Here is a 51,673-nt window from a genome sequence, read left to right as displayed (position 1 = left end):
CCTGCCGGGGTTCTTGAAAAAATGGGAGGGGGGCCTGCTGTCCGGTGGTATCGCTGACGCTCAACCACCGGCTAATGTCTTGCATCCCTCCGGGATGCCCAAGACTTTCGCTTTCGGCCATTTCCACCTGTGGCAGAGAGCAACCGGCAGCTTGGGGCGCGAAAGAATACGTCCACTTCATTAGCAGCGAAGCGAAGCCATCTCGTTCCCGGAACTGCCCCGGTTCTCACAGCGTCTTATCCGGGAATCGAGGTTGGGAATGCCCGGCCTGATGCGGTATTCTCTTTCCGTTTGGAACTCTGACTGAACCCCACGGAGACCTCCGTCCATGAAGCACGCTTCCGCGCCCGCCGCCCTGCTGATCCTGGCGCTCCTGCTGGCGGCCGTGCCCGCCCCGGCCGCACCGAATGTCCTCTGGCAGATCGGAAGAAGCGACGACAGCGCGAAAGAGTTCGCCCTCGCGCCGGGCGGCTATGGAAACTTCACCGCGGAGGGCGTCTACTGCGTGGGCATTTCGCGCCCCGGGGCCGACTGGCCCTATGTGCATCCGGGCCCCGGCGACAACTGGGCGGGAGGCAAGACCCACGCCTTCTCCGTGTTCTTCAACCTCCGCAAAGCCCCTGCAGAGGGCGAGTGCGCCGTGGTGCTGGACCTTGCGGACACGCACTACTACGCGCCGCCGCGCCTGCGCGTCGAATTGAACGGCAAGGGGGTGGACCGGAAGACCGAGCCAGGTTCCGGGTCGGACGCTTTCCTGTCGGGCGCTTCGGACAAGGGAAAGGAGACGCGCATCACCGTGACCTTTCCCGCGTCCACCCTGCGGGCCGGGGAAAACACCGTGACCATCACCCCCCTGGCGGGGAGCAGCTGGGCCGTGTATGACGCCCTCTGGATGGAGGCCCCCCGCGGGGCGAAACTCGCCAAGGCGACGATGCCCTTCGTGCAGCTTGGGGCCCCCACCAGCCCGCCGCTGCTGGTGGAGCGCGAAGGAAGCCTGTTCCAGATGCTGCGCGTGCCCGTGCGCCATTTTGGCGACGCCAGCGAGGCCGAGGTGAGCGTGGACGGCGGCCCGGCGACTCGGCATCCGCTGGTCAAGGGGCTCCAGACGCTGGAGGTGCCAGTGCCCGCGGCGGACCAGCCGCGCGACGTGACTGTGGAGGTCCACGCGGGCGGCGCGACGGCGCGGGAGACGGCCACGGTGAACCCCGCCCGCCGGTGGACGGTGTACCTCATGCACCACACCCATCTGGACATCGGCTATACCCACCTCCAGAGCGAGGTCGAGCAGAAGCAGTGGGACCACATGGACCTGGCTCTGGAGCTGATCGGGAAGACGAAGGACTACCCCGACGGCGCGCGGTTCAAGTGGCTGCCCGAGGGGCTCTGGGCCGTGGACAGCTACCTGAAACGCGCGACCCCGGAGAAACGTGACGCCTTCCTGGCGGCGGTTAAAGAGGGGTCCATCGGCCTGGACGCGCTCTACGGCAACCAGCTCACGGCCCTGTGCCGCCCCGAGGAGCTGGTCGAACTGACGGGTTATGCCCGCCGCCTCGCGAGGGAGACGGGCGTGCCCATGGACACGGCCATGATCTCCGACGTGCCGGGCTACACCTGGGGCCTGGTGCCGGCGCTCGCCCAGAGCGGCGTGAAGTACCTCTCCATCGGGCCGAACGCGGGACACCGCATCGGCTTCACCCTGAAGGCCTGGGGCGACCGGCCCTACTACTGGGTTTCCCCCTCCGGGAAGGAGGAGGTGCTCTGCTGGATGGTGGCCAAGGCCTATTCCTGGTACCACTCCGGACCCATGCGCGACGGGGAGAAGATTCTCGCCTACCTGACGGAGCTCCAGGACGCGGGCTTTCCCTACGACATGACGCATGTGCGCTACAACATCGGCGGCGACAACGGCCCGCCCGACCCCGGGCTGCCCGACATGATCCGCGACTGGAACGCCCGCTATGTTTCGCCGAAAATCGTCATCGCCACGCCGCATGAGGCCTTCGCTGCTTTTGAGGCCCGCTACGGGAAGGACCTCCCCCGCGTCACCGGCGACTTCACGCCCTACTGGGAGGACGGCGCGGCGTCGTCCGCCCGCGAGACGGCGGTGAACCGCGACGCCGCCGAGCGGATCGTGCAGGCGCAGGCGCTCTGGAGCATGCTGCGGCCGGAGGACTACCCGGCGGCGGACTTCGAGGCGGCGTGGCGCGAGGTGATCCTCTACGACGAGCACACCTGGGGCGCCCACAACAGCATCAGCGAGCCCGAGGCGGATTTTGTGAAGGGGCAGTGGGCCGTCAAGCAGGCCTTCGCCCTGGAGGCCGACCGGCGCTCCCGCGACCTGCTCGACCGCGCCACGGCGCCCCTGCGCGCGAGGGAAGGCAAAGACGACGCCGTGATGGTGCTCAACACCTCCCCCTGGCCCCGCACCGGACTGGTCACCCTGCCGGGCGACTGGCGGGAGAAGAGCATCGAGGTCCGCGACGCCAAGGGCACCCCGGTGTCCTGCCAGGTGCTCTCCACGGGCGAACTCGCCTTCTTGGCGGCGGACGTGCCCCCCACGGGCGGCGCGAAGTATGTGCTCGCCAAGGCCGCCGCAAGCGACGCCGGCCCGGTGCAATGGACCTTCGACGCCGGAAAGAACGGTTGCTTTGCCACAGCCAATATCCAAAGGAACCGCCTGAAGAACGGGCTGGTGGAAGTGGAGATTGACCCGGCCACGGGCGCGGTGTCCAGTCTGAAGGCCGCCGGGAACGGCGCGGAGCTGGTGGACCGGTCGAAGTACCCCGGGCTCAACGACTACCTCTACGTCGCGGGCCGCAAGCCGGACAACCCGCAGCGGAACGGCGCGCCGACCATCACGGTCAAGGAGAAGGGGCCGCTGGTGGCGTCGCTGCTGGTCACGTCCGACGCGCCGGGCTGCGCCTCCCTCACGCGCGAGGTGCGGCTGGTGGCCGGCCTCGACCACGCGGAGCTGGTGGACACGCTGGACAAGACGAACATCTACGAGAAGGAGGGCGTGCATCTGGCCTTCCCGTTCAACGTGCCGGACGGCGTGGTGCGCATGGACCTGCCGCTGGCCGTGGCCCGTCCCGAGACGGACCAGATGGCCGGGGCGTGCAAGAACTACTTCACCGTGCAGCGGTGGGTGGACGTGTCCAACGACACCCTCGGCGTCACCTGGGCCGTCGCCGACACGCCGCTGGTGCAGGTGGGCGGAATCACCAACGACCCCACGGTCTCCGGCTGGATCGAGAAGCTGGAGCCCTCCACCACCCTCGTCGCCTATGTCATGAACAACTACTGGGAGACGAACTACAAGGCGTCGCAGGACGGCCCCACGACCTTCCGCTACGCCCTGCGCCCGCACACGGGTTACGACCCCGCCGCCGCCCAGCGCTTCGGCACGGACTTCACCCAGCCGCTGGTCGCCGTGCCCGCCGCAAAGCGCGCCAAGGCCCCGGAGACGCGGGTGCGCGTCACCCCGGACTGCGTCGTCGCGACGGTGCTGAAACCCGGCGACGACGGCGCGGCGGACATCCTGCGCCTGTTTAATTCGTCCGACACCGCCTGCGAGGCGGTGGTGGACTGGGGGCGCCCCCGGCCGAAACGCGTTGAAATGAGCACCCTGTCGGAAACGCCCGGCGAGCCGCTGGACGGCCCCGTGCGCCTCGCGCCGTATGAAGTGGTCACCCTGCGCGCTGTGCGCTGAGCCCGCACTTATCAAAGGAGAAAGAACATGACCCCGCGTGAACGCGTGATGGCGGCGCTGAACCACCGGCAGCCGGACACGGTGCCGCTGGACCTTTCCGGACACCGCTCCTCGGGCATCGCCGCCATGGCCTACCCGAAGCTGCGCGCCCATCTGGGCCTGCCGCCCCGGCCGGTGCGGGTCTACGACCCCGTGCAGCAGCTGGCCGTGGTGGACGACGACGTGCTGGACCGCTTCGGCGTGGACACCGTCGAGCTGGGCCGGGGCTTCGCCCTGGACGACCGGGACTGGGCGGAGTGGGTGCTGCCCGACGGCACGCCGTGCCTCGTGAACGCGTGGGTCAAGCCGGAGCGCGACGGGGACCGCTGGGTGATCCGGTCGGCCTCCGGGCGGATCATCGCCGCCATGCCCGACGGCGCGTGGTATTTCGAGCAGACCCACTGGCCCTTCCTCGACAGCGACGACCCGGACCATCTGCCCGAGGCCATGGCCGAATGCATGTGGACGGCCATTGCCTCGCCGCCCGGGCCCCTCGCGCCGGACGCGGAGACCCTGGCCGCCGGGGCAAAGGCCCTGCGCGCGCGCACGGACCGCGCCGTCATCGGCCTCTTCGGCGGCAACCTGCTGGAGATGGGCCAGTTCCTCTACCGCAACGACCAGTTTCTCCTGATGCTGGCGGCGGAGCCCGACCGCGTGAACCGGTTCCTGGACAAGACGGTGGAGCTGCATCTGGCGAACCTGGAGCGCTTCCTCGGCGCCGTGGGGCCCCATGTGGACATCGTGCTGTTCGGCGACGACCTGGGCATGCAGAACGGCCCGCAGATGTCGCCCGACATGTACCGCGAGTACTTCAAGCCCCGCCACGCCCAGATGTGGGCGCGGGCGAAGGAGCTCGCCGACGTGAAGATCATGCTGCACTGCTGCGGCGGGGTGCGGGAGCTGCTCCCGGACCTGATTGACGCCGGGCTGGACGCCATCAACCCCGTGCAGGTCTCCTGCCGGGGCATGGACGCGGCGGGGCTCAAGCGCGACTTCGGGCGCGACCTCACCTTCTGGGGCGGCGGCTGCGACACGCGCGACATCCTGCCCAACGGCACGCCGGAGGCGGTGGCCGCCCATGTGCGCGCGCAGGTGGAAACCATGAACCCCGGCGGCGGCTTCGTGTTCCAGCAGGTGCACAACATCATGGCGAACGTGCCGCCGGAGAACATCACGGCGATGCTTGACGCGGTCCGGGGGTGACGGGCCTCCCCTTCCCCCGGCGCCGCCTGCATGAAAAGGAGGAAAACGCATGAACCTTCATCTGACCGCCCGGCTCCGGCGCATGCGCCGCAACGAGACCCTGCGCCGCATGGCGCGGGAGACGCGGCTGTCCGTGGACAACCTGATCGCCCCGCTCTTCGTGCGCCCCGGCGCGGGGGTGCGCAACCCCATCGCGTCCATGCCCGGCCAGTGCCAGTTCAGCCCGGACACGCTGGCCGAGGAGGCGCGTGCGCTGGCGGACCTCGGGGTCCCGGCGGTGATCCTCTTCGGCATCCCCGACCACAAGGACGCGGAGGGGTCCGGGGCCTATGACCCCGACGGCATCATCCCCCGCGCCGTCGCGGCGGTGAAGACGGCCCGCCCGGACCTGTGCGTCATCACCGACGTGTGCCTCTGCGAGTACACGGACCACGGCCACTGCGGCGTGGTGCGGCCGAACCGCGACGGCGTCCCGGACGTGGACAACGACGCGACGGTGGCCCTGCTCGCGCGCGAGGCGCTGGCCCACGCCCGCGCGGGCGCCGACATGGTGGCCCCGTCGGACATGATGGACGGCCGCGTGGGCGCGATCCGCGACGCCCTGGACGCCCACGGCTTCGCCGACCTCCCCGTCATGGCGTACAGCGCGAAGTTCGCCTCCGCCTTCTACGGGCCCTTCCGCGACGCCGCCGAGTCGCCGCCGCAGTTCGGCGACCGCCGCTCGTACCAGATGGACCCCGCGAACGCCCGCGAGGCCCTGCGCGAGATCGCCCTGGACCTGGACGAGGGCGCGGACATCGTCATGGTAAAGCCCGCACTGCCCTATCTCGACATCCTGCGCGCGGCGGCGGACACCTTTGACATCCCCCTCGCCGCCTACAACGTCAGCGGCGAGTACGCCATGGTCAAGGCCGCCGCGGCCAACGGATGGATCGAGGAGAAACGCGCCGCCCTGGAGATGCTCACCGGCATCCGCCGCGCGGGCGCGCAGATGATCCTGACCTACTGGGCGAAGGACGCGGCGGGGTGGCTTAGGGGTTAGGCCGGAACACGGACCCGCACGGACAGACACTGACAGGCACGGACAAGGCCGCTGCCACGCTGGGTCTTAGTCCGTGGCGGTCCGTGTTCGTCCTTGTTCGTCCGTGTGCCCGGGCGTGATTCCGGCGTCGTTCCTGCGGTATCCTTTTGCGCACACAACAGCGGGCTTGGCCCGGGGAGTTTCGGTGATGACCATTTCGCGTTCGGGCATTGTCCAGGCCTTTGAAAATCGGTTCGGCGGGAGCCCCGACGTGGTGGTGCGCGCGCCGGGGCGCGTGAACATCATCGGCGAGCACACGGACTACAACCACGGATTCGTGCTGCCCATGGCCATCGAGCGGGAGACGGTTATCGCCGCGCGCCGCCGCGACGACCGCGCCCTCCACGCCCGCGCGGAGAATCTCGACCGGGAAACGGTCGCCGACCTCGACCACCGCGTCCGCAGCGCGGAGGAGCCGTGGGTGGACTACATTGTCGGCGTGGCGGAGGAGCTGGCGAAGGAGGGGCTGCCCCTCACGGGCGCGGACCTCGTGGTGGAGGGCGATGTGCCCATCGGATGCGGCCTGAGCAGCTCCGCCGCCCTGGAGATGGCGGCCCTGTGCATGTTCGAGCATTTCGGCGGCTTCACGATGGAGGGCCCCGCCGCCGCCCGTCTCGGCCAGCGCGTCGAGAACCTATTCCTCGGCCTCAGCACCGGCATCATGGACCAGTTCATCTCGCGCTGCGGGAAGGCGGGCCACGGGCTCTTCCTCGACTGCCGCAACTTTGAGTACGAGCTGGTCCCCATCGCCTTCCCGGACGCCGTGTTCGTCATCGCGAACACCGCCTGCCCGCGCGGGCTCACCAGCTCCAAGTACAACGAGCGCGTCGCCGAGTGCGGCGAGGCCGTCCGCGCCCTCCAGCAGGGCGCCAACCCCACCGGCACCCACCTGCGCGACTACACGGTGGACGAGCTGGACGCCTGCGCGGGGCTCATGGGCGATGTCGCCTACCGCCGCGCCCGCCACGTCATCACCGAGGACGACCGCACCCTCGCCGCCCGCGACGCCATGCGCGCCGGCGACATGGCCCGCCTCGGGGAGCTCATGACCGCCTCGGACATCAGCCTGCGCGACGACTACGAGGTCACCAACGCCGAACTCAACGCCATGACCGAAATCGCCCGCGGCCTGCCAGGATGCTTCGGCGCCCGCATGACCGGCGCCGGCTTCGGCGGATGCACCATCAACCTCGTCGCCGCCAACGCCGCAGAAGCCTTCGCCGCCGACCTCCTCGCCCAATACAAAACCGCCACCGGCCGCGACGGCGAGGTTATCCTCTCCAAGCCCGTGGACGGGGCGGGGGTGCTGGCGTAAGAGGGCCGGGATTTCACCACAATGCTTTTCACCACAAAGGCACAAAGGACACAAAGAAGGCAGGGTGTCTTTTCAATTTCGTCCTTCTTGGCCCCTCTCAACCGTGGTCGGCGGCCGGCGGCTCTGGGTCCCCCCCTCAGGGGGTGTCAGCGTCTTCGCGGACGGGGGATGTTCTTTTCTCCGGCCGACGCGCCGCAATCCGGAACATCCCCCGGTTCGCTCCCGCGAACCACCCCCCTCAAGGGGGGACCCGGACACCGCGCGAGCATCTCCCTCATGGCAACCGCCGGGAAAAGCCTTGGCGACAAGTGACGAAGGATCAACAGTTCCCTCGGCACTCACCTGCCACATCCGGTCTTCTTGGTGCTCTTCGTGCCTTCGTGGTAAATCCTCATTGCCTTTTCCGCAAGCACCTCTGAACAAAGAAAAACCCCGGCTGCCAGATCGTTCCGGCGGCCGGGGCCTGTGTTCTTTGCGGGGGCCGGGTTACCCGGCGATTTCGAAGACGTAGGTGCCGGATCCGGCCTCGAAGACCGCCTTGCCGTTGTCGGTCTTCACAAAGCTCAGCCCTGCGGCCTGCTTCACGGGGGCGCCGGACTCGGTGACCTTGGCGGTGTCGGCTGCGGGCACGCGCAGCTCGGCGGTGGTGTTCGCGGGGATGGTGACGCGCCAGGTCAGTTTGCCGTCCTTCTTGTCCCAGCGGCTGAATATCTGGCCGTAGGGGCTGCGGTGGGAGGCCTCGGCGAAGTCGAGCCCGTCCAGAATGACCGGGTCGAGCAGGATTTTCTTGAAGCCCGGCGCGGCGGGGCGGATGCCCGCGACGTGCTCGTAGAACCAGATATTGAGGTCGCCGACGAGCATGACGTGGTTGCCAGAGTTCATGGCGGGGTCGGCGGTGTCGCCGTTCCACAGCTCCCAGATGGTGGTGGCGTTCTTCTCGACCATGTAGCCCCAGCTCGGGTAGTCCTTCTGGCTGGCAAGGGTGTAGGACACGTCGGGCCGGCCGCCGTCGGTCAGCACCCGGTTGAGCCACTGCCCGCCCACAAGGCCGGTGGAGAGGTGGCCGCCGCCCTTGACCATGATGCTGTTGACCAGGCGGTCGAAGAGGGGCTGGCGCATGTCCTCCGGCGCGACGCCGAAGGCCAGCGGCAGGACGCAGGAGGTCTCGGTGCCGTTGGCGTACTTCTTCTCCTTCCTGTCCAGGAATTTGTCATTGAAGGCCGTCGTCATCTCCTTGGCGCGGGCGTCAAATTCGGCGGCGTCGGCGTCCTTCCCCATCTGGCGGGCGTACCCGGCCATGAGGTTCAGGTCGTGGATGAAGTAGACGGTGCCGAGGAAGTCGCCGGGGGTCTTGCGGGCGGGATCCTTGGAGTGGATGAGGTGCTGCTCCTCCGGGGGCACGCACCAGTCGCCGTAGTTGTCGCGCGGCAGGATGCCGTCCTTGATGTACTGCGACATGTGGGTGATCCACTTCTTCATGCCCTCGTAGTGGCGCGCCATGACGCGCGTGTCGCCGTACTGGCGGTGCAGCATGGAGGGGATGATGATGAAGCTGCTGGGCCAGGTGACGTTGTCGTTGTACAGCGGCCAGTAGGCGGGGCACACGTCGGAGACGCTGCCCGTGTCGAGCTGGGCGTCCTCCATGTCGCAGACCCACTTGGCGTAGAGGGCGGAGATGTCGTAGAGGTAGGTCTCGCCCTGGCACTCCGCGGAGCGGTCGCCGAGCCAGCCCTGGCGCTCGTCGCGCTGGGGGCAGTCGGTGGGCATGCTGCGGTAGTTGCCGCGCACGCCCCAGCGGATGTTCTTCTCGATCTGGTTCACCAGTTTGTTCGAGCAGGCAAAGGTGCCCGCCGGGGCCACGTCGTCGTGGACCACCATGCCGACAATGTCGTCCAGCGACGGCTCGCCGGGATGCCCCGTGATCTCGAGGTAGCGGAACCCGAAGTAGGTGAAGCGGGGCTCGAAAACCTCCACGCCCTCCCCCTTCAGGGTGTAGTCGTTGGTGACCTTCGCCCCGCGGATGTTGTCGAGGTACAGCGTGCCGTCGTCCTTGAGCAGCTCGGCGTGGCGCTGGCGGACCGTCGTCCCCTTCGGGCCGCGGACGGTCATGCGGACCCAGCCGACCATGTTCTGGCCCATGTCATAGATGTACATGCCGGGCTTGGGGCTGCTGACGGAAATGGGGTGGACCGTCTCAACGACGCGGATCGGCTCCATCATCTGGGCGGAGAGGACGCCCGTCGGCCCCTCCATCTCCTGCGCGGCCTGCCACGCGGCGTCGTCGAAGCCCGGCGCGTTCCAGCCGGGCATCTCCCTCCGCGCGTCGTAGGTCTCGCCGTCGTACTCGTTGTTCGCGCGGATCGGCCCCTGGTCGGTCAGTTTCCACGACGCGTCGGACCACACGGTCTCCACGGTGCCGTCGGCGTACTCCAAACGCAGCGCGAGGAGGAGCTTGGGAAACCCGTAGGTGTCGGTCTTCGTGGGCTCCGTGAGCCGGGGGGCGTAGTAGCGGCCGTTGCCCAGCCACGCGCCGAGGGCGTTCTTCCCCGGGGTGATCCGGTCGGTCACGTCGTGGACCAGGTAGAAGACGCGCTTGTTGTACTGCGTGCAGCCGGGAGACAGCACCTCGTCGCCGACCTTCTCGCCGTTGAGGTACAGCTCCGACAGCCCGAGGCCGGAATAGGCCACCACGGCGCGGCGCAGGGCCGGCTTCGCCTCAAACTCGCGGCGCAGCATGCGCGCGGGCAGCACGCGGGAGGCCGACGGCTTGATCTCGTTCCACGGCCCCATGCCGTTCTGTCCGATGACCTTCGCCGCCTCCCACGCGCCGTCGTCGAAACCGGGCTTCTCCCAGTCCTTGCCGCCGGTCGTCGAGGACTTCCAGCCCTCCGCGCCGGACAGCGCGATAATCCCGCCGGAGGCCGTCTCCATCCGCAGGGAAATGAGCAGGCCCGCAGGGTTCGGCCCGTCGCCCGCGTTGGACACGGACACGGCGAGCGTGTTGGCGCCGGGCTGGAGGCGCTTGGTGACATCCACCACCACCGCGCCGCGGAAGTCGGAGCACTGCCCCATCTTCTCGCCGTTCACGAAGAAGGTCGCCGAGTTGTCGGCGGAGAACACGCAGACCGCGCTGAGGAGGTCCTCCGGCACGGTGAGGGGCAGGCGGAAGTACCGGGTGCCGACGGCGGCGGCGCTCTCCGGGGACGCCTCCTGCCCCCAGATCCAGGTGGCCTTCAGGAAATCCGTCTCTTCGGCGGACATCTGCTCCCCGCCGGGCAGGCCGACCCACTTTGCCCCGGCCCAGTCCTTTTCCTCCAGCGCGCCCATGCTCCAGTGCGCGGGCTCGCTCCACGAAGAGGGGGCGCCGCCCTTGTCCCACACGCGGACCTTCCAGAAACAGTCCTGGAACGACGCGGGGGCCGCGCCCGCGTATTCAATCTGGATGGAGGCGTCTGAGGCCACCTGTCCCGAATCCCACAGGTCGCCCTTGTCCTCCGCCAGCAGTGCGGCGGAGGAGGCCACCAGCACCTGGTAGGCCGTCTGCGCCTGCCCGCGCCCGTCCGCCGCCATGTTCCAGGACAGACGCGGCTGAAGGGTGTCGATCCCGTGCGGGTTGGTTCGGTATTCACAGCGCAGATGATGGGGCGCCGGGGCGGCAGCGGCGGAAAGGCCAAGCGACAACGCCATCATCGTCACAGGCAGAAAGGACAGATTCATTTTGCGGAGCTCCTTTTTTCGGAATGGGGTGCGGCGTTCAGCCCGCCGCACCGGCCGGTTCGAGGGCACAGTCTGCGCAAAACCCGGCCTTCGCTTCAAGCTTTGCCGGAGAGGCGGAGAACACCAGACGGCCACCGAAAAGAATATTATTGGCAAACGGGGCCGTCCATGCTATAATTCTTACAGTAAAATCGGCAATTGCAGGCGGAAAAGGGAAAAGGTACGCAAACCGGGGGTGGAGCATCATGGACAGCAACAAATTTTTGATTGTGGTGGCTGCGGCGCTGGCCGCGTTCTTGGGCTTGCCCATAGTGATGCAGCAGGTAAAAAACAGCCGCCAGGGCGCGGGGGCCACCGCCCCTGCGGCGGGGCAGGCCGCTCCGGGGGGCGCGCCCGCTGCCGCCACCACACCGCGCGAACCGCCGCTCCTTAACGCCAGCAACATTGTCGGAACGGAATGGGCGCTTCAGGCGGACCAGTACAAGCTGAAAGTGGCGGTCATGCCGAATGGTGTGCTGTACGTGTACCATCCCATGCTCAAATCCATGATAGGCGTGGATTACCTGCAGGGCACCTGGCAGTTGGACTACGACAAGTTCAACGTCTCAGGGCAGTTTGGCGGCCAGTCTCTCGACGAGACAGTCTACATTTCCGGAGACAAGCTGTTCACCAAGAACGGCACTCAGGTGGAGCGGTTCAAATGACCGGGGGGCGTTTGGGCGGCTTGGGGGCGTCGGGCAGGGTGATCCGGCGCTTCTCCGGGTCGGGGTGTCTGCGGAAGAAGAGCACCACATGCCCGATGCGCCCGGGAATCACACTGCCGGTGGCCTCGCGGATTTGTTCCGACAGGGCCGCCTTCTCGTCTTTAAACTCGTTGAACCGGACCTTAACCAGTTCGTGGGCCTCGAGCGCGGCGGCCACCGCCCGGACCAGATTCTCGGTCACACCCTGCTTGCCGACGATTACAACGGCGTCCAGGGCCTGGGCCAGTCCGCGGAGGTGTTTCCGCTGGAGAGAGGTCAATTCGTCCATGTATAGATTCCTTTTGGGTGGTTTTTCGTCCCCGCAAACGCGGGAAGTCTAGCACAGGCCACACCCGGGGAACATACCGCCCCCGGAAAGTGGCGGAGGCGGACCCCGGCGGGTATGATGAAACGGTGCGCGGGCATTCCCGGCAACAAGGACACAGACCATGGCGATGACAAACGAGGAGGCCTCCTCCCTCTATGAGGATGCGCTGGCGAAACTTCAGGCCGGAAACCGCGATGCGTGCCTGTCCATCCTGGAGGGCTTGGAGCGCGAACGGCCCAACAGCCGCCATGTGACGTACTACCGCGCGGTGTGCCTGGCGCAGCTTGGCCGCCCCGACGAGGCGGAGGAGTGCGCGGGGCGTCTGGAGGGCAAGGTGGACGCCGACACGCTGGCCAGGCTTCGGGACGAAATCTCCCAGGCCCGCCTGCGCGAAGCCGTTTCCAACCCGGCCCAGGACACCGATCAGAACCTGCTGACGGTGCAGAACGTGTATCCCGCCTCCACGGAGGAGTGCCAGATGCAGGTGACCGTGCGGTCGGGCGTCTTTCACACGGGCGACGACCTGACCATTGTGTCGTCGAACGGCGCGCGGACCACGGCGCCCATTCTGCGCATCGGCACCGGGGAGGTGCCGCTCAACCTGGTGCGGGCGGGCCAGACGGCCTTCATGGTGGTGAGGGTGGACCCGATGATGGTCGCGCCGGGCTCCACCGCGACCTGCGAGGCTCGGGAGGAAGTGTACGGCGCGACGATGGTCGTGTCGTCGGCCAAGCCCGGCGCGGTCGAGGGCACGTCGGCCATGACGCCGGAGCTGCTCTCCCTGGAGCGCATGGTCCGGAAGGGGGAATACGCCGACGCGGAGCGCCTGCTGAACATCCACGCGCTGCAGCATCCGGAGCACTACGCGGCGAACCGGATACTGGCGCAAGTCTATCTCGACGCCCCGCCCCCGCTGGAAAACCTCCCGCTCGCCATCTCCCAGATACGGTCGGCCTACGCCAAGGGCGGCGCGGAGGACCCCTCGGTCATCCATCTGCTCGCGGAGATTTTGGGGCGGAACAAGGAGGCGGCCCAGGGGCTCCGGTTTCTGGAGCGCCTCTATGGGGCCACCCAGGACCCCGCGGCGCGCCAGGCCCTCGCGGACCGCATCCACGCCTACCGGGACACTTTCGGGCTGGGCCACGTGTTTCAGTTCTCCGATGAATACGGCGAGGTGGTCTTCGAGACTGAGGAGCGCGCGGAGGCGGAAAAGGCGGTCGCCAAGGCGGCCCTCCCCGCCGGGGCCAAGTGCCGGACGGACAATGTGGGCGAGTGGCAGCCCGTGGACCGGGTGTTCGCAACAAACACCCCGGCGGCCGCGGCCGGCACCGCGCCCAAGTACAATCCGTGGTCCATCCTGGTACTGGTGCTGCTGCTGGCCGTGTTGGCGGCCGTTATCCTGCCCTGGCTCCTCCGCTGACGCGGCGACCTTGGCTCAGTCTTCAGCGGTCAGGCCCCAGGCCCCGCCCAGTTTGCGCTGGATGCGGGCGAGACGCCCCCGCAGCTCCCCGGTCCCCGCGCACTCGCCCCCCTGCGGCGACCCCTCCAGCAGGTCCAGCGTCTCCCGGCAGACCCGCTCCGCGCGCAAGAGGTTGCGCGCGCGGTGTTCCAGGTGCTTGGCCAGCTCCGCCGCCCCGGCCGCATCGGCGGGGAACTCCCCGTGCCACTTTTCCAGCATGACCTCGGTCTCCTCCCAGCGCCCCCGGCGTTTTCCGGCCAGACACAGCATCTCCAGGCATTCCCGGCGCAGCGGCGGCGGCGCGTCGCGTTGGAGCCATTCGGCCCCCGCGGCCAGCACCTGGTCGTAACGCTTTTCCCGGAAATGCAGGCGGATCAGGGACAACTGGTCCTCCGCGTGGTCAAATTCACACCCCTCGGCCCTGTCCAGGTGGCTGGACAGCGCCCCCAGCAGGGTGACCATGGACAGAATGTCCACGCGGTGGTGGTAGAAAACCCCCTCCAGCGGGCGCGCGTCGCGGGTGTGCAGATACTCCAGCCAGCGCTCGGGAATCAGGTGGCTGGGCACGTCACCGTGGCGGCGGACGCCAAGCACCTCGCGCTCGAGGTTTCCCAGGCTGCAGTCGCTGAGGCGGCGCTTCCAAAAGCGCCGCGCCGCGTGCACCAGGTCCAGATGGGCCAGGGCGTCAAACCGGCAGGGCATCCGGTGCTGCACAAAACGCGTCCGCAGCAGCGGCAGGTCAAAGCTCTTCCCGTTGAAGCTGACCACGGTCTTGAACCGGGAGAGCAGCCCGGCGATCCACTCCAGCAGGGCGGGCTCGTCGTCGTAGTCGCGCAGGAAGCACTGGTCCACCCGGAACATGCCGTCCACATGGTAGCCCATGCCGACGAGAAAGGCGACGGTCCCCGCGCCGCCCGCCAGCCCGGTGGTCTCCGTGTCCATGAAGACCGCCTCGCGCGGATCGCAGGCGGACAGGGTTTCGTCGCAGGCGGCCAGGGCCAGGTGCGCTCCGCGACTCTCCAGCCCCGCGCCGAGGGAAAAGGCCCCGTGAAAATGCTCCGGGGGATACTCGCGGCGCAGGAGGAAGAACGCGGACTGGTCGTCGCCGATAATCTCGCCGCCGAGCACCTTCTCCACCTCATACTCCCCGTCGGCGAGCCGCCGGCACTCCTCCTCCCGCCGGGTGGTCCAGTCCGCGCCGCGCATGAGCCCCAGCCGCTCCTGAAGCCGCCGCCGCGACTCCTCCTCCAGCGTGCCGGGGGCGGATGCGGGCTTGTCCTCCGGGGCCTCCTCCGCCTTGCGGGGGGACGGCGCGGGCAGGTCGCGGGCCCGCGTCAGGTTGAGTTTTCTGAACAGTTCCTCTTTGTCCGTGGTCATGCGCCTTCCCCTTCCCGCGCCTGCGAACCCGCCGCCGCGCCCGCCGCAAGCACCATGCCCGCCAGCGCGAGGGCGGTCCGTTTGCCCTGGGGCCCCGTCTCCGCGCCGGGCCCCACGCAGCTGGGGCACCCCTCCCGGCAGGAGCACCCGGAGAGCAGGGAGACGGCGGCCTCGAACAGCCGCCGGTGGTGCGTGTACAGCTTGTCGCTGAAGCCCACCCCGCCCGGATAGGTCTCGTAGAGGAACACTGTGGGCTTTTCCGACACGGGCGCCCGGAGCATGGCCTGCGCCCGAAGGTCGCCCAGGTCGCAGAACACATAGACCGGGGCCACCTGCCGCAGGGCGTTGGCCAGCCCGTTCAGCCCGCCGCCAATCTCCTCCTTCTGGAGCCCCATAGTCTCCAGCACCGCCCCGTCGAACTCCACCCAGTAGCCGGTGGTGTGCATGGTCTGCTCGGGCAGGTGAATCTCCCCCCAGCCCACATTCTCGTGCGTGCCGAACTTGATCTTCTTGTAGATGGTGGGCAGCCAGGTCACGCTGAGCTCGCCGGAGCAGCGCGCGGCGGGCCCGGCCTCCTCCTCGCGGAACCGGTCGAGCACCTTGAGGTCCACCTTCATCTCCGCGTCGGTGTAATAGTCCACCTCCACGGGCCGCGCGTGGGCCTTCCGGTTTTCCAGGTCGAGGGACTCAATCAGGTACTGCCGCGTCTCGTGGAGGTATACCGCGTTCTGGTAGACCTCCACCGGCGCGGCAAAATAGTCCACCTCGCCGATGACCCGGCCGTTGTCCGTCACGTCCAGAATCACCACGTTGCCCGGGGCCGCCGTGCGCAGGCTGATGTCGGAGGCGGGGTAGGTCTCGGCGCTCCAGTGCCATTTGCCGCGCACCTTGCGCAGCACCCGGCACTCCGCCAGATAGTCCAGCAGGTGCGCCGTGGACACCGCGTCCACGCCGAAGGCCTCGCCCTCCGCAAAGGGGAGCTCAAACGCCGCGCACTTGATGTGGCTGGCGAGGATGACCAGGTTGTTGGGGTCGAGGGTGCCGTTCTCGCAGGGCTGCTCGAAGAAGTACTCCGGGTGGCCGATGATGTACTGGTCGAGGGGCGCGCTGGACGCCACCAGCACGACGAGGGACACGGCGCTGCGGCGGCCGGCCCGGCCCGACTGCTGCCAGGTGCTCGCCACACTGCCGGCGTAGCCCGCCATGACGCACGCGTCGAGGGCGCCGATGTCAATGCCCAGCTCGAGGGCGTTCGTGCTGACGACGGCCATCACCTCCCCCGCCCGCAGGCCCCGCTCGATCTCGCGGCGCTCCGTCGGGAGGTAGCCGCCCCGGTAGCCGCGCACCAGCGCGTCGGGCTTGCCCATCCGGCGCACCGCCTCCTTGAGGTAGGTGGTGAGGATCTCCACGCGCAGGCGGCTGCGGGCGAAGACAATGGACTGGACGTCCCGCGAGAGCAGGCCCGCGGCGATGCGCGCCGCCTGCTTCACCGAGGATGCCCGGATGCCCAGCTCGTGGTTCACCACCGGCGGGTTGAAGAACAGAAAATGCTTCTCCCCGCGCGGCGCGCCGTTGCGGTCCACCAGCCGCACGGGCGCCTCGATGATCCGCTCGGCCATCTCCTTCGGGTTGGCGATGGTGGCGCTGCAGCAGATGAACCGCGGCGAGGACCCGTAGAACGCGCAGATCCGCTTCAGCCGCCGGACCACGTTGGCGAGGTGGCTGCCGAAAACGCCCCGGTAGTGGTGCACCTCGTCTATGACGACAAACTCGAGGTTCTCGAAGAGGCGAATCCAGATGGTGTGGTGCGGCAGGATGCCCGCGTGCAGCATGTCGGGGTTCGTCACGATGATGTGGCCCGCGTTGCGCACCGCCTTGCGCGCGCCGGCAGGCGTGTCCCCGTCGAACGTGTACGTGCCGATCTTCACCTCCAGCGCCTCAATCGTCGAGGTGAGCTCCTGCACCTGGTCCTGCCCCAGCGCCTTGGTGGGGAACAGGTACAGCGCGCGGGCGTTGGGGTTTTCCATCAGGCGGTTCAGCACGGGCAGGTTGTAGCACAGCGTCTTGCCCGAGGCCGTCGGCGTGACCACGCAGACATTCTCCCCCGCCATCACCGCCGACACCGCCTCGTGCTGGTGGCTGTAGAGCCGCGTGACGCCCCGGCGGGCATACCCCTCCGCCAGTTTCGGATGCACCCCCGGCGGGGACTCCCGGTAATCCCCCGCTGTCTCTGGAATCACCTCCCACCGCGTCAGATGCTCGCAAAACCCCGCGTCCCGCCGCAGTTTCTCGATCATTTGCGCCACGTTCATCAGGTCTGGCCGCCTTTCCAGTGGACTGAATATACCATCAGTGGTTTGGAGGTGCAACATTTGCCGCCCCCGGAAAACGGGGGCGGGCCTGGGGGTCAGCGGAGGGCGTCCCCGCCGTAACGCTCCGCCACCCATGCCAGGGCCTCCTCGCGGGAGGCGTGCCGCCCCTCCAGAAACCCCTCGCGCAGCTCGGCGAGAATCTCGCGGAAGAGCGGGCCCGGGCGCAGGCCCAGCCGGATCAGGTCGTCCCCCGTGACGGGGCACGGGGGCGGCTGAACCCCCTCCGACAGCCCGGCAATATAGTCCCGAATCCAGGCCACGCGCGACATGTCGCCGTGGCTGGCCGCGCAGTCCAGCTCCGTCAGTTCGAGCAGCAGGGGGAAATCCGGTTCCGCGACAAGAAGCCGACGGCGTCCCTCGCGCATTTCGGGGAGCACCGACACGCGCATGTGCTGGGCGACGAGCCACACGATCCGCCGGGTTTCGTCGGCGGTCATCCGCAGGCGCCGGCACACCGCCCCCGCCGTCCGCGCCCCCTCCTTTTCATGGAAGTTGAACCGGATGCGGTCCTCGAAGGTCTGTGTCGCCGGCTTGCCGGCATCGTGCAGCAGGGCGGCCATCGCCAGCACGGGGGAACAGCCTGCCGGAAGCCGGTCCAGCATCAGGGCCGTGTGGATGAACACATCCCCCTCCGGATGAAACTCCGGGGGTTGGGCGACCCCCTTAAGGGCGTCAACCTCGGGAAGAATCTCCCGGAGGAGCCCTGTCTCGTCCAGCAGACGGAACGCCCGTCCCGCCGCGCCGGAGGTCAGCATGCGCAGCAGCTCCCCGCGCACCCGCTCCGCGCTCACTCCGTCGCGGATGCGCGGGGCCATCCGGCGCACCGCCGCCAGCGTCTCCCCTTCCAGGGAAAAGCCAAGCTGGGCGGCGAAGCGGACCGCGCGCAAAAGCCGAAGGCGGTCCTCCGCAAACCGCCGTTCTGGATTTCCCACCGTTCGGATGACCCCCGCCCGCAGGTCGGAAAGTCCGCCGGCATAATCCAGGATTTCGCCGGAAACGGGGTCCTGAAACAGGGCGTTCACCGTGAAGTCGCGGCGCGCGGCGTCCGACCGCTCATCCCCCGGACTCACAGACTCCGGACGGCGGCCGTCCCGGTAGCGGCCGTCCCTGCGGAACGTGGCCACTTCATACGGCACCCCGTTCTCCACCACCAGCACCACGCCAAAGGCCAGTCCCACCGGAAAGGTCCGGTCGAACAGGCTCAAGATTTCCTGGACCGGCGCGGAGGTGGCAATGTCGTAATCTTGGGGAACCCGCCCGAGTATCCGGTCGCGGACGCACCCCCCGGCCAGCAGGGCCCGGTGTCCGGCCCGCTCAAGCCGGGCGCAGATGTCCGCCGCCGCCCGTTCCCGGTCATCCCGGGGCGGCATGAACCGGCCCTCCCGGCCCGTTGGCAAACGCCGTCCGCCGCAGCCCGGGATGGAGCAGCACGCCGCCCGCCACCACGGCGAACACGGCGGGTTCCCCCCCGCGCAAAACGGGGACGAGCTGGCACAGGGTCAGCGTGGCGGCGAGCGAAAAGACGAGCACGCCCCCCACTTTGGACGGGATGGACCCCGCCGCCCACCCCAGGAGAAGGAAGCCGAAGGCCATGCACCAGGCTGCGCCAAGCTCTCCCGCGGCAAGGGGAAACGGGAAGAAGGCGGTGGCCAGGGCCGCGGTGCCCAGCAGGAGGACCGCGGCCGCGAGACCTTTCATCAGGCGTCCCGCCGGCGTCCACAGAGTTCCCGCCACCGCATAGAGGGAAAGGGCGACCACAAGCCCCGGCCAGGGGTCCACACGCTGCGGACCCGCCTCCAGCCCGGCGGCCCCGTACACCGCCACAAACAAGAGCCCTGTCACCAGGGCTGCGGTGCCTGCGGCGGCGCGCATGCCCGGTCCGCCGCGCCGGAAAAGGACCGGAAGAAGCGCGGAGAGAGCGCAGACGGCGGCCAGGGTGCCCGGCGCCCCCAGATGGGGGGCGGCCGCGGGCGCCGCCAGCGCCAAGCCCCCCCACCACGGAAGCGCGCACAGCAGCAGCAGATCCCAGGATGCCGCCGCACGGTGGCGGCGCAGGTAATCCTCCCACGCCGCCGCCGCAAGGAAGGTCACCATCACCATGCCCGTTGCCCCTGCGGCCGGGGGGACGCCGGACCGGTCAAAGGCATGAAAGCACAGATGGGCCGCCAGCACCGGGAGCATGGCGGCGGCGGATACGGAGACGGATCCCAGCAGCCAGCCCGCCCCCAGAAACAGCGCCGCGGCCGCCGCAAGCGCCTGGGGAAGCGCCTCCCCCGCCCCGTGGCGCGCCACCATCATGTGTATCCAGAGAAAAGCCGCCACCCCGGCGCACAGAACCCCCAGCAGGGACGCCCCGAAATCCCTCCGGTTCCGGTCATGCACCCAGGCCGCCAGCAGCAGCAGCACGGTCACCGCCAGCAGAGCGGCCCACTCGCCGGAAAGGTCCAGATGCAGAACGTCCCGGAACATCGCGTTTCCGCCGGGGGTCATGCCGGCCACCAGCACCAGCAGAAGAAGGAGAGACTCGGTCCTGCGCAGGGAAAGGCTGTTCGCCTTCCAGATCGCGGCCGCCGCCAGGCCGAGACACGCGGCGGCCAGGGCGGCCGCCCCCCCCACCCGGGGAAGGAACGCGAGGGCAAGCAAGCCCCCCGCCACCGCGCCGTCCCGCACGGCGCCGGCGCCAGACCGGAAAGGCAGGGCAACCGCCAGCAGTGCCAGGGCGCCGCCCGCCGCCCATCCGGGAGAAAAGCCGCCCGTCACTTTCCACATCGCCAGACAGGAAAAAAGATAGGCGCAGAGATTGACCAATCCCGGCAGTTTGGCCGCCGCCCCCCCGGGACCGGAAAGGATGGAAAAGGAGAGACTGAAAAGAAAGAAGCCCGCTGTGAGGGTGGCCGATTCCCACCCGCCGCCCCGGCCCGGGAGAAGGGCGGCCCATCCCTCCGCCACCCCCCCCCAATAGGCGGCGTAGAAGAGCGCCATGGCCAGGCCTGCCGCGGCTTGGTGCTGCTTTCGGGCCGCCAGCGCGCCGGCACCCGCCAGCAGGAGCAAACCCAGAGACGCCCCCGCGTCAAACCCCGCACCGTCGCCGCCCGCCAGGTTCAGGGCCGGCGACAGCACGCACAGCAGGCCGCAGACCACCGCCGGCAGGCCGCCCAGGCCGCCGTAGAGCAGCAGCGCAAGCGCGGCGAATATGGGAACGGCCATCCGGGGATCCGGCGCAGCCCCGGACAGGTGGGAAGCCGCCGACAGGCAGGAGGAGAGAAGAAGACCCAGGCCGGCGCCCATAAGAACCATCCGGGCGCGCGGAAGAAAACGCGCACCCACCACCAGCCCCAGTCCGGCGGCCAGAAAAGGGGTTTCCCCCCCCAGGGACGGGTGCCCGGACAGGCGGCCTGACAGCGCCCAACGCAGGCCGAGCACCCCGCACGCAAGCAGGACACCCAGCCAGGCACCCGCCTCCGCTCCGCGCTCCCCGCCCGCAGGGGGTGTCTGCGAAGGCCCGTCTTCCATCCGTTCGATCTCCAAACGCTCCAGCATCCTCTGGTTATGCCGCGACCCTGTCCGCACACCGGCTATCCTATACGGAAAGCCCCCTCCGTTTCATGCAGAGCTGCCCCCGCAAAACGCCGCAGGACAGCAAACGCCGCCCGGCGGACCGGGCGGCGCCAAAAAAGCAGTTTCAGACCGCTACTTGCGGGTCCACACCAGCGGCCTAATGTCCTCGTTCCCCAGCCACGGGACATCGAACGTTCCGTTTTCGTATCCGTCCCTGAGATACTGCGGCAGCAGGTCATATCCGGGAATGACGTAAATCTTGTCCTCAATGATTTTGTAGGCCGCCACGGTCGTGAGGTTCATCGGCGAAACGGGGATTCCGATGCAGAACAGCCGCACCTTCAAGGTCTCCAGATTGAGGGCGACAGTGTCAATGACCCCCTTCCTCTCTTTCTGGTAGGTGCCGGTAATCTGGCCCTTGATGAACCAGCCGATGAGGAATAAGTCGGTGTCAATGCGGACGTCCACCTCCCCGTCGTCAAAAATGACCTTGGCTTCGGGGTTGGGGACAAACGGGAGCCCCGCCAGCTGCTCGTCAATATCGAGAAATTCGGCAAGATTGGCGATCCAAGCGCCCTCCAGCTCGGCGCCCCCCCGGGGATCACACCCCGTGAGCGACACCGCCAGCATCAACGCACAGCCTACCGCCGCAAGTTTCTTCATGTTGGATACCTCCGTTTGCATCCCGGGTTAGTGGTTCACAGTCACGGCAGAGCGCGTCTCCTACCGGGGAAAATCTTACCACACCGTTCACAGATTTGTTACATTCTTTTTTCGGCGAAAACCGGAAATTCACTTCCGGGGCTTGCTGTGGATGCCCATGCCGTAGTAATCCTCCGCGGCCTCCAGCACGGCCTCGGCCAGCGTCGGGTGGGTGTGGATCGTGTGGACGATCTCCTCCACCGTGGCCTCCAGGGACATGGCCAGCGCGCCCAGGGCGATCAGCTCGCCCGCCTCGGGCCCCATGATGTGCATGCCCAGAATCTCGTCCGTGGCGGCGTCGCCCACGATCTTCACCATGCCGTCCGTCTCGCCCAGGGCATGCGCGCGGCCGTTCCCCGCGAAGGCGAAGCGCCCGCATTTCACCTGGAAGCCCTTCGCGGCGGCCTCCTTCTCCGTGAGGCCGACGGACGCCACCTCGGGGGAGGTGAAGTTGCAGGACGGCAGAACGCGGTAGTCCACCTTCTTGCTGCCGCCCGTGGCGTTGGTCGCCGCGACGATGCCCTCGGCGGACGCGCCGTGGGCCAGCCAGGTGCGGTCAATGACGTCGCCGACGGCGTAGACGCCCGGCGCGCCGGTCTCCATGCGGTCGTTCACGATGACGCCGCCGCGCTTGCCGAGCTGGATGCCCAGCGCGGGGTTCGCGGCCACGATTTCGCTGTTGCACTGGAGCCCGATGCCGACGAGCACGAGGTCCACCTCGATGGCGCCGGGGGCCTCGCCCTCGAGGGTCAGTTTGGCGCCCTGCGCGAGCCGCTCAAGTTTTGCCACCTTGGTTCCCGTGCGCACGTCCATGCCGGCGCGCTTCCAGAGCTGCCCCGCGCGCTTGGAAAGCTCCTCGTCGCACTTGGGCAGGACCGTCGGCATCATCTCGATGATTGTGACCTTCGCGCCGAAGGCGTTCCAGATGCAGGCGAACTCCGCGCCGAGCGCCCCGGCGCCGATCACCGCCACGCGGCCCGGCACCTCGGCGAGGCGCAGGGCCTCCGTGCTCCCGATCACCGTCTTCCCGTCAAACTCCAGCCCCGGCAGCACCGCCGGACGTCCACCCGTGGCGAGGATGATGTTTTTCGCGCCGTACTCCACGCCATTCACCGCCACGCGGCCGGGGCCGGGCAGCGACGCCTCGCCGGTCACGGTGTCAATGCCGTTGGCCTTGAAGAGCGCCTCGATCCCGCCGGTGTTGATGCCGACGACCTTCTCCTTGCGCTGGAGGAGGCGCGGCACGTCCAGCGTGACGCCGTCCACATGCAGGCCGAACTCCTCCGCGTGCCGGATGCGCTTGTAGAGGTTGGCGGTGTTGATCAGGGTCTTGGTCGGAATGCAGCCCACGTTGAGGCACACGCCGCCCAGGTGTTTCCGCTCCGCCACCATCACCTTCGCGCCGCGCTGCGCCGCCCGGATGGCCGCCACATACCCGCCGGGGCCCGCCCCGATCACCGCCACATCGTAGGTCTTCATGCGCTTTCTCCTGTTGCGCGCCCCGCGGGCGCGGCTTCCTGAACCACCACATACGCCTCTTCAACGATCCGGCGGAAGGTCTCGCCCGTCGCCGCCCAGTCCACCACGTCCACCCGGATGGGCAGCGCGGACTCCGTGAACGACTCGCGGAGCAGCGCGCGCCGGGAAAGGTCCATCGGCTCGCTGGTCATGAACGCCAAATCCAGGTCGGACATGCGCCGGGACGTCCCCGTCACGCGCGACCCAAAGGCCCGCACCTCCATGCCCGGCACCTGCTCGCGCAGGATGGCACGAACCAACTCCAGGGCGGACGGATCCAAATCAAGTGTTGTCATTCCGGGTCCATTCCGAAGTCCAGGCGGGGCTAGAACGCCCCCTCTTCCAGCAGGGCCTTGAGCCGGCCCATGAACTGGGCCGCCACCGAGCCGTCAATGACGCGGTGGTCGCTGGAGAGGGTCAGTTTCATGATCGGCCGGATGTGGATGCCGCCGTCTATGACGACCACCCGGTCCTTGATCTGACCGACGGCGAGGATGGCGCTGTCGGGCTGGTTGATGATCGCCGTGAACTGGTCCACGCCGAATGCGCCCAGATTGGACACGGTGAAGGTGTTGCCCGTGTAGTCGTCGGGGAGCAACTTGCCGGTCTGCGCCTTGGTGGCCAGCGACTTCGCGGCGGCGCACAGGCCCTCCAGCGACAGGAGCTGCGCCTGCCGGATGACGGGGACGATCAGCCCCGTCGGAAGCGCCACGGCCACGCCCAGGTTCACGTCCGGCGCCTGCTCGATGGCGTCGCCGCACCACCGCGCGTTGACCTGCGGAAACTCCCGCAGGGCCTTGGCCGCCGCGAAGAGCACCAGGTCGTTGAAGGACGCCTTGAAGGCCTTGTTGGCCGCGCGGAACTGCTTCGCGGCGAGCATGTCCACCTCGACGGTGACGTAGTAGTGCGGCGCGGCGAACTTGCTCTCGCACATGCGCTGGGCGATGATGCGGCGCATCGGCGTGAGGGGGGCGCGCAACGCGCCCGCCGCCGGGGCCGGGGCCGCCGCAGGGGCCGCCTTCGCCTGAAGGACATCGTCCTTCGTGATCTTGCCGCCGATGCCCGTGCCGGAGACGCCCCGCAGGTCCACACCCGCGTTCTCCGCCACGCGCCGCGCCACGGGGGTCGCCCTCACGGAGCCCAGCGCGGCCGCCGCCGCGGCCACATCTTCTGAAAGCACGCGCCCGCCGGGGCCGGAACCCGCCACCGCGCCGAGGTCCACCCCCTTCTCCTCCGCCAGTTTCCGCGCGCGCGGGGAGGCCTTGGCCCCGCCGTCCGCCGTTCCCGTCGCCGCGGGGGCCGCCGCGGGAGCCGCAACTGCGGGGGCGGTCTGGGCCGCCGGGGCCGATGCCGCCACCGGCGCGGGGGCCGCGCCGCCGACACCCTCGGGCAGCGCCTCGTCGGCCGCGCCCACCAGCGCCACCACGGTCAGCACGGGCACCTCAACGCCCGCGGGCACGAGAATTTTCCGGAGCACGCCGCTCGCCGTGCACTCGCACTCCACCTCCGCCTTGTCCGTCTGGATGGAGAAGAGCGGATCGCCCTCCTGGACGGTGTCGCCCTCGCTCTTGAACCATTTGACGATCTCCGCGTCCTCGACGGAGTTGCCCATCTTGGGAAGAAGTATCTCGTGCATGCGTCCTCGGACTCCTGCTCGCCCGCCTGTCGGCGGGCCGTTGTGGGGGTGGGGCCGTCCGGCGCGCGCCGGTCAGCGGGCCACCCCAAATTCCTGTGTTAGCGCCGTTTCGCCCGCCTGAATCAGCCCCGCGAGGGGGCTGTCGGGCGGCAATCCGCAGAGTTCACCCAGCACCGCCGCCACGCCGCCGCGTCGGTGGATTTCCCGGACACGAAGCGCGCCGGGGTCGTCCGGGGCATCATACCGGACCGCCGCCGCCGCCGCAAACGCGATTTCCCGGGGGGCGATTCCCGCCTCCAGGCATTGCAGCGCCGCGCCGACAAGCCGGTCCTCGCGGCCGAGCTTGCGCACCGGATCCCGCGCCACGCGGGACACCTGGTCGGCCAGCCCCCGGTTGTGGTAGCGGCGGACCAGGTCCCGGTAGTGTGCCCGCAGGGCCTCCAGATCCAGCCCCTGCCGCGCCGCGAGGGCCTGGCAGCTCTCCTCCGCCGCCGCCTCCACATGCGCGCGCACCGCGCCGTCGCGGATGGCCTGCCAGATGTACTCATGCCCGCGCAGATGGCCGAGATAGGCCGTCGCCGCGTGGGTCATGTTGTGCACGTACAGCTTGCGCTCGACATAGGCGCCAAAATTCGCCAGGGGCTTCATGTGCGCGATCTCGGGCACGGGCCCGCGGAAGGCCTCACCGTCCACGGGCAGCTCGCAGTACGCCTCCACACACACCAGCAACGGGTCCCCGGCGCGCTTTTCCGCCGTCATCACCGGCACCATGCGGCCGATGGACGCCTCCACGAACCCCACCTGCGCGTCCAGCGCGGCGTGGAGCGCCTCCGGCAGACGCCCGCGCACCTTCTCCCGCAGGAACGGCCCCGCGTGCAGCAGGTTCTCGCAGATGATCACATTGACCGGCGCGGCCCCCGCTTCCAGCCGCAGCCGCAGCCCCTCGGCCAGCGCGGGCACGATGTGCGGCAGGGCGTTCACCCCCACCGCCGTCGAAAGAATGTCCGCGCCGCGCACGGCGGCGGCCACCTCTTCGCGGTCGCGCCCGTCCACGGCATCCACGTTCTCCACGGGGATGCGGGACACCTCCTCCTCCACGATCTCCACAGGGTAGGCTTTCCGTGCCTGGAGGGCGGACACCACCTCCTCCACCACGTCCACAAACACGGTCCGGTACCCGGACTCAAAATACAACTGGCCAAGAAAACCCCGGCCGATGTTGCCCGCGCCAAAATGTACTGCTGTCTTCAAAATGAGGGGATCTCCAGGCGGCGGAGCGGTCTGTCCGCCGCGCAAACGCAGGTAGTTTAGCATTTTTCACGAACGCGGTGCCCGGCCCGGGCGTTTTCCGCGGGGGGGCGGGCTCAAGTATCCGCCGTCGCCGACTCCAGCAGTTTCCAACAGTACCACTGCATGCGCGGCAGGTGGAAGAGCCCCTTCCACAGGTTGCCCTTCAAGCGGACGGACACCCGGCCGTCGCGGTGGAGGTAGCCGTACCACTCGCCGTGCTCGGGGTCGGGGAAATGGCGGTGCGCCCAGTCGTGGACCAGGCGGTGCCATTCGGCGTATTTGGGATCGCCCGTGAGGCGGTGGGCCAGCAGGGTCGCGATAATGGCCTCGTTGTGGGGCCACCAGAACTTCATGTCGTGCCAGTACTCCTGCACGGGGAGCCCCCTGACGTCCACGAAGTAGAGGATGCCGCCGAACTCCCGGTCCCAGCCGCGGTCCCACATGGCGTCGAGCATGCGGCAGCCGAGGGCCGTGAGGTCCGCATCGCCGCCGCGGACGCGGGCCTCGTGCAGGATGAACCACGCTGCCTCCATGGCGTGGCCCGGGTTGAGCGTGCGGCCGTCGAAATGGTCTATGAACTCGCCGTTCGGGCCGACGGTCTCCATGACGCAGCCGAACTCCTCGCTGAGGAAGTCGCTTCTGATTTCTTCAATGCAGCGGTCAATCTCGCCGGTGCAGAAGGCCGCCCCGCCGAGGGTGTCGCGGAGCACCTGCGCCACGCCGATGGTGATCATGGGGATGCCGATGGCTTTGGCGGGGCGGGAGCCGGGCACGCCCTTGGGCGGCAGCAGCCCCGGTGTGTTCGCATAGCGCAGGAAGGAGCGGAACAGGTCGAGGGCGCGCGCCGCAGCGTCGCCGTCGCCGGACGCCTTCGCGTAGGCCGCGTGGGCGATGGCGGCGAAGGCCTCCGAGTACACATAGCGCCGCTTGCGCAGGGGGACGCCCTCGCGCGTCACCTGGAAAAACATCTGACCGTCGTCGTCGAAACCGTGGCGCTGAATGAACTCGATCCCCTGGCGGGCAAACTCCAGCCACTCGGGCCGCCGCTCCACCGTGTTGTACAGCGTCGCCAGCATCCACGAGATGCGCCCCTGCTGCCACATTCCCTTGTCCGTGTCAATCACCGTGCCGTCCCGGTCCAGGGCCGTGAAAAAACCGCCATGCTCCCGGTCCGCGCACCGGGGAATCCAGAACGGCACCGTGTCCCCCAGCAGCCCGTCCCGGTAGGTGGTGATCAGTTCCTTAGTGCGCGCGGCGTCCATAAACGGCCTCCGTATTTTGACGTTTCGGCGATTATACCCCGCCCCCCGTGTCCGGGGTGTGGATGCATTCCTCGAAGGCATTTTCAACGCAGAGACGCGGAGGGCGCGGAGAGCGCGGAGAAAGACGAACACAGGACTCCCCGTAAACCAGGCACCGGCCCCGGCCGACACAGCGCGAAGCGCCTTGGAGTGCGGTAGCTTGCTGCCGCCTTTCTTCGCGCGGGCTTGCCCGCGCGCGGGCATACACGCGATGAAAAACTCATTGTTCAAGACGGGGCCATCGCGGTGCCCGGTCTGGAAGGCGGCAGCAAGCTACCGCACCCCAAGGCGCGCTTCGCGCGCGCTGCCGGACACTCGGCGTTGGCAAGCACGGAGCGCCCGCGTACTCTCCCCCCATCCTCTCTCCCTCTCCGCGTTCTCTGCGTCTCTGCGATGAGTCCTCCCTTAGGAGCCGCGGCAGGGAGGAAAAAGGGCCAACGGATGTGCAATGCTGATTGGTGCGACCGACCCGGCCGCCGAAGGGCGGCGAACCACAAGGAGAACCCGCCATGCACACCGCACTCAGAAACGCCCCGCTGCTCGTCCTGTTGGCCGGAGGCTGCATGCTGCCCGCGTGCGCGGCACCGTCCGAGGCCCGCATTGACGCCTCCAAGACCGGCGAGCCGGTCTCCCCCTATGTGTACGGCCAGTTCATCGAGCATCTGGGCCGCTGCATCTACGGCGGCATCTGGGCGGAGATGCTGGAGGACCGAAAGTTCTTCTTCCCCGTGGACGGCAAGGGACCGGGCTGGGAGATGCACGAGGGGAAGAAGGTCTCGTGGGAGGGCGACGGCGTCCCCTATGAAATCCTGAAGGCCTCGCCCTGGCAGATCATCGGCCCGCCGGAGGCGGTGGCCATGGCGGCGGACAGCCCCTTTGTCGGGGAGCATGACCCGGTCATCGCGCTGGACGGGTCGGCGGAGCCGCGCGGCATCTACCACCCCCGCCTCGGCGTCCTGAAGGACAGGGCCTACACGGGGTACATCATCCTGAAGGCCGCCCCCGGCGTCACGAAGGTCGAGGTGGCCCTCCAGTGGGAGGGCGGCGAGGCGGTGGCGGCGGTGGAGAACCCGCCGGACGCCTTCACGAAGCACCCCTTCACCCTGACCGCCGGAGCGGACTGCGACGACGCGCGGCTGGCCGTCCGCTGCCACGGCGCGGGCGCGGTGCGGATCGGCACGGTGTCCCTCATGCCGGCGGACAACGTGGACGGGTTCCGTCCGGACACCCTGGCCGCGCTGAAGGAGCTTAACTCCCCGGTCTACCGGTGGCCGGGCGGCAACTTTGTGAGCGGCTACGACTGGCGCGACGGCATCGGCGACCGCGACAAGCGCCCGCCCCGCAAGAACCCCGCGTGGACCGGCGTCGAGCACAACGACGTGGGCATCCACGAGTTCATGCGCCTGTGCGAGCTGATCAACACGGAGGCGTACATCGCCCTGAACACGGGCCTCGGCGACGCCGCCTCCGCCACGGCGGAGGTGCAGTACCTCACCGGGGCGGCGGACACGCCGGAGGGCGCGCGCCGCGCCGCCAACGGCCGCACCGAACCCTGGAAGGTCGCCTTCTGGGCCGTGGGCAACGAGATGTACGGCGACTGGCAGCTCGGCCACATGCCCCTGGAGGAGTACGTCAAGAAGCACAACACCTTTGTGGAGGCCATCCGCGCCGTGTCGCCGGAGGCGAAATGCGTCGGTGTGGGCAGCGCGGGGAAATGGAGCGAGACCATGCTCACCCACTGCCCGGACCACATGGAGCTCCTCAGCGAGCACCTGTACTGGCAGCGCAAGGACGACGTGACGGACCATGTCAACGAGGCGGTGCGGCAGATCGAGGAGCTGGCGGGCAAGCACCGCGGATACCGGAAATCCATCGGCGCGCTGAAGGGGAAGGACATCCGGCTGGCCCTCGACGAGTGGAACTACTGGTACGGCCCCAACGTCTACGGCGAGCTGGGCGTGCGCTACTTCATGCGCGACGCCCTCGGCTGCGCCGCCGCCCTCCACGCCCTGTTCCGCAACAGCGACCTTTATTACATGGCGAACTACGCGCAGACCGTCAACGTGATCGGGGCCATCAAGACCACCCGCACGGGGCTCTTCTTCGAAAGCACCGGCCACGTTCTCGTGCTCTACCGGCAGCACTTCGGCACCGTCCCCGTGGCCGTGGAGGAGAAGATGGACCATGCGGACGTCGCCGCCGCGTGGACCGGGGACCGGAAGGCCCTCACCCTCGCCGTGGTGAACACCACGGACAAGCCCCTCGATGTTAAGGTGGACCTCAAAGGCGCGAAGCTGGACGGCGCGGGCGCCGCGTGGACCATCCAGAACGACGACCCCGACGCCCACAACGACGAGAACCACCCCGACACCATCACCGTCCGGCCCGTGGACTGCGGGGCCTTCACCGGCACCCTGAGCGTCCTGCCCTACAGCGTCACGCTCTACCGGTACCCTGCGGCGGCGGAATAGCAGGGCCGGTTTTTCGGGATCAAAACAGGAACGCGTCCGAACAGGACCGGTTATCCATGCAAATCTTCCACGGCGTGGAAGATTTGCAAGGATAACCGGTCGCTTTCAGCAGACGGACACCGTTTCACCAGGGGTTCGCGGGGGACATGTCCCAGGCCTCCACCGCCTCCACCTGCGCGTCGGCGCCGGCGGCAAAGAGGCTCACGCCGAGGCTATCCGGACGCGACGGGTCTATGCGCTGGGTGAGGGCCTGGAGGTCGTTCGCAAAGACCTCCACGATGGACCGGTCGAGGAAGATGCGCAGCCGGAGGGGCTCGCCCGCCGGAAGGGACAGCGGGGCCTCCTGTTTTGTCACCGGGCCGTTCGGCCCGCCCATGATGAACTCCAAGTGCTGGAGATAGGGCCGCGCCGAGGATTTCGCCAGCTCCACGCGGAGCGTGCCCGCCGCCGCGTCGTAGATGACCGGGGTCTCCTCCTGACCGTCCGGCGACCGGCGCACCTTCACGCCGACAGAGCCGCCCGCGCCGGGGCGGATGGTCAGCGCCAGCTCCAGGCAGTCCCCGCGGACGGCGTCCAGCGCGAGCTCCTCCCCCGCCTTCAGGGCGATGTTTTCCAGCCGGCGCGGATTCGCGCGCAACGTTTCGAGTTCGGCCACCGGGGCCATGCGCAGGCGCCCGTCGTCCCCCATCCAGAGGTGGCGGGGCAGGCTCATGGTGCCGCTCCATCCGGACGCGGGCGGCTCCATGCCGGGCCGCCAGTCCAGCACCCACGCCCAGAAAATGCGGCGGCCCCGGTCGTCCAGCAGGCTCTCCGGGGCGAAGAAGGTGCCGCCCGGCCAGTTGAGCCAGGCGTGGAAATCCGGATGGAACTGCTCGTCTTTCCATTCGCCGAGGTAGTACCGCGCGCCGCGCTTGTGGCTGATGCACAGGAGCATGTGCTTCCCGCCGATCTCGAAGAAGTCCGGGCAGGAGATGTCATCGTCCGGCGCGATGCCCGGCATGTCGTTCGCCAGGAACGGGCCGACATAGGACCAGTCGTCCAGCGCCTTCGCCTTAAAGAGCGTGGCGGCCGTGCCCGCGCCGGGCGTCCCGCCGAAGATGGCGTAATAGGTGTCACCCTCCACCCAGCCGTGGGGGTCCCAGGAGGAGTATTTTCCGTGCTCCGGCGTCCCCTCCTTGGGATTCGGGATGATGGGGTTTGAGGGGAGCTTGGTCCACCGCGCCAGATCGTTGTCCGTGCTCGTGGCGATGCAGTTCCCGGCGTCCACGCCGTGGTAGAGCATCGTCGGCTCGCCCTTCAGGTTCACGAAGCAGTTGCCGCTGAAGATGCCCCGGTCCACATCCCCCGGCGCGGGGAACAGCGCGGGCGGATGGAAACGCCAGTGGACCAGGTCCGCGCTCGACGCATGGCCCCAGCAGTGGCCGCGCTCGTCCTGAAAGATGTAACAGAGGTGGTAGCGCCCCTTCCACTGGATGGCCCCGTTCGGGTCGAAGGGCATGCAGTTCCCCTCCGGCGCGGTGAAGTGGTACGCCGGCCGCTGGGGGTCCGCCAGCAGCGCCGCGCGGTGGGTCCGGACCGCCTGGTCCCGGTTCCCGCCCTCCGGCGCCGCGCACGCGGACCGGAACGCCGCCCCCCCGGCCAGGAACACCGCGACCAGGCTCAACGAAACCGCTCCGGCGGCCAGGGAACGACGTGACAACGAGCGCATGTAAACCTCCGATTCGTGATGGACACCAGGGGCAACCGTCACACACCCGCGGAAGCGGGCGCCGTTTCCATTCTGAACTTCACAAACACCGGCGCGTGGTCGCTGAGGGGTTTCCCTTCGGGGTCGACAAATGCGGGATCGTCCTGCTGCCAAGTGAGAGGGGTCATCGCGTGCCCCTTCCCCGGCCGGAAGAGAATGCGGTCTATCTCCCTGCCCGTGGGGCCGTTGACCTCGTCGGACGCGTCGCGCAGGCCCAGAGCGTCCCGCATGCGGTCAAAGGCGAACACCTTGGGGTTGTCCTTGTTGGCCTCCTTGTCCTCGGGGCCGCGGCTGGGCCGCATGTTGAAGTCGCCCAGCAGAATGACGGCGTTCTCCGGCGGCGAGGCGCGGCGGACAAACTCCACGATCTCCGCCGTCTGGGCGGGCTTGGCCCGGCGGGAGGCCGGCTTGCGCCCCGCGGCGATGTGGGTTGTGTAGACGTCGAGCATCATGCCGTTGACGTTGAACCGGGCCATGAGCACGCCTTTGGAGGCGGGCCAGTTCTGGAACTCGCCGGCGTCGGCGTATCGGATCTCATCCGTGGCGACGAGGGGGAACTTCCCGAGGATGCCCAGCCCGGAACCCACAATCTTGAAGGGGTTGCGCAGGGCGCTGTGGTAGACCTTGACCGGGTGCTCCGCCGCCGCCCAGAGCAGGCTGTGCTGTTTGAAGCACTCCTGGAAGGCGCAGATGTCGAAGCGGTTGGTCAGCGGCGAGATGTATTTGAACTTGTGGCGCGCGTCGTCGAACCACGGCCGCGCCTGCACGTTGTACGTGAGGATGGTGAACTCCGCGGGCCCCTCCCCGGGGGCCCTCAGCGCCGCCCCGTTCTCCACAACCTCGATGCCGCCCATGCGCAGAAGCGCGGTGCCGGCCAGCAGGACCAGCACCAGGACGGGCGCGACAAACCACCACCGCGTGTACCACTTTCCGTTGGCCATCGGACCCTCTCCATGGCGTTCGCGGCCCGTCCCGCCGCAGGGACATCATAGGGCATTGCCAACCCCGTCCGCCACAGAAAAGATTCGCCGCGAGTCGCCGGGTCACAAGTGGTTGCGGAGGCATTCCGACAAGGGATTGCCGCGTCGGCCGGGGCGGCCTCCTCGCAATGACCGCAAAAACAGATGTCATTGCGAGCCCCTGACCGCCCGGGGGCGGGAATTCTGCCTATGAAGTGAGGGCTGCGGGAGGGCCGAAAGCGTAGACGCGGCATCCTGCCGCGTTCCTGGGGTTTTCGTTGGCTCAAAGAACGCGCCAAGATGGCGCGTCTACTTTGCGGGCGTTCTCGCCGACTTGCTTCATTAGCAAAGAGCGAAGCGACTGAAGCAATCTCATTCCCGCTTCGGCTTCGGCTCTCACCGTGCCTTGTCCGGCGACCAGGACTTGCCCGAGGATCACCCGGCGGCGCGGTACCGCACGATGAGGCTGCCGCGCGCTTTCGGCAGGCGCAGTTCCGCGTCGCCCAACTCCGCGCCCGTCATGGTTTTTTCCGTGCGTCCGTGGTCCCCGTCAATGAACGTGACCTCGTAGGATCTGTCGGGGCGCACGCCGCGCAGGCCCGCCGCCAGCCCGGTGTAGGCCGACTTGGCGCGGCGGAAGACCAGCACGAGCCCCGCATCAAGGTCGGGCCGGTGGAACTGGAAGGCGCTCCAGTGCCCCTCGTCCGGGGAGAACCCCGCGACGGGATAGAGGTCACCGTACCAGTAGGGGCGGTTTTCCATCACCTCCGCGAGGGCCTTCCGGCCCTCCTCCAGGGGGAAGCTTTCGTCCATGTAGTGCCACTGGCAGATGATACCGGCGGTGCCCGCGCTGCGCATCTCATAGGCGTCGGGCTGCCAGGCGCAGGCCATGTTCAACGGGACATAGGGGCACATCCCCAGCGTCTGCGCCTGGTTCCAGTCGCAGTGGCTGGGCGAGCAGTTCGTGTCGCTGCGCCAGAAGGGGATGGAGCGCATGCACAGCTCCAGGTCAATGCGGCGGCCGCCGCTGGCGCAGTTGTCTATCATCAGCCCCGGATGCCGCGCCCGCAGGTCGTCCCACATGCGGTACAGGCCCTCCACATACCGGATCTCCGTGATGCCGCGCCGGTCCGGCGCGTCGTTCCGCCGCCAATAATCCAGCGGGTCAATGTTGAAGTCGTTGCGGTAGATGTCAATGCCCGACTCCGCGATGCGCCGGGAGAGCAGCTCCGTCAGCCACTCCCGGGCCTCGGGCAGGTCCAGGCGGAACAGGCCGCCCTCTCCCCCGCCGAAGACATAGTCCGGGTGTTCGCGCGCGATTTCCGACCCCTTGGCCACGCGCTCCGGCTCGAACCACACCACGAATTTCAGGCCCAATTCGTCGCAGAGGTCACCGACGGGCTTGAGGCCGTTCGGGAAGGCCTTCGGCTTGTAGTACCAGTTCCCCACGCCGTTCGGAAAGCCCCCCTCGAACCACGCGGCGTCGAGCCAGAGCGTGTCGAACCCGGCGGACTTGGCGAAGCGCGCGGCGGCGAGCTGCCCCGCCTCGGTGGCCCAGTCGTCGCGGGTCCACACATACCGGTCAAAGCACTGGAGCGCCGCGGGCAGCGCCACGGGACGCCCGTCCGCCTTCGGGACATACTCGAAGAGCATCAGGCGGCGGAAGCGGTTCTGCAGTGCCCATGTGTCGGCGCCCCCCGGCATCAGGAGGATGCGCGGCGAGCGCACCGACTCGCCGGGGTGCAGCGTGAAGTGGGTCTCCTCCATCCCGGCGCGCAGCCGCGCGGGGCCCTCCCCCGACCGCTCCACCGACGCCGCCCACTGCCCCGACCAGCCCACCGCCGCCACCACCTGCTCCGCGCCGTACTGCACACGGAAGAAGGGGAAGGCCTGGTTCGACGGGCGCCCGCCCACGGGCGCCATGCGGAAGGCCCTCCCCGCCGCCACCGTCTCGACGCTTTCGAGGAAACTCCGGTCGTCGCACGAGTCGCCGCTGTTCCGGTGGAGAAGCAGAGGGTTCTTCGCGTATCCGGAGCGCAGCGCCACGTCCAGGGCCTGGATGCTCTCCAGGATGGGCGTGTCGGCGCTGCCCGTGTTGGTGAAGGTCAGCAGCCACTCCGCCGCCGCGTAGGGGGCGAACACGCGGGCCTCCGCCGCCACGCGGAGCCCCGTGGCGGGGTCAGTCCAGGTTGCCGCGTACGCCGGGCCCGCGTCCGTGTCCTTCCGCTCCGACACGCGCTGCCACCCGGACAGGAGACTGTCCGAGGACGCCCCGCCATAGACAAACGAAAACGGCGGCCCGTTCACCCCCAGCAGGGTGTCCGACTGTCCCTCGTCCAGCCGCCGCGCGGTTCCGTCCGCGAACAGGATTTCGGCGTCCGCCCAGTCCGTCTGGTCGCAGGCCGGCCCGTCGTCCGTGCCGTCCACCTTCAGAACCAGTTCGCTCGCCCCCGCGGGGATTTCGACGTCCACGTGGGCGGGCTCGTCCCCGCCCCGCAGCACATCGCTCCGGAAACACTCCTTCCCGTCCACCTCGACGGAGCACACCACGCTCCCACGCTTGCCGCCCGTGTCATCGTTGTTGTCCACGCCGCAAAAGGCGCGGAACCGTTGCGCGCCGTCCGGCAGCCGAACGGCGATCTCGCTGTTGGAGTGGGTGCCCAGCCCGTGGTCAAAGGCGCGCCCGCCGATCCGCAGGGGCGTCTCGATGCACGACCGGTTGACGTGGAGGACGCTGTGGTCCTGACGGCGCAGCGTGAGTTCCAGACCGGACCCGACGCCGGACGGGTTCCCGAAAGCGCGGTCGGCCCAGTCCAGCAGGGACGCGCTTTCCGCCGCCGACGCCATCACGGCGTCCTGAACAGGCGTCTGGGGAATGTCGAGAACCGCCCCGGCCGGGGCGCAGCAGAGCAGGGACGCAATCGCAAGAAACATGGCCGAAACCTCCCAAGGGTTGAAGACTGCGCCATTCTACCCCACCCGCCCGCAAGAAAGGCGCAACCCCGGCACCGCTTCGCCCGGCACCGGCCCCGCCCTCTCCCCCGGCTCTTGGAGCGAGGGTTGCACGAACTGTGCGAACGCGCCCTTCCCTGATGTGCGGCGGCATTCATTTGACCTTTCCCCCCGCTGGGTGGTATAGTGACTCTTAGCGACGCGGGGTGGAGCAGCCTGGTAGCTCGTTGGGCTCATAACCCAAAGGTCGTAGGTTCGAATCCTACCCCCGCTACCAAAGACGCCGCAGGCACTTACGGGAAACCGTGAGTGCCTTTTTTTTGCATGTGTGGGGCGGGGAGCCCCCATGGGATGGTCATGGCCATGCTAGGCGGCAAGCTTGCGAAGCGCCTCCTGCAACACGGCCGCCAGCGCAATGCCGTCCAGCGTCTCCACAGGCTGGAGAGGCGGCATCCCGGACAGGCCCACCAGGCGACGCATCACGGGCCGCAACGCAAGGGTGAGTTCCGCCGCCTCCATCTCCGGGTCGAGTCCGGCGTTCCGCAGTTCCTCCACCTTTTCCCACGCCGTCCCCACGATGGAAAGAAAGGCGGGCCAGTTGACCCATCCGGCGGGGGGTGCCCCGCCCGCGAGAAGGGGAAGCGCCGCCGCACTGATGCGGTAGGTCCGTTCACGGCCGGCCCTCGCTGAGTGGATGGCGCCCGAACAGGCCAAGTCCGCCAGCACGTCGTGAACGGCCTTCTGCGAGTAGCGCAATTCGCGGGCAATCTCCCTCGGGTGGCCGCCGCCGGAAAGCACCAGATACGCCAGCGCGTCGGCACGGGCGCCCACGCCGAACAGCGCCCTTAACCTGAGAAGGAGGCAGGACGGCGCGTCCGCGTGAAACGCTCCGGAGAGTCTGCGGAGCACCACGGCGTTTCGTTCCAGTCCGTGTGAGAGAAAAACGGGGTCCCTGTCCCCGGTCACCGGGAGGGGGCGTCCGTCGGGCAGGAGGAAGAGGGGCGTGTTTCCGCCCGCCCGCCGTGTTGGTCCCGCAAGCGGCCTCCACCGCGGGGAGTGTTCCCACCGGGCCATCCAATCGGCCACTGCGGGAACCACCGGGCCGCCGCATGGCTCCCCGCTCCGGATCAGATTCCTTAGACGCTGGATGTTAAGAAACCGGCCGTTTACCGTCATCCAGTCCAGCATCTCGTCAAACAGGCGCTGGTCATGGAGGCCCAGGGCGCAGGTGAACAGAAAAAGGGCCTCGGGGTCCACCGCATGGCGGACCGGCCGGGAGGGTTGTCCGGCAACCCCGAGGGCGGTCCATTCCCGCCAAAGAAAGTCCAGCAGGAGGTCCAGAAAGCCGTCTCTAAATTGTCGCAGCGATTCCGTCATTTCCAAGGGTTTCCAACAGTTGCCGCAGAAGTTGGCGAAACTCCCGGGAAACATCCTGTCCGAGCGCCCACTGCGCGGCCTGCGCCAGTTCCGTGTCCGTCGGGCCCAGCGCCAGCAGATCGGCCGTGTGATATCCGCCCCGCTCCACTGCGGCATACAGTTTGAAATGAATCTGGTCGAGTCTTCCGATGAAGTGCGCTGTCAGACAGGCGCCGTAATTTCGGGGGAGAAGGCGTTCCTGAAGTCCTTCCGGCAGGCCCATTTGAAACAGGCCCCCTTTGTTTCGGCTGGGGGCGTTGTTGATCCAGTCCTTTGGCAGCTGAAGCGCCTCGGCGGTTTGCTCCGCGGCGAGCAGCAGATGGGGCGGCAGAGGGGATGGGCTTGCCAGACGGCCGTCCTCCAGCAGCGCCACAATGTCCACATCGCGGGTTGTGCGGGCAATCAATCCGGCTGCAATAAGGGCGGCCCCGCCGCACACCACAAGATGCACCGGTGGCGCTTCAGACCGCACGAGCAGCCCGTTCATTATCCGGAACGCGGCATCCAGTTGTTGGCTGTCCAAACCCCGATTCATAACTTATCCCACTCATTATAAGTGGAATAAGTATACCATTCCCGGCGAGAAATGGCAAATCTCCCCGTTCGGACCTGGGACTACACCGCGCCGTGGCGCTTAAGGGCGGCGTCTATGGCCTCTTTGCCCTTGGTGGCGGCGCGGTAGACGTCCTCAATCATCCAGCCGTCTATCATGACCCAGCCGGAGTAGCCGCCCTCCCACAGGGCATCGAGGGAGGCGGCGATGTCACAGTGGCCCTCGCCGCAGGGGAGGTGTTTGGACGTGACGCCGAAGATGGTGCCGTCGCTGTCGGTGAGGTGAATGTGGCCGATGTGCTGCACGCCCACGGCGCGCAGCATCTCCTCGGGCTTCCCCCTGCTTCCCGACATGAGGTCAAAGTGGCTGGGGTCGTAGTTGGTCCTGCAGGCGGGGTGGTCCACCGCCGCGAGGATCCGCTGGAGGTGGTCCTGCGTGTTGAAGATGAACGGCGGCTCGACCTCGAAGGAAAAGAACGTGCCCTCGTCGGCGCAGATTTTGGCCGCCTCGCGGTAGCTCCCGGCGAGCCGGTCAATCGCCTGGTCCACGTTCCGGTTGCCCTCCAGGCCGCCGCCGGGCCACACGCCGAGGAAATCTCCGCCCAAGGCCCTGCAGAGCCGCAGGTCGTCGCGGAAGCGCGCCAGCCACGCCTTGCGCCGGTCGGCGTCCGCCGCGTGGGCGTCCCCGCCGCCGGTCTGCATGCTGTACACCTGCAGGCCGTACTGCTCATACATCCGGCGCAGGGCCGCGATGCGCCCCGCCTCGTCGGGCCCGGGATACCCGCCCATGGGCCACCCGTCCACCAGCTCGATGCCGTCAAATCCGGCCTTGGCCGCGAAGTCCATCACTTCCCAGATCGGGTAGTTCTTCTTGAAGGTGTCCGCGGACGAAGAGAACCCGTTCAGCCCCAGCCCGCACTTCCACCGCTTCGCGGGGGCGTCCTGCGCCCGCGCGGACAACGCCGCCGCCGCCAGCCCCGCCGTCGCCGCCCCCGCCAGAAACCCCCGACGTGATGTGTTCATGCCTGCCACTCCCGTGTTTTTGGCTCCATGGTCCCGCGCCGGACGGCGCAAAACCCCGGTCATGCTACCGCACGGCCCGCGGCGGCTGCAAAGTCCGCCCCGGGGGTTGAAGTCAGGGACGGCCCGGTGCTCTAATGACCCCGGCGTTTCGGACAGGTTTCTTTAACACACGGAACCGACGGCGCGCGCGGAGAGTCCGCAAGGCGGCCGGCGGGGAGGGCAATGCGGTGAACGGAGCGGGAAGAGTCGGGATGTCGTCCACGGGGCAGTCAGCGGGCAGGCCGTCGCGCCGGACCTTTTTGCGGGGGGCTGCGGCGCTGGCCGCGTTCTCCGCCCTGCCCCGCGGCGCGCGGGCGCAGGGCAAGACCCCGGCGAATGAGAAGCTCAACGTGGCCCTCATTGGGGTGGGGTGGCAGGGCATCTACAATCTTGAGGTGTTTCTGCAGGATCCGGACGCGCGGGTGGTGGCGGTGTGCGACGTGAACGAGGAGGGAAACTACATCGGGCGCGGCATCGCCGGCCGCGAGCCGGGCCGCCGCATGGCGAACGACTATTACGGCCACACGGGCCGGCCGGAGGACGGCTGCGCGGCGTACACGGACTTCCGGCAGATGCTGGACGAGCGCGAGGACATTGACGCGGTGGTGATCACCGTCCCGGACCACGTGCACGCCGTCGCGGCCCTCGCCGCCATGCGGAAGGGGAAGCATGTCTTCTGCGAGAAGCCGCTGGCCCACTCCGTGGCCGAGGTGCGCGCCATGACCCAGGCCGCGCGGGACGCCAAGGTCGCCACGCAGATGGGCAACTGGGGCCACGCGAAGGAGGACATCCGCCTCGTCTGCGAGTGGATCTGGGACGGCGCGATCGGCGAGGTCCGCGAGGTGCACGCCTGGACCAACCGCCCCGGCGGCTGGTGGCCCCACGGCATTGACCGTCCCGAGGACACGCCGCCGGTTCCGCCGGGACTCGACTGGGAGGGCTGGATCGGCCCGGCGCCATACCGCCCCTACCATCCCGCCTATCTGCCCTTCATCTGGCGCGGCTGGTGGGATTTCGGCTCCGGCGCCCTGGGCGACATGGGCTGCCACATTCTCGACCCCGTGGTGTGGGCCCTGAAACTGGGCAGTCCGGAAACGGTCGAGGCCAGCTCCGTGCGGCTGCCGTCCAAGGCGACCCCCCACGCCATGGAATACGCCAAGGGCCGGTTGCATCCCGAGACCACCACGGCGGCGGCCAGTGTCCGCTGGACCTTTCCCGCGCGGGAGGGCATGCCGCCCCTGGTGCTGACCTGGCATGACGGCGGGCTCATGCCGCCGCGTCCGGACGAGCTGGAGCCGGGCCGCCCCATGGGCGACGGGGACGGCGGCGTGCTGTTCATCGGCGACAAGGGCAAGCTCATGTGCGGGTGCTACGGCAGCGACCCGCAACTGCTCCCGAAGGCGCGCATGGACGCCTACACGCGCCCGCCCCAGACCCTAAAACGCTCGCCCGGCCATTACCGTGAGTTTGTGCTGGCCTGCCGGGGCGGCGAGCCTGCGGCGGCCAACTTCGACTACAGCGGCCCCCTGACCGAGATTGTCACCCTGGGCATTGCGGCCATCCGCGCCGACGCGAAACTCCGGTGGGACCCCGAAAAGATGGAGTTCGTCAACGCGCCGGAGGCAAGCCGCCTCCTGCACCCCACGTTCCGGGAGGGCTGGAGCCTCTCCGGGTGAGGGGCGCCCCCTCCTGATTCGACGGAGTGGGGCTGGTTAATTGGGAGCGGTGGCACTTTTTAGCGGCACCGGGCCGTCGTACGGATAGCGGCTCAGTGCAATGTCGGGGTTCTTCTCCTGGAAGTACCGCATGGTCCACTCGTTCGCGAACAGGAGCACCGGGCGGTCCGAGCGGTCAAGGGCCCGCTGTGCGCCCGAAGGGAGGAGCATTTTCTCCCCGGCGTCGCCGGGCCGCAGCCAGGCGGCCAGTTTCCACGGGGCCTCGGAGCAGCGCGTGCGCGCCCCGTACTCGCTCTCAAGACGGTATTGCATGACCTCAAACTGAAGCGGTCCCGCCGCGCCGAGCAGCCGGGTTCTTCCGGTCAGGTCCGGAAGGGAAAAGGACTGGGCGACCCCCTCCTGCAGCAGCTGCTCGAAACCGCCGCGAAACCGTTTCGCCTCGGCGGGGTGGAGGTTTTCGATGTAGGAGAAACACTCGGGGGCGAAGACCGGGATTTCGTCAAACACCACCGACGGATCCTCGGTGAGGGTGTCCCCGATGGCGAAACTGTCCCGGCCGACGATGCCGACCACATCGCCCGGATAGGCCTCGTCCACCGTTTCGCGCTCCGCGCCGAATATTCGGCTCGCATTGGAGAGGCGCACCTTCTCCCCCGTGCGCGCATGGGTCACGATCATGTTTCGGGAGAACCTGCCGGATACCACCCGCACAAAGGCGATGCGGTCCCGGTGCTGCGGAACCATGTTCGCCTGTATCTTGAAAACAAACCCGGAAAAGGAAGGGTCCTCCGGGGAGACGACCTCCCCCGACCGGCTGTTCCGGGGGGCGGGCGGCGGCGCGTGCTCCAGGAAGCCGTCTAGCAGGAGTTCGATGCCGAAATTGTTGACCGCGCTGCCGAAATACACCGGGGTCGTGTTGGCCGCGCCCGGGTCGCGGGGAGTGTACGCCGCCCCGGCGGCCGCCAGGAGCTCGACCTCCTCGCACACCTGCCGGTACGTTTGCTCGTCCAGGCGTCCGCGGATTTCTGGATCCGTCAACCCGCCCGCGGACACGGGCGCGCGAAAGGCCCCGCCGGCCGTCCGCTCGAACAGGTGCGCCTGCATGGTCCGCCGGTCCCAGACCCCCTTGAAGCGCTCCCCCGACCCCAGCGGCCAGTTGACTGGATACGCCGAAAGCTGGAGGACATTCGCCAGCTCGTCCAGCAGTTCCAGGGGATCGCGCGCCGGCCGGTCCAGCTTGTTCATGAAGGTGAAAATGGGAACGCCCCGGCGCCTGCAAACGTCAAAGAGCTTCAGGGTCTGCGCCTCGATGCCCTTTCCCGCGTCTATGACCATGATCACCGCGTCCACCGCGGCCAGCACGCGGTAGGTGTCATCCGAGAAGTCCTGGTGGCCCGGCGTGTCCAGCAGGTTGATCCGAAAGCCCCGGTAGTCGAATTGGAGCACTGTGGAGCTGACCGAGATCCCCCGCTTCCGCTCCAGCTCCAGCCAGTCCGACGTGGTGGCCCGCTCCTGCCTGCGCGCGGTGACCGACCCCGCCATGTTCACCGCGCCGCCGTAAAGCAGAAACTTCTCCGTCAGCGTCGTCTTGCCCGCGTCAGGGTGTGAAATGATCGCAAAGGTGCGCCGCCGCGAAATCTCGGCGGAAAGCAGGGTCTGTTCTGTCATGCACTGGATTCCAAAAGGCTGTTCTCCGCGCCGTGCGCGCCGTCAGCGGGGCGAAACGGCACAGGGGGTCATTCCCGAAGAAGACGCGGAGGCTGAAGTTGGCGAGAAGGAGAAGAAGGCCGGTTGCGGCGTCAAAGCGGTGCGGGAAGCCCCCGCGCGGAACAACACGAACGCCGCGCGTTCTCCCGTCCGGCGAATTCTAGTGATTTCCGGGGGCGAAAATCAATCGGCGTCCGCGGCCCGGCCGGATAAGAAACGGTCGTGGAGGTATTCGAGGGAAAGCTCGCCGTGTGGATTCGCGCTGACAGCGGCGGCACCGTCATGGGTGTTCGCTCACCCATGAGATGCGGAGGGCTTGGGCCTTTCCGACAAGAGATTGCCGCGTCGGCCGGGGCGGCCTCCTCGCAATGACCGCGGAAATGAACGTCATTGCGAAGGCGCGCAGCGCCTGAAGCAACCTCGTTCCCGCCTCGGCTTCGGTTCTCACGACGCCTTATCCGGCGTTCAGGGTGTCCGCCCGCGTATTGCGGCGGCGGCCGCCCCGCGGCCATAATGACAACGCGCCCAAACCCAGACGGAAATCCGCCATGACACTTCGCCGCAGTGCCCGCCTGCTCTTCTCCATGCCCGGAACGCACAACCGGTCGCAGATTTGGGAGATGCGGACCGACGGTGCCGGCCTGCGCCAGGTCACGCCGGGCGACGAGCCCGATGTGGACAACTACGATGCCTGCTACCTCCCCGGCGGCCGCATCGGCTACGCGCCCTGGCAGGGGGGCTTCAACGTGGGTTTCCGCGGGGTGCTGGCGGACGCCGGGGAGGGTTCCCCATGAAACGGCGGGGAATGCTGAAGGTCTTTGGCGCCCTTGTCATGGCGGGATGGACGGTATCCTTTCCCGCCGCGGCGCAGCCGCCCGCGGCGCGGCCCACGGTGGGCGCGATCCGATGGGACGCCTGGCACGGCCCCGCGTCCAATGTCGGGCTCACCGTGGAGAAGACCCTGGCCCCCGCCCGGTGGCATTACCGGCTTCCCTTTTTCGGGAAAGTGACCGGGGAGAACGCCGTCGAGGCGCGGGGCGACACGCAGGAAATCATGGACCGGGAGATCGAATACGCCCACGCCGCGGGACTGGACTACTGGGCCTTCGTCATCTACCCCGAGGACAACGCCCTGAGCGGCGGGCTCCGGCTCTACCTGTCCAGCGCGCACAAAGACAAGGTCCGCTTCTGCCTCAACCTGCAAGGGGGTTGGGAAGGCGGCGGCGGCGCGGCCGCCTGGCAGGGAAAAGTCCGCCGCTATCTCGCCCTCTTCCGGGAAAAGTCCTACCTGACCGTGCTGGACGGACGGCCCCTCGTTTATCTGTACAGCGTGGACGACCTTGTCGGCCCGGGCCGCTTTGAGACATGGGAGGAGGCCCGCGCGGCCTTTGACCGGCTGCGTGCCGCCACGCTGGAGACGGGCCTGAAGACGCCCTACATCGTCGCCCAGGGCTGGTCGCCGGACGCGCTGGCGAAACAGGCGGAAACCCTGGGCTTGGACGCCCTCGGCGCCTACGCCTCCAGCGCCGGCGCGAAGGCCGCCCCCTATGCGGACCTCGCCGCCCACACGGAGCGCTGGTGGGATGCCTTCGCGGCCCCGGGCCGCGACACGGTGCCCCTCGCCACGGCAGGGTGGGACATGCGGCCCCGCGTGGAGACGCCCGTGCCCTGGGTCAAGGGCGGAGACATCGAGCAGTATTACGGGGCGCCCGCGCCGAAGGAGTTGGCGGCGCATGTCGGAAAGGCGCTGCAATGGTGCCGCGACCATCCGGACACCGCACGCGCGCAGACCGTGCTGGTCTATGCCTGGAACGAGTTCGACGAGGGCGGCTGGCTTTGCCCCACGCTGAAGGAGGGGACGGCCCGTCTGGACGCGCTGAAAGAGGTGCTTCGCCCGGACGCCGCACACCGATAGGGCCTACGCCTGGGCCTCCAGCCCCGCCGCGACGGCGGTGAGCCGCAGCAGATGGGTCCGGATATCCCCAGGCCAGTCCTTTGCGAACGCTTCCAGACGCGGCAGGTCCTTCGCGTACAGGGCGCGCGACGCCTCCTCGAACTCCGGCAGGTTCCCCGCCATGGTCCACATGAACTTTCCCGCCGCGTCCCAGGCCCTGGATGCCCGTTCGCCCCCCGCGCCCTGTTTGCGGGCCTCGTCCACCAGCCGGCGCAGGGTGGCCGAAATCCCCCCCTTCTGCGCCTCCAGCCATTCCCAGTGGCGCGGCAGCAGCGTCACCTCGCGGCTGACCACCCCGAGGTTCGGCCGCCCGGGACCGGTCCGTTCCGCGACCGGCGGCGCGGGGGCGGGGGTGAAGTGGGGATGGCGCGCCAGCCGCGCCAGCACGTCGTCCAGGGTTCCCCGGAAATCGAAGTCTATCTGAATCCCCGTCTGGTCCTCGAAGATCAGCAGAGCGTCCCCGCCCGAGTCCAAGTGCGCCTTGGCCCCGGCCAGCAGGGCACGAACGTCCCCGGCGGCGATTTGCCGGTCCCCCGCGAAGGCGGTGTAGGTGTTTTCTGTCGTCATGAGGGTACTCCTTATCCTTGGCCGTGTGTGCCGTCCCGGACATCGGTTCGGCGGGAGAGGACCAGGTGGAGACAATTATACCCGGGCAATATTCAGAAGTCAATATTACCCGGGTATTATTTTGGCTACTTGGAAAGCCGCCGGTATTCGACGAGCACGGATTCCGGGGCCGCGCTGGTCGGGATCACGAGCGCGCGCAGCGCAGACCCCTTCATGACCGTGGCGGGGCCCTGCGTATATCCCGGCGAAACGGTCACCTCGTAGTCCGCCGCATCGTCCATCTCCTGGAGCGCGCAGGTGAATCCCGTGTAGGGGGAGGCGGGCCGCCGGAAAGCCAGGATCATCCCGTCCCCCTCGGCGGGCCGGTGGTACTGGAGAACGCACCAGTCCTTGGGGCTGGTGGTGATGTCTGTGAGGGCGTATTGATTCCCGAAGAAATACTTCCGGATGCGCTTGCCCTCGGCAATAGCGGCGCGCAGCGTTTCGCGGGGATATCCGGCGGGACGCACATCCTCGCAGAACGAGATGCCCCCGTTGAACCCGCTGCGGAAGCTGTAGGGATCGGCGCCCATCTGCCCGCTCACGTTGAACGGGACATAGCGGCTGAGTCCGGCGGTCATGACCTGGTTCTGCAGCGCCGCCTGGAGGGAGTCCCCGCGCATGAGGGGCGCAATGGTGGCGTCGGTCCGCCACAGGGGCAGGGCGCGGGCGCACAGTTCCAAGTCAATCCGTCCGCCGCCGGAGGCGCAATTGTCCACGGCGAGGTCCGGGTGCGCGGCGCGCAGGTCGTCCCACCACCGGTACAGGCCCTCGACATAGCGGATTTCCGCCAGGCCGACCCGGTCCGGTCCGGCGGCGGCGTCGAGTTTCGCCCACAGGGGGGTGTACTGCACGGCGTTGTCAATGCGGACCCATTTCAGGCCGTAGGCGTCAATCAGGCCGTTGACGTAGTCCGTGATGTGCCGCCGCGCCTCCGGTACGGCGAGGTTGAACATGCCCCAGCCGCCGCCGTCGGGCAGGACCACCCAGTCAGGGTGCTCCAGCGCCATCAGCGTGCCCGGACAGATGCGCTCGGGCTCGAACCACATCAGGAAGTCGAGTCCCGAACGGTGGACGGCCTCGGCGATGACCCTCATCTGGTTCGGATACCGCGTGCTGTTGAATCCGCGCGCCACGGGAAGGACATAGTTGCCCACCGTGGGGAAGTCGTCTCGCCCGTAGTACGCGTCGTGCCAGTAGCACTCGAAGCCCAGGTCCTTGCAGGCGTCCAGATGCGACAGCGCGTCGGCCTCGGTCGCCTTGTCCATCTCATAGAACGCCGTGGTCAGATGGGCGATCGGGGGAACGACCACCTCCCCCCGGACCCGCGGCGTGATGTGGCGGAGCATGGTGCCGCGCCAGAGATTGTGCGCGCGCTCCACGTCGTCGCCGGACCACTGCATCATCAGGATGCGCGGTGTCCGGACGGTCTCGCCGGGTTTCAGGGACAGGTGCATGGTCTGCATCCCGGCCTGGAGGGCGACCGTGCCGTCCCGGTTCTCCACGGCGGCGGCCCACTGGCCGGTCCACCCGATGCCCACCGTTGCGCCGCCGCCCGCCCATTGGACGTCGAAGAACGGGCAGGCCCCGAGGGAGGAGCGGCCTGCCGTGGGCGCGAAGGCCCGCCGCTGGCCCGCGGGCAGAGCCTCGCTGAACGGCTGCCAGTCGTCCACGCCGCAGGTGCTGCGCAGACTGTGGAACATCGCCGGGGAACCCTGCGCGAGAGGGAACGCCGCGTCCAGCGCGCGCACCTGTTCCAGGACCGGCGTGTCGGCCGTCCCCGTGTTGGTGAAGTACACGGTCCAGTCCACGCCCGGCGTGTCCGCAAAAACCGTGGCCACGGCGCGCACTTCCAGCCCCGTCTCCGGATCGGTGAAGGTGACCGTGCGCCGCTGTCCGCCCTCCACGTCTGCAACTTCCGCCCGGCGGGTCCAGGAGGGAAGCAGTTGAGAAGACGGCCGGCCCCCGTAGACGAAGGAGAAGGGCCACACCACGGCGGGGGCGTCGCCCCGGGCGAGGTCGTCCAGATAGACCTCCTTCCCGTCCTCCAGCAGCACCCGCGCGTCCGCCCAGTCGGCCTGATCGAAGGACCGGGTGTCGCCCCCGTTGTCCACGATCAGATCAAGGGCCGTTGCGCCTCCCAGGGGCGCCTCCACCGGCACCGGCGCGCTGTCCGGCCGGAGGACGTCGGTCTCGAAGAGAACGCGTCCGCCCGCCTCCACACGGAAACGCACCGAGGCGGGGGATCCGTCCACATTGCGGTCCAGACCGACCCCGGCGCGGAACATCCGTCCCGGACCGGGGAGCAGAACCCGCAGCACGGAGCGGGCGTTCACCCCGACGCCGTGCGCGAAGGTCTTCTCCCCCAGCCGCAGCGGCTTCCCCACCGAGTTCACGCCGAACTTCGTCTCCCCGACGCTGTCCTCGTATAGGACAGCCACCCGGCCGGGGGACAGGCGGTCCGCGTTGTCCGAAAAGGCCCGCGCCGCCCAGGCGGCGTTCAGGTCCCCCTCGTCCCCGGCTCCGAAACTGGCGGCCACCATCACGGCGGCGAAAATGGACAGCATGGCGTTCTCTCCCTGGGGTCGTCCCTGCGCCATCATAGCACGCCGAAAGTTGCCATGGCGGGGACGCGGGTATACCATGACAGTCTCGGTCCGGCCCCGGGACGCCTGTCCTTCCGCGGGGAACCGGGCCGGAAGCGTGCCGGACATCGGAGGGTGACACCATGCGCGGTCTCGGAGTTGCGGGGGTTCTTCTTGCGGTTGCCACGGTGGCGGGAGTCTCTGTGGGGGCGGGCGCCCAGGGCGTTCCCACCACGCTGCTATCCCTGGAGGGCGGCTGGGTGGTCGCCGCGGACCCGGGCAACACGGGCCGGGCGGAGTCCTGGTGGACCGCCGCCCGTCCGGAGGCCAAGCCCGTGCGCGTGCCCGGCATCCTCCAGGAGGCGCTGCCCGGATACCATGGCGTCGCATGGTACTGGCGTGAGTTCACGCCGCCGCAAAACCCGTATGAGGGGGGGCGGTGCCTGATGCGTTTCCACGCCGTGGACTACCTCGCGGAGGTCTGGCTGAACGACACCCATGAGGGCGGTGAGACCCCCTTCACCCTGGACATCACCGAGGCGGTGAGGGCGGACACAAACCGGCTGTCGGTCCGGGTGCTGAACCCCACGGCGGAGCCCATTGACGGCGTCGTGCTCGCCGAGACCCCGCACCGCAACAAGGCGGCGGCGGGCATCAGCGTGGGCGGGTCCTACAACAGCGGCGGGATCACGGAGCCGGTGGAGGTGTTCTGGGTGCCCGCCGTCCGGGTGGACGACGTCTTTGTCCGCCCGGACTGGAAGACCGGCCGGGTGCGCGTGCAGACCACCGTGGTCAACGCCGGCGCCGCCCCCGTGGACTGCGCGTTCCAGTTCACCGTCTCCCCGGCCCTGGCCAGCCAGCCGGTCGCGTCCCTGGCCCTCCGCAAGGAGGTGCCGCCGGGAACCAGCCAGCTTGAGTCCGAAATCGCGGTGGAGCATCACCGGCTGTGGCAGCTGGACAACCCCTTCCTGTACCGCCTGACCACGCGGGCTGTCCCGGCGGGAAAGGAGGCGCAGGCGCACGAGCAGTTCACCCGGTTCGGATTCCGGGATTTCCGCGTGGAGAAGGGGTTCTTCCGCCTGAACGGCAAACGGGTCTTCCTGAAGAGTTCGCACACGGGCAACCACTGCCCCTTCGGAGCCGTCCTGCCCCCCGACTCCGCCCCCGACCTGCTCCGCAAGGACCTGATCTATGCGAAGTCCTGCGGGTTCAACATGGTCCGGTTCATCGCGGGCATCGCGCACCCCTACCAGCTGGACCTCTGCGACGAGATCGGCCTCCTAGTGTACGAGGAGAACCTGGCCTCGTGGCTGCTCGCGGACTCCCCCAAGATGGCGGAGCGCTTCGACGCCAACCTGCGCGAGATGGTCCTGCGCGACCGCAACCACCCGTCGGTGGTCCTGTTCGGGCTGCTGAATGAGATGGGCAACGGCCCCGTGGTCCAGCACGCCGCCGCCAGCCTCGGCCTCCTCCGTTCGCTGGACGACACCCGGCTGGTGCTGTTCCAGAGCGGCCGCTGGGACGGGCAATACATGATTGGCTCCGTGTCCAACCCCGGCGGCGCGGCGTGGGAGCATGTGTGGGGCGTGGAGGGCCCCGACTACACGGGGACCGCGAAGAACGGCCCATGGGGCGGGTATTTCGAGGGCGCGGGCGACGCGCATGTCTATCCCTCCACCCCGCACACCCCGGCCATCGAGGCGGGCATCCGCAGCCTGGGCAAGGACGGGAAACCGGTCTTCCTCTCGGAATACGGCATCGGCAGCCTCATGAACGCCGTCCGGGAGCTGCGGTACTACGAGCAGCACGGAGCCAACCCGGAATGGGACGACTTCAAGTTCTTCAAGCGGACGGAGGAGCGGCTGGCGGAGGAGTGGAAACGCCTCGGCATGGAGGGGGTGTACGCCTTCCCGGAGGAGATGCTCCGCGACAGCCAGCGACTGCACTGCCGCCAGCGGCTGCTCGGGTTCAACCTGATCCGGTCCAATCCGAACATCTGCGGCTACAACCTGACCGGCCTCCTCGACCACGGATACACGGGCGAGGGGCTGTGGACCTTCTGGCGCGAGTTCAAGCCGGGCATCATGGACGCCCTGCAGGACGGCTGGTCGCCCCTGCGCTGGTGCCTCTTCGCCGCGCCGATGCACGCCTACACGGGCCGTCCGTTCAAACTGGAGGCGGTGCTTGCCACCGAGGACGCCCTCGCGCCGGGCAGCTATCCGGCGCTCCTGCGCGTGGTGGGTCCGGACGGCGTCGCCTGGGAGGAGCGGCGGGACGTGGTCATCCCCGAGCCTGCCGACGGCGCGGACGGGCCGCTCGCCGTGCCCGTGTTTGAGGGTGACATCACGCTGCCCGGCCCCGCCGGGGAGTACACCTTTGCGGCCACCCTGGAGCGCGGCGGCGCGCCGGCGGGCGGGCGCCTGACCTTCCATCTGTCCGACCCGCCGCAGGCCGCCCGGCCGGTCACGGTCGCCGTTGCGGGGCTTTCGCCCGCCGTCACGGACTGGCTCAAGGCCCGGGGCGTGGAATCGGTCCCGCTGGAGGCGGCCCCCGAGGACACGCGGCAGGCGGTGCTGGTCGGCGACTGGAAGGGCGACGACGGCGCGTGGACGGCGCTCCTGCGGCGCGTGGCCCGGGGCGATACGGCCGTCTTCCTGTCCCCCGCCGTCTTCAAGAAGGGGGACGACCCGGTGGGGCGGCTTCCCCTGAAGAACAGGGGCGGCCTGACCGCCTTCTCCGACTGGCTCTACCACAAGGAATGCGTGGCGAAGAAGCACCCGCTGTTTGACGGGCTGGCCCCGAAGGGCGTCATGGACTGGGACTACTACGGTCCCGTCATCACGAACCTCTTCTTTGAGGGGCAGGACGCGCCGGACGACACGGCGGCGGCGGCCTTCGCCGTCTGCCATTCCAGCCGTCCCGACGGTTTCGCCGCCGGGGTCATGCTCGGCGCCTACGCCTTCGGGGAGGGAACCCTTCTCCTGAACACCTTCAACGTGCTCGACAACCTGGACCGGCATCCGGCGGCGGACCGCCTGCTGCTCAACATGGTCACCCAGGCCGCGCAGACGGCCGGACAACCCGCGGCGCCGCTCCCCCAGGATTTTGACGCGACACTGAAAGCCCTCGGATACTGAATGGCCGCGGAATGACGACGGTGAAAGGATGAGGAACATGAAAACGACCCCCAAACCGCTTCGGTCTCTGGCGATGGCCCTGGCACTGTTCACCGTGTGCGGCATGGCTGGGGCGGCGGACCCGCCGGTCATGCCGTGGAATCTGGACACCCTGTCGCAGGCGCCGAAGGAATACCCCGCCCCCGGATTTGACGAAAAAGGGGTGCGCGCGCTGTTCTATGACGGCCTGCCGTTCAACGGAAAGCCCACCCGGGTCTTCGCCTGGTACGGCGTGCCTGAGGGCAAAGAGGGGACGAAATATCCGGCCATGGTGCTGGTCCACGGCGGCGGGGGCACGGCCTTCGCCGAGTGGGTGCGCCTGTGGACCGGGCGCGGCTATGCCGCCATCGCCATGGACACCTGCGGCTGCGTGCCGAAGGGCAAATACAGCGACTGGGAGCGCCATCCCGACGGCGGTCCGGCGGGCTGGGGGGACTTCGAGCACGCCGGGGCCGCGCCGGAGGAGCAGTGGTCTTATCATGCCGTGGCGGATGTTGTTCTCGCGCATTCCCTGATCCGCTCGTATCCGGAGGTGGACGCCGACCGCACCGGCGTCACCGGCATTTCCTGGGGCGGCTATCTCACCTGCATCACCGCCGGGGTGGACCCCCGCTTCAAGCTCGCCGTTCCCGTGTACGGGTGCGGCTTTCTCGGCGAGGACTCCGCGTGGTTGGACGCCTTCGCGGGCATGGGTCCGGAAAAGGCCGGGCGCTGGCTCGGCCTGTGGGACCCCTCCGTCTATCTGGGCCGCGCGCGCATGCCTCTCCTCTGGGTGACGGGCACCAACGACTTCGCCTACCCCATGGGCTCCCTGCAGAAGTCCTACCGCCTGCCGCAGGGCCCCCGGCATCTGTGCGTCCGCATCCGCATGCCCCACGGGCACGGCGGCGCCGGCGAGAATCCCGAGGAAATCCGGGTCTTCGCGGAGAGCCTGCTGAACGGGGGGAAACCCCTCCCCAAAATAACCGCACAAAGCCGCGATGACAGTTCCATCTGGGTCACCTACGCCGCGGAGACGCCCGTGTCGCGCGCCGAGCTGACCTACACCAAGGCCCGGGGCAAATGGCAGGACCGACTCTGGGAAAGCATCCCCGCCACCGTGCATGCCGACCGGGGTGCGGTGGAGGCCACCCTGCCCGAAGGCGTCACGGCATACTACGTCAACCTCTTCGATGACCGCGACTGCGCCGTCAGCACGGAGCACGAGGAGACGGTGCCGGAGAGCCGGTGAGCCTTTCTGAAAGGGAATGCCCGGGCGGCCTCTGAAGTCCGGTGAATGGCGTTCCAAAAAAGAAAAGACGCGCAACACGTTGCGCGTCTTGAAGTTGCTGATGGTACCGGGGCTGGGGGTTGAACCCAGGACCTCTGGATCCACAATCCAGCGCTCTGACCAACTGAGCTACCCCGGCACAAAAACGACGCCCAAGTATACCGCTTTTTTCTGTCAGGGCGCAAATGCGGG

General features: G+C 68.4%; 33 protein-coding genes and 2 tRNA genes. 13 read left to right on the top strand and 22 right to left on the bottom strand.

The genetic code is table 11. The annotated features are described in order from the left end of the window. Positions 1-328 precede the first annotated feature (328 nt). The 4 genes from GXY15_08585 to galK all read left to right on the top strand — a co-directional run bounded on the left by GXY15_08585 (position 329) and on the right by galK (position 7,347). On the top strand, positions 329-3,709 hold the full coding sequence (locus tag GXY15_08585) for a hypothetical protein (GenBank protein ID NLV41272.1): 3,381 nt from the start codon (positions 329-331) through the stop codon (positions 3,707-3,709). Positions 3,710-3,736: 27 nt separating this feature from the next. Further along, positions 3,737-4,951 (top strand): methyltransferase, encoded by a 1,215-nt coding sequence (locus GXY15_08580; protein NLV41271.1) that lies wholly within the window; start codon positions 3,737-3,739, stop codon positions 4,949-4,951. A 49-nt stretch (positions 4,952-5,000) separates the two neighbouring features. Next, a complete protein-coding gene (hemB, locus tag GXY15_08575; GenBank protein ID NLV41270.1) occupies positions 5,001-5,993 on the top strand; it encodes a porphobilinogen synthase in 993 nt (330 codons plus the stop codon). Between the two features lie 187 nt (positions 5,994-6,180). Continuing rightward, positions 6,181-7,347, top strand: a complete 1,167-nt coding sequence (gene galK / locus GXY15_08570) for a galactokinase (GenBank protein NLV41269.1) — start codon at positions 6,181-6,183, stop codon at positions 7,345-7,347. A gap of 486 nt (positions 7,348-7,833) precedes the next feature. Here the strand turns inward: galK and GXY15_08565 are convergent, their stop codons facing one another. Further along, positions 7,834-11,064, bottom strand: coding sequence for a family 78 glycoside hydrolase catalytic domain (locus tag GXY15_08565; protein NLV41268.1), 3,231 nt, complete (start codon positions 11,062-11,064; stop codon positions 7,834-7,836). A gap of 245 nt (positions 11,065-11,309) precedes the next feature. On the opposite strand from GXY15_08565, the gene GXY15_08560 reads away from it, so the two are divergent. Then, positions 11,310-11,768 carry a hypothetical protein gene (locus GXY15_08560; GenBank protein ID NLV41267.1) on the top strand — a complete coding sequence of 153 codons (459 nt, stop codon included), beginning with the start codon at positions 11,310-11,312 and terminating at the stop codon, positions 11,766-11,768. On the opposite strand, the gene GXY15_08555 is transcribed toward GXY15_08560, so the two are convergent. Then, positions 11,761-12,096, bottom strand: a complete 336-nt coding sequence (locus GXY15_08555) for a YhbY family RNA-binding protein (protein NLV41266.1) — start codon at positions 12,094-12,096, stop codon at positions 11,761-11,763. The two genes, GXY15_08560 and GXY15_08555, sit on opposite strands and share 8 nt — an antisense overlap. Positions 12,097-12,256: 160 nt before the next feature. On the opposite strand from GXY15_08555, the gene GXY15_08550 reads away from it, so the two are divergent. Continuing rightward, a complete protein-coding gene (locus GXY15_08550) occupies positions 12,257-13,555 on the top strand; it encodes a hypothetical protein (protein ID NLV41265.1) in 1,299 nt (432 codons plus the stop codon). Between the two features lie 15 nt (positions 13,556-13,570). Here GXY15_08550 and GXY15_08545 read toward each other — a convergent pair whose 3' ends face one another. From GXY15_08545 to GXY15_08500, 10 genes are all read right to left on the bottom strand, one after another. After that, on the bottom strand, positions 13,571-14,971 hold the full coding sequence (locus GXY15_08545) for a hypothetical protein (protein NLV41264.1): 1,401 nt from the start codon (positions 14,969-14,971) through the stop codon (positions 13,571-13,573). After that, positions 14,968-17,283 (bottom strand): DEAD/DEAH box helicase, encoded by a 2,316-nt coding sequence (locus tag GXY15_08540; protein ID NLV41263.1) that lies wholly within the window; start codon positions 17,281-17,283, stop codon positions 14,968-14,970. Before GXY15_08540 ends, GXY15_08545 begins: the two co-directional genes overlap by 4 nt. A 95-nt stretch (positions 17,284-17,378) precedes the next feature. After that, a complete protein-coding gene (locus GXY15_08535; protein ID NLV41262.1) occupies positions 17,379-18,713 on the bottom strand; it encodes a CCA tRNA nucleotidyltransferase in 1,335 nt (444 codons plus the stop codon). Further along, a complete protein-coding gene (locus GXY15_08530; GenBank protein ID NLV41261.1) occupies positions 18,697-20,856 on the bottom strand; it encodes a hypothetical protein in 2,160 nt (719 codons plus the stop codon). Before GXY15_08530 ends, GXY15_08535 begins: the two co-directional genes overlap by 17 nt. Positions 20,857-21,033: 177 nt before the next feature. Next, on the bottom strand, positions 21,034-21,564 hold the full coding sequence (locus tag GXY15_08525) for a hypothetical protein (GenBank protein NLV41260.1): 531 nt from the start codon (positions 21,562-21,564) through the stop codon (positions 21,034-21,036). 129 nt (positions 21,565-21,693) lie between these two features. After that, positions 21,694-23,082, bottom strand: coding sequence for a dihydrolipoyl dehydrogenase (gene lpdA, locus GXY15_08520; GenBank protein ID NLV41259.1), 1,389 nt, complete (start codon positions 23,080-23,082; stop codon positions 21,694-21,696). Then, the gene (locus GXY15_08515; GenBank protein NLV41258.1) at positions 23,079-23,417 is read right to left on the bottom strand and encodes a nucleotidyltransferase domain-containing protein; all 339 of its coding nucleotides are present in this window, start codon (positions 23,415-23,417) and stop codon (positions 23,079-23,081) included. Before GXY15_08515 ends, lpdA begins: the two co-directional genes overlap by 4 nt. A 29-nt stretch (positions 23,418-23,446) precedes the next feature. After that, complete coding sequence (locus tag GXY15_08510) at positions 23,447-24,757, bottom strand: 2-oxo acid dehydrogenase subunit E2 (GenBank protein ID NLV41257.1); 1,311 nt, start codon at positions 24,755-24,757, stop codon at positions 23,447-23,449. 72 nt (positions 24,758-24,829) lie between these two features. Next, positions 24,830-26,008 (bottom strand): mannitol dehydrogenase, encoded by a 1,179-nt coding sequence (locus GXY15_08505; GenBank protein ID NLV41256.1) that lies wholly within the window; start codon positions 26,006-26,008, stop codon positions 24,830-24,832. 113 nt (positions 26,009-26,121) lie between these two features. Further along, positions 26,122-27,309, bottom strand: coding sequence for an N-acylglucosamine 2-epimerase (locus GXY15_08500; GenBank protein NLV41255.1), 1,188 nt, complete (start codon positions 27,307-27,309; stop codon positions 26,122-26,124). Between the two features lie 548 nt (positions 27,310-27,857). On the opposite strand from GXY15_08500, the gene GXY15_08495 reads away from it, so the two are divergent. Continuing rightward, complete coding sequence (locus GXY15_08495) at positions 27,858-29,819, top strand: alpha-N-arabinofuranosidase (GenBank protein ID NLV41254.1); 1,962 nt, start codon at positions 27,858-27,860, stop codon at positions 29,817-29,819. Between the two features lie 124 nt (positions 29,820-29,943). On the opposite strand, the gene GXY15_08490 is transcribed toward GXY15_08495, so the two are convergent. From GXY15_08490 to GXY15_08480, 3 genes are all read right to left on the bottom strand, one after another. Beyond that, positions 29,944-31,527 carry a glycoside hydrolase family 32 protein gene (locus GXY15_08490; GenBank protein NLV41253.1) on the bottom strand — a complete coding sequence of 528 codons (1,584 nt, stop codon included), beginning with the start codon at positions 31,525-31,527 and terminating at the stop codon, positions 29,944-29,946. Positions 31,528-31,565: 38 nt separating this feature from the next. Continuing rightward, entirely contained in the window at positions 31,566-32,507 is a 942-nt protein-coding gene (locus GXY15_08485; protein ID NLV41252.1) for a hypothetical protein, read from the bottom strand. Positions 32,508-32,960: 453 nt separating this feature from the next. Further along, positions 32,961-35,459: a hypothetical protein gene (locus GXY15_08480; protein ID NLV41251.1), complete on the bottom strand. Its 2,499-nt coding sequence runs from the start codon at positions 35,457-35,459 to the stop codon at positions 32,961-32,963. 218 nt (positions 35,460-35,677) lie between these two features. Here GXY15_08480 and GXY15_08475 point away from each other — a divergent pair. Then, a tRNA-Met gene (locus GXY15_08475) sits at positions 35,678-35,754 on the top strand. Positions 35,755-35,843: 89 nt separating this feature from the next. Here GXY15_08475 and GXY15_08470 read toward each other — a convergent pair. From GXY15_08470 to GXY15_08460, 3 genes are all read right to left on the bottom strand, one after another. Continuing rightward, complete coding sequence (locus GXY15_08470; GenBank protein NLV41250.1) at positions 35,844-36,854, bottom strand: hypothetical protein; 1,011 nt, start codon at positions 36,852-36,854, stop codon at positions 35,844-35,846. After that, positions 36,829-37,416 (bottom strand): hypothetical protein, encoded by a 588-nt coding sequence (locus GXY15_08465; protein NLV41249.1) that lies wholly within the window; start codon positions 37,414-37,416, stop codon positions 36,829-36,831. The genes GXY15_08470 and GXY15_08465 overlap by 26 nt, the downstream gene beginning before the upstream one ends. Positions 37,417-37,508: 92 nt before the next feature. After that, positions 37,509-38,468 carry a sugar phosphate isomerase/epimerase gene (locus GXY15_08460; protein ID NLV41248.1) on the bottom strand — a complete coding sequence of 320 codons (960 nt, stop codon included), beginning with the start codon at positions 38,466-38,468 and terminating at the stop codon, positions 37,509-37,511. A gap of 251 nt (positions 38,469-38,719) precedes the next feature. On the opposite strand from GXY15_08460, the gene GXY15_08455 reads away from it, so the two are divergent. Continuing rightward, positions 38,720-40,183 carry a Gfo/Idh/MocA family oxidoreductase gene (locus tag GXY15_08455; GenBank protein NLV41247.1) on the top strand — a complete coding sequence of 488 codons (1,464 nt, stop codon included), beginning with the start codon at positions 38,720-38,722 and terminating at the stop codon, positions 40,181-40,183. 36 nt (positions 40,184-40,219) lie between these two features. On the opposite strand, the gene GXY15_08450 is transcribed toward GXY15_08455, so the two are convergent. Then, positions 40,220-41,851 carry a peptide chain release factor 3 gene (locus GXY15_08450; protein NLV41246.1) on the bottom strand — a complete coding sequence of 544 codons (1,632 nt, stop codon included), beginning with the start codon at positions 41,849-41,851 and terminating at the stop codon, positions 40,220-40,222. Positions 41,852-42,438: 587 nt separating this feature from the next. Here GXY15_08450 and GXY15_08445 point away from each other — a divergent pair. After that, positions 42,439-42,684 (top strand): hypothetical protein, encoded by a 246-nt coding sequence (locus GXY15_08445; GenBank protein ID NLV41245.1) that lies wholly within the window; start codon positions 42,439-42,441, stop codon positions 42,682-42,684. Next, on the top strand, positions 42,681-43,805 hold the full coding sequence (locus GXY15_08440) for a hypothetical protein (protein NLV41244.1): 1,125 nt from the start codon (positions 42,681-42,683) through the stop codon (positions 43,803-43,805). The genes GXY15_08445 and GXY15_08440 overlap by 4 nt, the downstream gene beginning before the upstream one ends. Before the next feature lie 3 nt (positions 43,806-43,808). Here GXY15_08440 and GXY15_08435 read toward each other — a convergent pair whose 3' ends face one another. After that, positions 43,809-44,411: a DUF2239 family protein gene (locus GXY15_08435; protein NLV41243.1), complete on the bottom strand. Its 603-nt coding sequence runs from the start codon at positions 44,409-44,411 to the stop codon at positions 43,809-43,811. Between the two features lie 125 nt (positions 44,412-44,536). After that, positions 44,537-47,017, bottom strand: a complete 2,481-nt coding sequence (locus tag GXY15_08430; GenBank protein ID NLV41242.1) for a hypothetical protein — start codon at positions 47,015-47,017, stop codon at positions 44,537-44,539. A gap of 161 nt (positions 47,018-47,178) precedes the next feature. On the opposite strand from GXY15_08430, the gene GXY15_08425 reads away from it, so the two are divergent. Together GXY15_08425 and GXY15_08420 are read left to right on the top strand one after the other, a co-directional pair. Next, entirely contained in the window at positions 47,179-50,172 is a 2,994-nt protein-coding gene (locus GXY15_08425) for a hypothetical protein (GenBank protein NLV41241.1), read from the top strand. A gap of 28 nt (positions 50,173-50,200) precedes the next feature. Beyond that, complete coding sequence (locus tag GXY15_08420; protein ID NLV41240.1) at positions 50,201-51,442, top strand: acetylxylan esterase; 1,242 nt, start codon at positions 50,201-50,203, stop codon at positions 51,440-51,442. Positions 51,443-51,543: 101 nt separating this feature from the next. On the opposite strand, the gene GXY15_08415 is transcribed toward GXY15_08420, so the two are convergent. After that, positions 51,544-51,620 (bottom strand) — tRNA-His (locus tag GXY15_08415). Positions 51,621-51,673 lie beyond the last annotated feature (53 nt).

Source organism: Candidatus Hydrogenedentota bacterium (assembly GCA_012730045.1).
GTDB lineage: Bacteria > Hydrogenedentota > Hydrogenedentia > Hydrogenedentales > CAITNO01 > JAAYBR01.
This window is presented reverse-complemented; position numbering and strand designations above follow the sequence as displayed.

Bases quoted from the DNA above. Each gene is read 5' to 3' on its own strand.
- GXY15_08515 (NLV41258.1), bottom strand. From the start codon at position 23,417: ATGACAACACTTGATTTGGATCCGTCCGCCCTGGAGTTGGTTCGTGCC.
- GXY15_08540 (NLV41263.1), bottom strand. From the start codon at position 17,283: ATGAACGTGGCGCAAATGATCGAGAAACTGCGGCGGGACGCGGGGTTT.
- GXY15_08580 (NLV41271.1), top strand. From the start codon at position 3,737: ATGACCCCGCGTGAACGCGTGATGGCGGCGCTGAACCACCGGCAGCCG.
- GXY15_08485 (NLV41252.1), bottom strand. From the start codon at position 32,507: ATGGCCAACGGAAAGTGGTACACGCGGTGGTGGTTTGTCGCGCCCGTC.
- GXY15_08535 (NLV41262.1), bottom strand. From the start codon at position 18,713: ATGCCGCCCCGGGATGACCGGGAACGGGCGGCGGCGGACATCTGCGCC.
- GXY15_08490 (NLV41253.1), bottom strand. From the start codon at position 31,527: ATGCGCTCGTTGTCACGTCGTTCCCTGGCCGCCGGAGCGGTTTCGTTG.
- GXY15_08470 (NLV41250.1), bottom strand. From the start codon at position 36,854: ATGACGGAATCGCTGCGACAATTTAGAGACGGCTTTCTGGACCTCCTG.
- GXY15_08550 (NLV41265.1), top strand. From the start codon at position 12,257: ATGGCGATGACAAACGAGGAGGCCTCCTCCCTCTATGAGGATGCGCTG.
- GXY15_08560 (NLV41267.1), top strand. From the start codon at position 11,310: ATGGACAGCAACAAATTTTTGATTGTGGTGGCTGCGGCGCTGGCCGCG.
- GXY15_08500 (NLV41255.1), bottom strand. From the start codon at position 27,309: ATGGACGCCGCGCGCACTAAGGAACTGATCACCACCTACCGGGACGGG.
- GXY15_08435 (NLV41243.1), bottom strand. From the start codon at position 44,411: ATGACGACAGAAAACACCTACACCGCCTTCGCGGGGGACCGGCAAATC.
- GXY15_08455 (NLV41247.1), top strand. From the start codon at position 38,720: ATGTCGTCCACGGGGCAGTCAGCGGGCAGGCCGTCGCGCCGGACCTTT.
- GXY15_08420 (NLV41240.1), top strand. From the start codon at position 50,201: ATGAGGAACATGAAAACGACCCCCAAACCGCTTCGGTCTCTGGCGATG.
- GXY15_08555 (NLV41266.1), bottom strand. From the start codon at position 12,096: ATGGACGAATTGACCTCTCTCCAGCGGAAACACCTCCGCGGACTGGCC.
- GXY15_08565 (NLV41268.1), bottom strand. From the start codon at position 11,064: ATGAATCTGTCCTTTCTGCCTGTGACGATGATGGCGTTGTCGCTTGGC.
- galK (NLV41269.1), top strand. From the start codon at position 6,181: ATGACCATTTCGCGTTCGGGCATTGTCCAGGCCTTTGAAAATCGGTTC.
- GXY15_08525 (NLV41260.1), bottom strand. From the start codon at position 21,564: ATGAAGAAACTTGCGGCGGTAGGCTGTGCGTTGATGCTGGCGGTGTCG.
- GXY15_08495 (NLV41254.1), top strand. From the start codon at position 27,858: ATGCACACCGCACTCAGAAACGCCCCGCTGCTCGTCCTGTTGGCCGGA.
- GXY15_08425 (NLV41241.1), top strand. From the start codon at position 47,179: ATGCGCGGTCTCGGAGTTGCGGGGGTTCTTCTTGCGGTTGCCACGGTG.
- GXY15_08430 (NLV41242.1), bottom strand. From the start codon at position 47,017: ATGCTGTCCATTTTCGCCGCCGTGATGGTGGCCGCCAGTTTCGGAGCC.
- GXY15_08460 (NLV41248.1), bottom strand. From the start codon at position 38,468: ATGAACACATCACGTCGGGGGTTTCTGGCGGGGGCGGCGACGGCGGGG.
- GXY15_08450 (NLV41246.1), bottom strand. From the start codon at position 41,851: ATGACAGAACAGACCCTGCTTTCCGCCGAGATTTCGCGGCGGCGCACC.
- GXY15_08510 (NLV41257.1), bottom strand. From the start codon at position 24,757: ATGCACGAGATACTTCTTCCCAAGATGGGCAACTCCGTCGAGGACGCG.
- GXY15_08445 (NLV41245.1), top strand. From the start codon at position 42,439: ATGACACTTCGCCGCAGTGCCCGCCTGCTCTTCTCCATGCCCGGAACG.
- GXY15_08545 (NLV41264.1), bottom strand. From the start codon at position 14,971: ATGACCACGGACAAAGAGGAACTGTTCAGAAAACTCAACCTGACGCGG.
- GXY15_08480 (NLV41251.1), bottom strand. From the start codon at position 35,459: ATGTTTCTTGCGATTGCGTCCCTGCTCTGCTGCGCCCCGGCCGGGGCG.
- lpdA (NLV41259.1), bottom strand. From the start codon at position 23,082: ATGAAGACCTACGATGTGGCGGTGATCGGGGCGGGCCCCGGCGGGTAT.
- GXY15_08440 (NLV41244.1), top strand. From the start codon at position 42,681: ATGAAACGGCGGGGAATGCTGAAGGTCTTTGGCGCCCTTGTCATGGCG.
- GXY15_08585 (NLV41272.1), top strand. From the start codon at position 329: ATGAAGCACGCTTCCGCGCCCGCCGCCCTGCTGATCCTGGCGCTCCTG.
- hemB (NLV41270.1), top strand. From the start codon at position 5,001: ATGAACCTTCATCTGACCGCCCGGCTCCGGCGCATGCGCCGCAACGAG.
- GXY15_08530 (NLV41261.1), bottom strand. From the start codon at position 20,856: ATGGAAGACGGGCCTTCGCAGACACCCCCTGCGGGCGGGGAGCGCGGA.